Genomic DNA, 45,567 nt, shown 5'->3' with positions numbered 1-45,567 from the left:
TCTCCAGTCAGTGCTTGTCCTGACTGGAGTTGTTTTAAGGCTGTTTCAAAATCAAATGTAGTTGCCATAATGCATCATTCCTGTTTTTAACAGTTTAAGGAAATGACACAGTTTTTTGAACACTACCCGACACGATCATACAACTGCCGTGCCTGTAAATTATCTTCATGAGTCAGCCAATATACCCGATCACATTCACGCTGTTGCGCTGTTTGATTCACCTGCTGAATAAGCTGCTGAGCAATTCCCATCCCTCTGTACTCAGGCAAGGTATATAAATCTTGCAAATAGGCATAAGGTTTAAGCGTCCAACAACTGTCATGTTCAATTACATGCACAATTGCCACAACTTGAGTTTGATATACTGCAGCAAAACCATAAATATGCGTACTGTGTGGATTAATTAGTTTTGACCACGTATTTTGCGTAACCTCATCACTTAATTGCACCTGATAAAATTGCTGATAACCCTGCCAAAGTGGTTGCCATTGCTCAAATTGGATTTCACTTAACGCTACAATGTCGATGTGCTTAAATTGACGATCTAATATAGTTGTCTGCAAGCTTTGATATTGCCTGATTATTTTTGCATCGAATCATTTTACTAATTATGCACAATTCATATTATGCTTAGGCTATTTTATACACTATTTTTCAGCAATAAAAAAGCTTTACCCTACGCATAGAATAAAGCTGTTTTTGACGATACACCTTTTAATGCACCGTATTCATCGCAATAGATTAAAGCTTCTCAATCAAAATACGATCAACCTGCTTTAAGCCTGATTGCTTTTCATGGTTCTTACGGCGAATTTTGATTTGCTGATCTTCAGCCAAATCCTGTAACAACAACTCTACCGCCACCATAGCTTCAAGTGGTAAATCTTGTCCAATCCACTTTTGCTCACCCGCATCCATTAAAGTGACTTCATCATTAATTTGCTCGTACAAACTCATTTCTCATCTCACTCAATTACACAGAGGTTTATTCACAAACCTGACTTACACTGACAAAATTTGTTGGATCATCACATCGAATACCAAACAAATATGCAAAAATAAAAGACGTCCCTTTGCAGGAACGCCTTTAAAAACACTGGATTAAAAAATTAAGCTGTTAATTCTTTTACTGCAGCAACAACCGCTTCAGTGGTAATGCCAAAGTACTGATACAAGTCTTTTGCAGGTGCAGATTCACCATAAGTTGTCATACCAATAACTTTACCGTCTAAGCCGACAAACTTCCACCAGTAGTCTACATGCGCTGCTTCAACCGCAACACGTGCACGAATATGTGATGGCAATACCGCTTCACGATATGCTGCATCTTGCTTCACAAATTCTTCTGCACACGGCATAGACACAACACGTACACCTTCAAGCTGCGCGTATGCTTCCATTGCCAAGCCCACTTCTGAACCTGTTGCAATAATAATGGCTTTCAATTCACCTTTTTCTTCAGCCAAGACATAACCACCTTTTGCCACGTTCTCAATTTGCGCTTGAGTACGAGTTTGGAATGGCAAGTTTTGACGTGAGAAAATTAAAGCAGTTGGACCTTCGCTGCGTACTAATGCAGATTTCCAAGAAATAGCCGCTTCAACGGTATCTGCAGGACGCCATGTATTTAAGTTTGGCGTACCACGTAAAGATGCAATTTGTTCAATCGGTTGGTGTGTTGGACCATCTTCACCCAAACCAATCGAGTCGTGGGTATACACATGAATCACACGTTGCTTCATTAATGCAGACATACGCACGGCATTACGCGCATATTCCATAAACATTAAGAATGTTGCAACGTAAGGAATGAAACCACCGTGAAGTGCTACACCATTTGCAATAGCAGTCATACCAAACTCACGTACGCCATAATGCACGTAGTTCCCTGCTGCATTGTCCTGAACGCCTTGGCAACCCTTCCAAAGGGTTAAGTTTGAACCTGCCAAGTCTGCAGAACCACCCAATAATTCAGGCAATAATGGGCCAAATGCTTGCAAAGTATTTTGGCTGGCTTTACGCGTTGCAATAGTTTCAGCTTTAGCATTGGTTTCAACAATAAACGCATCTGCCTGCGCGATGAATTCTGCAGGTAGTTCACCGCTTAAACGGCGTTTAAGTTCTGCAGCTTCCGTTGGATATTTTGCTGCATAGGCATCAAAAGTTGTATTCCATGCTGCTTCTGCTTCTGCACCTTTCGCTTTAGCATCCCAAGCGGCATATACATCTTCAGGAATAACAAATGCTTCATCTGTCCAGCCTAATGCTTGACGCGTCAAAGCGATTTCATCATGGCCTAATGGCGCACCGTGACAGTCTTCTTTACCTTGTTTGTTTGGCGAACCTAAACCAATAACAGTTTTACAAATAATAATAGTCGGTTTTTGCGTTTCAGCTTTTGCTTCAACCGTTGCAGCACGAATTGCATCGGCATCGTGACCATCAACTTTTAAGACTTGCCAGCCGTAAGATAAGAAACGTTGTTCGGTATCGTCAGAGAACCAGCCTTCTACTTCACCATCAATAGAAATGCCGTTGTCATCATAATAAACAACCAGCTTGCCTAAACCTAAAGTACCTGCCAATGAACATGCTTCGTGTGAAACACCTTCCATTAAGCAACCATCACCCAAGAAACAGTAAGTGAAATGGTCTACAACCTGAATATCTTCTTTATTAAATTGTGCAGCCAGTGTTTTTTCTGCTAAAGCAAAACCAACAGCATTGGCAATCCCCTGACCGAGTGGACCAGTGGTGGTTTCAATCCCTGGTGCATAACCCAATTCTGGGTGGCCAGGTGTTTTAGAGTGTAACTGACGGAACGCTTTTAAATCTTCGATTGAAAGATCATAACCTGTTAAATGCAACAACGCATATTGCAACATTGAACCATGACCATTAGACAATACAAAACGGTCGCGGTTTGCCCATTGTGGATTGGTTGGGTTGTGATTCAAAAATTCACGCCACACCACATCGGCAATATCTGCCATCCCCATCGGTGCACCTGGATGTCCTGAATTTGCTTTTTGCACAGCATCCATTGCCAATACACGAATTGCGTTTGCAATACGACGTTCGTTAAGCGGGGTCGTCATAGGTCAGAGTCCACAAAAAATCGTTAAATAGAAGAAGATGAATAGAATTCAAAACAGCCGCTATTCTCTCAAAAAAACGCCTGAGGGGTAAAGCCTATGCAACAATATTTCCGCATTAATTCCCATTCAGGGTATTTTTCGTGCAAATTCAAAGACGTTTTCACGTTTATAACAACAAGAAAATAGCTAATTGCCGTGTTAAGCTCTATTCTTGGCAAAATTCTAAAGTATAGATATTTCAATTTATAGACGCAGGATGGAATTGTGATGTCGCTCTTGCAGCAACTCCAATCAAATGCCTAGCAACAAGTTAAAACACAACAGTATTCTGTAGAAATAATAGACAGATTTTAACACATCTTGAATTTTATTCACTTTTCACACAATAAATTGAATCACAGCCATCGTCCAAAATTTTAAAACAGCTTTTGAAAATGCAGCTTGATGCAGATAAAGTCAATTCAAAGTCTTTAAATTACCCATCTACAATATTGTTTTTAAAAATGATTCACCACTTAAAAACAAGGTGCTCCTTAGTTTAAAATTATGACAGCATACTTTAGCCAACATGAATATTTTTGAGTCACAATATAGTCATACCGATACTTTATCTATTTTTTAGCTAAAGATATGCGATAAAAAGTCATTGAATTGAAATAAATTCAGCCAATTTAGTCGTAATGCGCTAGTCCTAAAGTCTAACTCGATGTAACATATTGCGTCTTTTGAATTTAACTGTGATAGGACTTATGCGCGAGTACGCTGTATTTACCTCGGAATCTGTAAGCGAAGGCCATCCAGATAAAATGGCTGACCAAATCAGTGATGCCATTTTGGATGCAATCTTAAAAGAAGACCCTTATGCGCGGGTTGCTTGTGAAACGCTTGTAAAAACGGGTGCGGTTGTACTGGCAGGTGAAATCACAACAACTGCAAATGTCGATTTTGAAGCCGTTGTTCGTCAAACCGTAAATGGCATTGGTTACCATCATTCTGACTTAGGTTTTGATGGTTCAACCTGTGCGGTCATTAACATGATTGGTAAACAATCACCTGAAATTGCACAAGGTGTAGACCGTCAAAAGCCTGAAGATCAAGGCGCAGGTGACCAAGGTTTGATGTTTGGTTACGCCAGCCGTGAAACTGATGTATTAATGCCTGCCCCAATTTCTTACGCACACCGCTTAATGGAAAAGCAAGCTGAATTACGTCGCAGTGGTGCTTTGCCGTGGTTACGCCCAGATGCAAAAAGTCAGGTGACTTTTGCTTATGAAAATGGTGTGCCTGTACGTTTGGACGCGGTGGTGTTATCTACTCAGCACGATCCTGAAATTTCGCAAATTCAGCTTAAAGAAGCGGTAATTGAAGAAATTGTGAAAAAAGTGATTCCTGCAGAAATGTTCCATGCAGACACCAAATTCCACATCAACCCAACAGGTATGTTTGTGATTGGCGGCCCTGTCGGTGACTGCGGTTTAACTGGTCGTAAAATCATTGTCGATACTTACGGCGGCATGGCACGTCATGGTGGCGGTGCATTCTCTGGTAAAGACCCATCTAAAGTTGACCGTTCTGCTGCTTACGCAGGTCGTTATGTTGCAAAGAATATTGTGGCAGCTGGCTTGGCAGACAAATGTGAAATTCAGGTGTCTTATGCTATTGGTGTTGCAGAGCCAACGTCAATTTCAATCAACACCTTCAACACTGCAAAAGTGGCAGATGAGTTGATTATTGCTTTAGTACGTGAACACTTCGATTTACGTCCATACGGCATTACCAACATGTTGAACCTGTTACAACCAATGTATAAACAGACTGCAGCTTATGGCCACTTTGGTCGTCAAGGTTCTGACACTGCATTTACATGGGAAAAAACCGACAAAGTTGAAGCATTAAAAGCCTCTGCAGGTCTGTAATGTAAAACTTTTCAGTTTTATCAAGCTCACTTCGGTGGGCTTTTTTATGCCTAAAATTTAGCTGTCAAACCACAATATACAAAATACGAATATGTTATAGTGAATCATTCCTGAGATTTTTTAAATACTCATCTAAGATAATGATGTAGGAGTTTATTATGGCGGTTATTCTTCAAGTCGATTTCCCTTCTGAAGGCCCATTTGGCGAAAGCATGAGCCAAGCGTACCGTGAACTTGCAGAAAGCATTAACCTAGAAACTGGCATGCTTTGGAAAATTTGGACTGAGAACAGTCAAACACAGGAAGCTGGTGGAATCTATCTGTTTGATCATGCGGCCAATGCTGAACGCTATTTAAAAATGCACACTGCACGTTTAGAAAGTTTTGGCGTGAAGAATATTCGTGGCAAGATTTTTGAGGTGAATGCTGCACTGTCTGCAATCAACCAAGCTGACTTCTTAAGTCGCTAATCTTTTTAAATTGCTCATCCATATTGAAGAATAAAATGGTGAGTCTCTTCAATATTGAAAAAACAGTTGAATAAAATCCTGAGCCATTTAATGATTCAGGATTTTTGAAATCTTGTATAGACGAAATAAGCGTTAAGCTTGGATGCAGCACTTATTGCGTACGAATCACCTCAAGCACCGATTGTTGCACGGGCACTTCTTGATGATCTTGCAAATAAACATGCACGACTTTAAACACAACGGCTGCTGCCAAGCATGCCAAAATACAGAATAACCAGAAACCATAAGGACTACGAATATTGTGTGAACCACAAGTACCACATTCTTTTTCTGATGATTCCACCACCCGATTGCAACATGCGCAACGATACTGATGATACAGCATAGGTATTCTCCTACTTCACTGTAATTCTTGTTTTTATTGTTACACCATCTACCCTGATGCAGTGTAATTTTGTTTAAGCAACTGTGACACTTTGTAGCCTGCATCCTTTGGATGATTTAACTGACACAATCGCTTGTGAATTAGAATGTCAAAGTTCTGCTATTCGCGCAAATCGTATTTTTGAATAAACAGTCACTTTATCCATCTAAAATAGGTATGCCATGCTAAAATTCTGCATGCTCGATTACTTGAAGTTTAGACTCAAGCTTGGCTTTCAGCACATATTTTTTTATTACACGGAGTAAAGTTAAAGTGGTGCAACTCATTAAAAAAGGTGGCTTGCGTGAACGTGCCAACCGTAGCCGTAAATATCAAGGTTCGGAAAATACCGAAGCAACTTTGCGATCAAACCGTACTTATCAACCCAATCATTTAGATAAAACTGAAAACACGACTAAAACCGAAATTCCGAATAAAAAATCGTCAAACTTGGCTTTTGACGACATCAAAGCGTCTGATTAATTGACATTAAAACTTATGTTTTAAAACATACGTAGTGCATCTAACCACAACCACACAGCAAACAATAAAAATAATCCGCCCGAGACCATATCAATATAACTGCCTGAACGCTGATATAACTTTTTCATTTTTGGTGTAGAAAGTAGCAACATAAATAGTGTAAATGTCACAAAAGTTTGGATTGGAATAATCACTGCCAATTGGGCTTTCAAAGATGCACTTGCCGATGAACTCAACGCCAAAGCAAATACACTACTAAAATAAATTAAGGTTTTCGGATTAGATAAATTGGTGAATAGCCCCAATAAAAAGTAGTTTTTTGCGGCTGGAATTTGCACTTGAGTATCATCAAACTGTTTGCGCTGCTGCCAACTATGCCAACCGCCCGACAACATGCCCCATCCCATTTTGGCAAGAAATAAACCGCCAATCAGCATTAAGACTTGCTGAATCCAAGGAAATTGCTGCACCAAAACCGTAAAACCTAATAAGGTCAGCACCACCCACACCACAATCCCCGATGAAATGCCCGCAATAATCTGCAAGGTATTACGGCGGGTATTGCTGGCTGCACTTTTGGCAATTAATAAAACATCTGGTCCTGGACTAAGCTGTGCCACAAAATGCAGCGCACAAATGGTGAATAACAAAGACATAAATACATCAGGAGAATTGAAAATCCGATTATACCTTGTGCGGTAGGAGAATAAATAAGGCTTTAAATGCACACCTCAATGTTTAAACACTCACGTGCATATTCACCAAAAAATACCCATAAAAAAAACCGAATCAGCACGATTCGGTTTGATATCAAGCATCACCTATATTATTTAGGTGGATTGACATCTTTCATTTCAATTTTTTTCGCATCGGGGGTAATTTCACGTGCTTCACCATCAATAATACTGGAATCACGACCACCACCCTGCTGATTTTGCATGTCTTGCATTTGGCGTATTAAATCTGCAAACGGGTTTTGACCTGCTCCGCCCATGCCATTCATATCGCCCATCATGCCACCCATCATTTGATCCATCATGGCTTGCTGACGTTTCATCATGGCTTTCATCATTGCCGCTTTAAAGGCATTTTGTACGGCAGGAATCATCACCAGCAATGCCAAAACATCGCTGATTAATCCTGGAATCATCAATAAAAAACCCGCAAAAATTTTAGGTAAATTATTACTCAGCGCAGGATCGGCACTCATCTGCCCCATTTGCATTTGCTGCATTTGTGGCATCACGCCTGCAGAATATTTACGAATCAGGTTCAAACCAATGAAGAAAGCAGCGACAAACCAAAAGAACACGTACCACATGCTCCCCACTAGGTCGCCCACACCAATCCAGACGAAGACTTCAAGAACTAAGCCAATTAGAACAATAAGAAATAATTTCATGAAAATTAATCTAATCTCAACAAAATAAATAAAATGCAGTAACCAAGTGCTTCATCGGGATCAAGCTTTTTTGATTCGCTGTTGTTTCAATATGGGCATTATTGTATTTTTAAAGGTTAAGTCTGTCATTAATATTTTCATCATCACCCAATAACAGACTTAATACGTCTATATATTCAAACGATAAAGATAAAAATATGCGGCGTAAGCCAATAATAACCACAACGCAATAAAAACTGATGCTGCAATATAACTGCTCGGTTTTTGACTGATCGCATCGGCTTGTAAGCGACAACGCTGCATTACTTCAGCAGGTACTAAACGCAATACCAACATGATGCCCAATGGCACTAAAATCAGGTCATCTAAATAACCCAAAACAGGTATAAAGTCTGGAATTAAATCAATGGGAGAAATGGCATAAGCAGCGACCAACAATGCCAAAAGCTTTGCCATAAACGGTGTTTCAGGATCACGTGCGACAAACCAAACCGCATAAACATTTCGTTTAATTTGCTTCGCCCACTGTTTTAGCCTATCAATCCACTTCATTGCCACTCTCATTTGCTACCGTATATAAAATATACACCTCAAAACTTAAAATAAAATGAAGTCCAAAATTGAAAATGTGGCGTGGGATACATTCCAATGGTTTAAACAGCAGCTTACTGACCGAATGTTTTGAAATTACTCCACACAAAAGAGATTTAAACTCCTATAATTCAACTTGATGTAATTTTTTAAGGCTTGGCATGTCACTTATTATTGGAATCGACCCTGGTTCTCGTCTAACGGGCTACGGCATTATTGAACGTGATGGCGCTAAATTACGTTTTGTAGATGCAGGAACCATTCGCACCGAAACCAGTGAAATGCCTGAACGCTTAAAACGGATTTTTGCAGGGATTGAACGGATTGTGAAATTTCATGGCCCGACTGAAGCTGCAGTTGAACAAGTGTTTATGGCGCAAAACCCAGACTCTGCCTTGAAATTGGGACAGGCTCGTGGTGCAGCGATTGCCGCTTTGGTGAATTTAGATTTACAAGTGGCGGAATATACCGCCCGTCAAATTAAACAATCTGTCGTGGGTTATGGCGCTGCCGATAAAGAACAAGTACAAATGATGGTCATGAAACTATTAAATCTATCCATTAAACCACAACAAGATGCTGCCGATGCTTTGGCTGCTGCAATTTGCCATGCTCATGCATCAGGCAGCATGACCAAATTGGCTGTGCTCAATGCCTTGGGCGGTATGGCTCGCGGGCGCAGTCGCTCAAGCTCCAGACGTCGCTAAATCAGCATCGCCATCGCTTATATTTTACCGATTCACAACCTGATAAATCGCTTGGCTCATGTGCTGTGCCTGTAAACCGCGCATGCCCTGCTGTGCCAATACATCCCCCGCCAAGGCATGTAACATGACAATTTCATGCAATTGAATTTTATGATGAAACTGGGCTTTTAAACTGGCAATCATGCCTGCCAACACATCGCCCATACCACCTGTACCCATACCAGGATTGCCTGCGGTACAAATCCACAATGAACTTGCTTGCGGTTCTGTAGATGCAGCTTGCAAAGTCAAACTACCTGAACCTTTTAACACCCAATCGCCTGCATAGCGTTGCTGCAATTGCTGAATCGCGGCAATACGGTCTGCTTCAATGGCTGCAACCGTAGTATTGAGCAAGGTCGCAGCTTCACCTGAATGTGGTGTGGCATAACTGTTCGGTTTTAGTTGGGCTGGATGATGCGATGAATGCGCTTGTTTCGCCAAAAACCACAAGGCATCGGCATCGTAAACTACTTCTACCTCGGACTGATTTAGTGCGGCAAACCAGTCTGCATAATGCTGTTCTGCCCAAGCATCTCGTCCTAGTCCCATCCCTAAACTCACGGCATCGACCTGTGAAATTAAGTGCTGAATTTCTGCACCTGTCAGTGCGTCTATATCCCGCAACATTAAATTCGGCGCACGGCTTAATATCGCCACATGATGTTTGGCATGACAGACCACAGTCACTTTCCCTGCACCTGCGCTTGATGCGGCTTCTGCAGCCATCATCACCGCACCACCCATTTGCGCATGTCCGCCCACAATCAACACATGCCCATAACTGCCTTTGTGTCCAAAAGCCTGCCGTGCGGGTAATTGAATCAAATGTGGTGTGAGTTGGGCCAACGCTTTGAGTTCTGCATCGGCTGGAATCAAATCCAGCACATCGACCAGTCCAGTATATTCCTGTGCCTGCCCTGTAAATAACCCTGCTTTCAAACCCAAAGCTGTAAAGGTGTAATCGGCTTTAATTGCACATGGCAATGGCTGCCCCGTGTTGGCATTTAAACCGCTTGGAATATCAACCGCAATTTTTAAACCCGCTTGTTGATTCATTGCGTGAATAAGCGACTGCCACTCATCATTTAAAGGACGATCTAAACCAATACCAAATAATGCATCAATATAGCAGTCATAACTTTGTTGAAATGCAAAACCTTGAATTATATTGACTTGTTCTGCCTGAGCTTCTAAAAAAGCCTGATGTAAATCTGCCGATGAACCGCGTATTGCGGCATAAATATCGACTTGAAAACCTGCTTGTTTTAAATATTTTGCAGTTAAATAGCCATCACCTGCGTTATTGCCTTGTCCACAACACACGGCAATTTTTTGTATTGTAGATGGCTGTGCGGCAAAAATTTTGCGAATTTGTAAATGCAGTGTCCACGCCACTTGCTGCATTAAACCGTAAGAACTATTTTGACGGGCAAACCAGCGCTGCTCCCACGCTTGAATACTTTGACTATGATAAACAGGGCTATGGTACACTTGCTGCGGCATTTTCTTCCCTTCTATTTTGTTATGGCAACATCCACCACTTCAGCACATATTTCTCTGCATCAAGACGATCCAGCCGCCTTGAAAGCGTGGATTAAAGCTCAAGCTTTGGCGCTTGGTTTTGCTGATTGTGTCATTGCCAAACCAGATGCTCAAGCAGAATTAGCACGTTTTCAGGAATATTTAAAACGTGGCTATCATGGGGATATGAAGTTTCTGGAAGAAAATTTAGACAAGCGCGCCAATCCCACACTATTAGTCCCGAATACCAAAAGCATTATTTGTGTGCGCATGAATTATTTGGTGGAAACACCACGTCCACGACATATTCCCGATGCACCTAACTCTGCAATTATAGCCCGTTATGCACGTGGACGCGATTATCACAAAGTCATGCGCGGACGCCTAAAAACCCTTGCCACCCGTATTCGTGAAAAAGTGGGCGAGTTTGAATCACGCCCCTTTGCCGACTCAGCCCCAATTTTTGAAAAGTCGCTTGCAGAAAGTGCAGGCATGGGTTGGACAGGCAAACACACATTACTAATTCATAAAAAATCTGGGTCTTTTTTTGTATTGGGTGAGCTGTTTACTTCACTAGATTTACCTTTTGATGCACCTGCAACTCCGCATTGCGGCTCTTGCACAGCCTGCATCGACATTTGCCCAACGCAAGCCATTGTTGAACCTTATATGTTAGATGCGCGTAAATGTATTGCTTATTTGACCATTGAATATCAGGGTATCATTCCTGAAGAATTACGTCGTGGCATTGGTAATCGGGTGTTTGGTTGTGATGATTGCCAACTGATTTGCCCGTGGAATAGCTTTGCTCAAGTCACCACGGTGGAGGATTTTCATCCCCGACATGCCTTAGATCAGGTCAGCTTGCTAGATTTATGGCAATGGGATGAAAGCACATTTTTAGCCAAAACCGAAGGTAGTCCATTACGTCGTACAGGCTATCAAAGTTTTATGCGTAATATTGCAATCGGGCTTGGAAATGCCCCATTTTCAGCACAGATTTTACAAACTTTGCAGCAAACGCGTGCACAGCATAATGAGATTGTGCAAATCCATATTGATTGGGCGATTCAGGAACAACTCCTTAAACAGTCTAAATTTTAAACAAAAATCATATCCAAAACCGTGCGATATTTTGACTGCAGGTTACTTGCCAATTTATGCAGTTAACTGAATTTTAGTGACCAATTCATTGCAAAATAAAAATCCATAAAAATAAATTTTGCAGCTAAATAACAGTAAAATTGCTTAAGTTTGCGACTAAATCGACTGCATATTTTTGTTTCCACACTGTCGAATATTAGCCATGAAATTGGGAGATTATGCCTTTCTGATTCAAACTATTTGTGTATGATACAGACTATGAATAATAGGGATGATGGACTTTTACTTATGTCAGTACGCAATGATTGGACTCGAGAAGAAATTCAGCAGTTATATGAACAACCTTTTCTGGATTTAGTCTTTGAAGCACAGCGTGTGCATCGCCAACATTTTGCTGCCAATACCGTACAAGTCAGTACCTTATTGTCTATTAAAACAGGCAAATGCCCTGAGGACTGCAAATATTGCTCGCAATCTGCGCATTATGATTCACAGCTTGAAGCTGAAAAACGTATTGCAGTTGATAAAGTCATTCAGGAAGCCAAAGAAGCATTAGCCTCAGGCTCTTCACGTTTTTGTATGGGCGCTGCTTGGCGTAATCCGCATGAACGTGATATGCCGTATGTTTTAGAAATGGTGCGTGAAGTCAAAGCTCTAGGCTTAGAAACTTGCATGACTTTAGGGATGTTGAATCAATCTCAGGCAGAACGCTTAAAAGATGCAGGCTTAGATTATTACAACCATAACCTAGACACATCGCGTGAGTATTATCCTAATGTGATTAGTACCCGCAGTTTTGATGATCGCTTAAACACTTTGGATATTGTGCGTCAAACAGGTATGAAAGTATGTAGTGGCGGTATTGTCGGTTTAGGTGAAGATACCCAAGACCGTATTGGTTTATTACATGAATTAGCGACTTTACCGTTACATCCTGAATCTGTGCCGATCAATATGTTAGTTCCGATTGAAGGTACACCATTGGCTGAAGTAGAAAAACTGGATGTGATTGAGTGGATTCGTACCATTGCAGTTGCACGTATTATCATGCCAAACAGCTATATTCGTTTATCTGCAGGGCGTGAATCGTTATCCGATTCAGATCAGGCGTTGGCATTTATGGCAGGTGCGAACTCGTTATTCTCAGGTGAAAAGCTTTTAACCACACCAAACGCAGGCGAAGGCAAAGACAAACAATTGTTCCAAAAATTAGGCTTAGTGCCTGAACGTGCCAAGCCAACCGTTTCTGAGTTGTCGGTAGATGCGATGGCAATGGCTTAAAATTTTAGCACCCATCCAAATGTACAAAGTCCCTAAAAGGGACTTTGTTTTTTATGCAGCAAAATAAGTTTATGCGGCAACGCTTTTAAGAGGTAATTAAAATTCCGTAACTGGCATTTAAATACTGCCCTGTTTTAATAATATCTACCCCGTTGGCATGTTCTACCGTCAGTTGTTGCTGAATCGCATCATAATAAAACCGATCATAACAGTCCTGATGATGCAGCAACCACGTCAAAGTATCTGCTAGATTGTCATCTACAATATACGTTTTTTCTTGAAAGTTTTTAGCCATAAATACGGTCAGTTCAATATTTCTAGGTACTGGATTTTAAGCGGAATACCTTGTGGGATAAAGTGTGCGGAGGATAGAAAATTTAATTGTGCACTTGTATAAATCAAACTTCGTACAGCATGAGAAGTCTCCCCACCAAAAGAGGTGGGAATGATATATGTAGTTTTGAAGATGGATAAGTGCAGTCTAATCTATACATGCAGGCAAGACTAAGCAAAATATTCAGGCTATTAGCCTAAAATAAAAAAGTGAGTCATAAAGACTCACTTGGTTTTAATACAGATTCAATACTTAACATTATTGTGTCTTAGAATCCCCACACTTACGACACTCTAAATGCGCCCCGATTTCTTCCATTGCGTCATATTCATAAATATGGATACAGAAAATTTGCTTTAACAGTTTGATCATAAATGACATTCCTTTTGATTTTTATACATCACGTTTGTGATCTCATCCTGAGATACAAATGCCATCAAGGCTGATTGACATAAACTACTATTATCATATTTAAAAAAAATAGCAAATCTAATTTAGGAACTTTCCGACAAATGACAAATTCATCTGCATACTTGCTGAAATTGAGTGCATAAATAGCTGTAAATTCATTCGCTTATATTATTTCAATTTTCAGCGCACTTGAAACAAGAAAAACTGCTCAAAAGCTAATTTATTAAAAACCAAAGAATCGCAATAGCCAATAACATCATGCTTTCTGTTATTTCAATACTCGCACCAACGGTATCGCCCGTAATTCCACCTAAACGCTGCATAAATTTATATCGCAAATACAAGGTGCTAAGGATAAAAGTCAGAACGGTCACCAAACCCACCCATCCCCAAAGCACTCCTGCAAGCAAGGTCAATGCGATCACAATTTTTGTGCCTGTTTTAGGCAAATGTGCCTGAATAGCAGTGCCTAAACCATTGGCACGTAAATAAGGCGTGCTTAAAAATAAAACCAAAGCGCTTAATCGTCCCAATACGGGTACAAACAGCAAAAATGCCAAATACTGTTGTTCGAGCAATACATACAACGCAGACCATTTTAATAAACAGCAGATCAGTAAGCTCAATACTCCAATCGGGCCACTGCTTGGGTCTTTCATGATGTTTAAGCTACGTTCAGGATCACCAAAACCGCCGACCCATGCATCGGCAGTATCAGCCAGTCCATCTAAATGTAAACCACCTGTCAGCCAAATCCAGAGTACTAAAATTAAGCTGCTACTCAGAACCAAAGGCAGGAATTGCAATAGATGCGCCATTCCCCACAACACAGCCCCGATTAATAAGCCAACGAGCGGATAAAACAACAGTGATTGCGCATTTTGCACTGCAGTTGGTATCTGTTTTAAAGAAACAGGAAACGTGCTCAGAAATTGCAAGGCAATCCAAAAAGGTGTCATGTTTGCCCCTGCATGTGAATCTTGCCATTAGGATGTAACTGGAATGAACTCAATTGCCCCAACGCTGCAGACATTTTTAAAATATCGTCTAAAGGTTGTTTCTGCGCCAATACTTTGAGCAATTTAATTACCCCGCCATGCGTGACCAATAACACACGTTTAGGTTGTTGCTCGAGTTGTTGTAAATATTGGTTGAGATCGGACAGACCCTGCAAAACGCGCTGCTGAAAATTTGGCAAAGATTCTGCTTGTGGTGGACAAAACTGGGTTGGTGTCATCCAAAATTTAGCTAAATCTTCAGGGTATTGTTCATACAAAGTTTGGGTGGAAATAGCTTCCCATGCACCAAAATGCATTTCCTGAAATTGTGCATCAATATACAGTGGCAATTGCTGTTCCAGCGCAAAAGTCTGAGCAATCTGCACACAACGCTGTAAAGGCGAACTCGCTACGATATCCCATCGTTGCCCTGTAGCTATTGCCGTGTTTAAAGTCTGCTGCATGTCTTGCCAACCTTGTAAAGTCAAAGCATCATCGGTTGAGCCACGCAAAGTATGCCCCAACTCAGTTTCACCATGTCTTAATAGGTCTAGCATGATCATAAAGATACTTTCTCACCAATAACCGCAGCTTCGGCAAAAGTCGCCATTTGATTATGCAAGGCACAGGCCAGTTGGATAATGCCCAATGCCGCGCCCGCACCGCTGCCCTCACCTAAGCGTAAATTTAGATGCAGCAAGGCTTGTGCACCTAATGCTTCTAATAAGCGACGATGTCCATATTCAGCCGATTGATGCCCAAACAACATCCATTCTCGGACTTGAGGATTTAAACGCACTGCAACTAATGCAGCAGCACTGCTGATAAAACCATCCACCACCATCGGCAAGCCCAACTGCGCACAGCGAATATACGCGCCCACCATTGCAGCGACCTCCAATCCACCAACTGCACATAAGGCTTTAAAAGCATCATCTTGCACATAGTTCTGATGTAGAGCTAAAGCAGCATCAATCACCTGTTTTTTATGTTGCAATTGTGCAGTGTCAATTCCTGTGCCTATGCCAGTCAAGGCTTCAGCAGGTTCTTGTAATAAAAAGCAAGACAAGGCTGATGCCGAACAGGTATTTCCAATACCCATTTCACCTGCGACATAAATCGAGGCCTGCTGTGCGATGGCATCTTCCACACTTTGACGTCCAAGTGCCATCGCATCTGCACACGCTTGTTCAGTCATGGCGCGGGTTTTAGCAAAATTCGCTGTGCCTGCACGAATACAATGCCGCTCTACTCCTGCATATTCATACGCTTCCCCGACCGAGCCGCAATCCACCACTTGTAAATGCGCCTGATATTGTCGGGCGATGACGCTGATACATGCCCCACCTGTGGCAAAATTTTGTAGCATTTGCCGAGTCACGGCTTGGGGATAGGCGGAAATATTTTCTTCCATCACGCCATGATCGCCTGCGAAAATACATATCCACGGACGTTCAATATTCGGCTGCGTTGTTCCTTGCAAAGCCGCCAGTTGAATCGCAATATTTTCCAATGCTGCCAATGAACCTGTTGGTTTGGTCAATTGAAGTTGTCGTGCAATTGCCTGTTGTTTCATCTGTTCATTTGGCTTTTGACACGCTGCAAACCACCAAGTCATTTCTTCTCTCCTTTTAAAAGCATTGGAAAACCTGCGACACAGAACTGCACTTTGTCTGCAATTTGTCCCAATTGCTGATGTAATCGCCCTGTTTCATCGACAAATTTTCGGGTTATTTCGCCCATCGGTACAACGCCCAAACCTGTTTCATTGCTCACTAAAATAATATCGGCTTGCAACTGAGGTAAAACTTCGAGCAATGCTGAAATTTGTTGTTCGGCAAAGCTTTCTGCAGATTGCATCAACAAATTACTCATCCACAAGGTCAGACAATCTACTAAAATCACAGCATTCGGATGATCCAGCATCTTTAACTGCTCCACCAAATACAAAGGCTCTTCGCACAATTGCCAAGTCTGCGGACGCTGTTGTTGATGATGCTGAATCCGCGCCTGCATTTCTGCATCGCCCGCTTGTGCAGTTGCTACATAAATGACGGATTTGCCAAGTTGCTGCGCGGTTTGCTCAGCCATACGGCTTTTACCCGAACGCGCACCGCCCAAAATAAGTTGAATCACATGTGCTCCAAAGGAAATTGATGCGTGCTAAATAGCTGACCTTGTAAAGTGTGTGCCTGATAATAACCAAAATTTAAATGATGGATATCTAAATCGAAATATTGCACGGGGAGATTTTGAATACGCTGCAAAATCAAATTGGTTGAACACGCTGTTTGATATAAACCCAAAGTAATATGTGGATGATACTGTAAAGCGGCAATTTCCGCTCCTGCTGTGCTTAAAGCCTGTCGAATACGGCATAATTGCTGAGCATGATCTTGCACATCGACAAACAATGCACTGTTAAAGCTATTGATCCCGCCAATCTGCAATTGAAAAGGTTGCAATTGCAAATGTTGCAGCGCCTGCAATTGTCGCTGAAATTGATGTTCAACAAAGTCATCATCCCAGTGCTTTTTTGCTGCATAAAACCCACAAATATATAAGGTGATATGAAACTGGCGAGTGTTTGGGCGAAATAATACATCTGAAAATTGCTGTTTTAATTCTTTTAAATAGCGCTCTAAATCTAGATTTTGAACAGTCAAATACCAAAGTGCATAACGCTCACGCCCACGATGCCATTCAGGATAATCATGCTGCTGTGTTGGAATAACGTACTGATTGGCTTGAATAAACACGGGATAATTCAATGAATTAAAACAGCTTATGGTAAAACATTCACAACTGAATAGACATGAAAATCATGCAATTTGAGGTGAATATTTTTCAGTTTGGTATTTTAACCATCTACATCATTTAAATAATTTTGATTTTAATGAGATGGATAAAATTCAGAAGATGGCTGAAACAGGTCTGCAATGTTATGCTGAAATGAAGATGATATTTTCTAATCTACACAAGACACTACATTACTGTGAAGCTTTACCCCATCAGAATCGGTATAACTGGAGTTTATGATGCAACAAGAATTGATCTGTTATAAACAACTTCCTATTTGGAATCATGACTCAATTCCACAAGGGTTTAAAAAACAACACAATACCCAAGTTGGCACATGGGCGAAGTTGACTATTTTAAAAGGCGAATTGCATTTTTCGATGCTGCATGAATCTGGTGAAGTACAATCTGAGCATATTTTTTCCGTGGAAAATCAACCACCATTTATTGAACCGCAAGCGTGGCATAAAATTGTATCTGCCAGTGATGATATTGAGTGCCAGCTTAGTTTTTATTGTTTGCCTCAAGATTATTTTGTTAAAAAATATAAATTAAGCCCAACACATTCTGAAATTTTAATGGCACTTCCACAGTTAACCGTGGGTAAAGCTTTGGATGTTGGCTGTGGTACAGGCCGAAATGCGCTGTATTTGAGCCAAAACGGTTTTCAGGTGGATGCTTGGGATGTGAATCCGAGTAGTATCCAAAAATTAAATGAAATTATTGCTACAGAACAGATTTCATCTATTCAAACTGCTGTTCGGGATTTCAATCAGGATGCCACTATTACTGGTGAATATGACTTCATCAACTGTATCGTAGTAATGATGTTTTTGGCGCCTGAAACCATTCCTACGCTTATTCAGCACATGCAGCAAGCGACCAAACCACAAGGCTTTAACTTAATTGTTTGCGCGATGGATACTGAAGATTACCCCGTGCAACAAGACTTCCCTTTTAGTTTTAAAGCGGGTGAGTTAAGTGCATATTATGCTGATTGGGATATTGTGAAATACAATGAAAATCTAGGTGAGTTACACCGTACAGATGCTGCAGGTCATCGAATTAAGCAGCGTTTTGCGACCTTGTTAGCAAGGAAAAAGTAATAGTGATAAGAAGCTGAAAAGCAAGTACTTTATAACGTTAGTGTAGTGAAAGGTTTTTAACAGTCTCAATTTACAGGCTCGATCGGACCGCTTTGAGCGAATTGCGGAAATTTCTCTTCGTATCATAGTGCTCATTCAAAAGTATGCTTTGTTTGATATAGCGGACATTACCTTTTCGGATTTTATTGCCCATAAACTACTAAATTAAAACTCGCTTAATGTACCTTACTAATTATCTTTTAAAAATGCAGCTCTTCTATCCGACACGGTTTTCCGTATAAATAGCCTTGATAGGTGTGACACCCCATACTCTGCAATAACGCGCGCTGGGCTTCTGTTTCAACACCCTCAGCTATGACTTGCAGTTCCATTGAGTCGGCTAATGTTATAACTGCCTGAGCGATGGCCCTATCATTACTGCTATTGATAATATCTCGAACAAACCCTTGGTCAATTTTCAACTGATTTATAGGCAATTGTTTTAAGTAGGATAAGGATGAATAGCCTGTACCAAAATCATCGATTGAAAAAGTCACGCCGTGCTGCTGCAACTCTTTCATCTTAGCTTTAACATCAGGAATGTTATTTGCGAGCAACGTTTCCGTAATTTCCAGCTTTAGCAACTGTGGATTTGCACCTGAGGTTTTCAATGCATTTAAAACAGTCTGAACAAAATTATCTTTGCTAAATTGAACTACGCTTATGTTAACCGCAATGCTTAGGTGTTGTTTTTCGGATTCTAAAGACCATTTTGCCAGAGTGGCGCAAGCTTCCTCTAGCACCCACTCGCCAATGGGTACAATAAGACCTGTTTCCTCCGCTAATGGGATAAATTGCAGTGGCGACACCATGCCTTTTTCTGGGTGTATCCAGCGTAACAATACCTCAACACCAATACACTGCTTCAGGTGATTGACCTGTTTTTGATAGAAAAGTACAAATTGCTGGCTTTGTATTGCAGAGTATAAGTCGCTAATAATTGCTGCTCTTGAGCTTACTGCAACTTGCATTTGCGGGTCAAAAAACTGCACACCATTTCGGCCAGCATATTTAGCCTTGTACATAGCCATATCAGCTTGCTTTAACAAATCTTCTTTTGACAGATTTTCACTGTTAAAAAGTGTTACACCAATGCTTGCCGAACTATTGTAAGTTAGACCGTCAAGATTATATTCCCTTGTTAAATTACTCACGATTTTTTGTGCAAGTCTCTCAGCCTGGTTCGCTGCTAATGTTGGTTCATGACTTAAATCTGATGCAATAATAACAAACTCATCGCCGCCTAAACGCGCTACGGTATCACCTTGTCTCACTGAGTTGACAAGACGCTCAGCGACCTGACACAACAGCAAATCACCTTTATTATGACCAGCACTATCATTAAGGTTTTTAAAGTTATCTAAATCAAGAAAAAATAATGCTGAGAAGTTCCTTGTACGAACGCTATGATTTATAGCTCCCGTCAATCTGTCCAACAACAGACGTCGATTAGGTAGCAATGTTAATGGGTCATAAAATGCTAACTGGTGAATTTCATTTTCACGTTGTTTACGCTCAGTGATATCCCTGACAACACCGATAAAATTAACTTCACCAGCCATTTGAACTTCAACTACACCAAGCTCGATTGGAAACATAGAACCATCTTTGCGCAAGGCCTCAAGCTCACGAATACGCCCAGTAATGTCACTGACACCACGTTCTATATAGTTTGATAAGTAGCTATCGTGATGCTCTCGATGAGGTGACCCCATCAACATGCTAATATTTTTGCCAAGCGTTTCATCTTCCGTATAGCCGAAGATTTCCTGTGCGGCTTGGTTAAATGTCAGAATTTTACCACGACCATCAATAATAATAATGCCATCAAGCAACCCTTCAACAACAGCTTCCATCTGCCTTGACTTATCACTAAGCGCTTTTTCTGCAATTATTTGGTCATTGATATCAAAGTGTGTACCCAATAACCATAGAGCTTTGCCATCATATGTCCTTGAAGAAATGCGCCCTCTGGTGTTTATCCATTTCCATTCACCATTTTTGTGTTTCATACGAAGATTGGCTTCATATATGGGTATTAGGCCTGACATGTGCTTTTCAAGAATAGTTGCACAATAAGCCAGGTCATCAGGATGCGTTAGCCTTTCCCACGTGTATCTGTTTCCAGGTAATAACTCAGAAAGTGTGTAACCCAGTAATGCGGCCCATTTATCATTGATAATCAACTCGCCTGTTTGAATATTAAAATGCCATGTGCCTATATTGTTAGCCTCTATTACGGCCTTAAGTAAATTCTGACTGTTCCTTATGAGCTCTTCATCCTGTTTCTCTTTTGTAATATCTGTTTCAATTGCAATATAGCCGCTCAAACTACCACTTTCACTAAACAGCGGGTTACAAGCTATTCTCACCCAGTAGGAATTTTGCGCTTTTGAATAATTTACAACATCAACATTAAAGCCGTTCTGTTGAGCAAGCGCATCTCTCATTATTGCAACAGTGGCAGGATCAGTGTCGGGCCCTTGTAATAACTCCCCAGGCTTTTTACCCTGCATTTCTTCAATGCTATATCCTGTAAGAAAGGAGAAGGCTTCATTAATCCATATAACTCGACCTTTGACATCAGTTATTACCACACCATTGGTTGTCTGCCTTGCAACTTCAGAAAGGCGTCTTATTTCTGACTGCGCTTCAACTTGTGCAGAGGTATTACGAATGACCACTAATACTTCATTATCATCAATCTTTTTGTATCGGGCTTCGAACGATTGATTTGACTTTTCAAACGTGTAGTTATGATGAATCACATCGTTGTTACAAAAGGCTTGCTTGAGGCACTCTACGAGTTGATGACCTAGCTCATTGGGTAGTATCTCATGAACGGTACGCCCCAAAATCGCTTGTTGAGGTTTAAGTAAGTCAGGATGCTCTTTGCAAACCAAAAAACGAAAGTTTCGGTCAATAACAAATACCATATCAGGCAGTGTTGTCAGTATTGAGGTTGTTTTTGCCATGCCTTTTAAAAACTGCTCTTGAAGTCGAGCTTGATCTTCTTTGGCAATTTCATACTCAACCATGTCTGCAAATTCGCGCAGTTCTTGCTGCTCTTTTGCTGAAAAGTCTCTGGCCACGGAGTCAATGAGACATAGAGTGCCGATGGGTTGCCCACTTGTCTCTCGCAGCGGTGCACCCGCATAAAAACGAATATGCGGCGCGTGGGTTACTAAAGGATTTGACGAAAAGCGCTCATCTTTTGTTGCATCTGAAACAATTAAAATATCCTCATGCAATATCGCATGGCCACAAAATGAGATATCACGGCCTGTTTCACAAGCGTCAAGACCCACTTTAGATTTAAACCATTGCCGGTCACTATCCACCAAAGAGATAAGGCATATTGGCACTTTAAATACAGACGCTGCTAATCTTGTAATGCGGTCAAAGCGCTTCTCTGCTGGCGTATCCAGCAAATTAGTTCGCTGTAATGCAAGTAAACGAGCAGCTTCATCAACAGGGAATTCAGGTGCGTTCAAAACGTTACTCCAATAATTTGCTGCTTAATCGATTATTATCAATTGTACTGCAAGAATACACTGTTAAATGTTTTAGGCTTTCACTTGAAAGATTACCGCTTAAACCCTACGGTAACTAAATTTTTTTAGCTTGGTTAGTTATTTTGTCAACTTAATATTTCACAAAAAATTCACTATTAAATACATACTCTTTACTTGGAAGTAAAATGCTGAAATTTATGACTGAAAAAATTTAGCCAATGCTTTCAAGTTAGATTAAATAAATTGTACCAAATATAAATTTATATAGGTTCTTCAATGGCTATAGAGTTTGTTTCAAAATCAAAACTACCGACTGCATTTGGCGATTTTGAAATTATAGCATTTCAAGACCAAAGTACTGGTGAAGAACATATCGCTCTTGCCAAAGGCATGGGTACTATTTCTAATCAACCTGTACTCGTTAGAATTCATTCAGAGTGCTTAACAGGTGACGCTTTTGGATCACTCAAATGTGATTGTGGCCCCCAATTACATTCAACCATGAAAATGATTAATGATGCAGGTCAAGGTGTGATCTTATACTTGCGCCAAGAAGGTCGCGGCATAGGACTAACCAATAAAATTCGAGCTTACGCCCTTCAAGACCAAGGACATGATACTCTTGACGCCAATTTATTATTAAATTTACCAGCAGATGCTCGTAAATATGATATGTGTACCATTATGTTAGATTATTTAAAAATAAAGAATGTAAAACTCATTACAAATAATCCCCTTAAAATTAAATCTTTAACTGATTTAGGAATTAATGTTGTTGAACGTATTCCTTTAAAAGTTGGTTTAAATATCTTTAACAAAGCTTATCTTGAAACAAAGCAAAAACGCATGTCACATCTATATGATAATAGTGATTTTTAAAAGCAATCACTTTTTAGAAAATATCCACGTATAAAGCTCCATCTCCCTTTCGGGAGAAGGCCAAGATAAAATATTGTTTTATATTCAATTATGGTTTTAAAGAAGATTTATGAAAGGTGCCTGACTATTCTTTATTTTGTCTCAGTATCTGTGCAAAAACCGTCACTTTTTCTAAAGTCGCATTCATTCCCTTATTAAAAAAAGTATCGACAAGCGCTGAACCAATGATAATAAGATCTACTTTATTGGCTAGTGCTTTAACATGGTTTTCATTTTTGATTCCAAAACCAATTGCAACAGGAATATTAAAAATCGGCTTAATTTCAGTCATCTTTTTCTCAAGATTAGATAAATTGAAGTCTCCTCCTGTTAATCCATTTTCTGCAACATGATATAAAAACCCTGTCGCGCGCGCTGAAATTTGCTCTAACCTTTCAACTGGGGTCGTCGGCGCGGTCATTACAATTAAATGCATATTTTTTTCATTTAATTGCACCTCAAATTTTTCTCGATATCCATATGGAGCATCTAAAATCAATATTCCATCTATAAGATTTTCTGTTTCGGCGATAAGTGTCTCAAAACCATATTGCATTATCGGATTTAAATAAGTCATGAAAATTATTGGTGTCTGGTTATCATGCAGCCTGATTACTTTTACCAACTCAATGGTCTGTTTTACCGTTAGACCTGCATCTAAAGCCCGAAGATGCGCTGCCTGAATGATCTCTCCATCTGCCACAGGATCAGAAAATGGAATACCCACTTCAATAATGTCAGCCCCTGCTTGACCCAATTGGCTTAACAAACGACAACTTTCTGTAAAATTAGGATCTCCAGCAGTAAAATAACAGACCAGACCACTTCGATTTTCCAGTTTCAATTGCTCTAATTTTTGATCTAGACGGTTCATGCTGTAGCTCCTACAAGATATTTTTTGACCGTGTTTAAGTCTTTGTCTCCTCTGCCACTTAAATTGACAATAATGATCTGTTCTGGCTGCATTTCTTGAGCAAGTTGAATCGCATACGCAATCGCATGAGAACTCTCAAGCGCAGGAATAATGCCCTCCTGTTGACTTAAAAGCTGAAATGCATTTACAGCCTCTTGATCGGTGATCGCCGTATATGTAACACGTCCTGTTTCAAACAGAATGCCATGCTCAGGACCAACACCAGGATAATCTAAGCCAGCTGATACAGAGTGCCCTTCTAAAATCTGCCCATCTAAGTCTTGTAATAAATAGGTTAAATTGCCATGCAGCACACCGACCTGACCTTTGCAAATAGAGGCGGCATGTTCATCGCTATTTATTCCTTTTCCACCTGCCTCAACGCCAAACATTTTGACATTCAGGTCTTCTAGAAAAGGATGCATCAACCCTAGTGCATTTGATCCCCCACCCACGCAAGCAACTAGAGCATCAGGCAGCCTATTTTCTTTCAGGAGTATTTGGTTTCTGGCTTCTAGACCAATAATTTTCTGAAATTCTCTGACCATCGTCGGATATGGGTGAGGGCCTGCGCCAGTACCCAACAGGTAATAGGTTGTATCCACATGACGAATCCAGTCACGTAATGCTTCGTTCATGGCATCTTTTAAAGTCCCACGACCCTTTTGAACACTTCTGACTTCAGCACCGAGTAATTTCATGCGCTCAACATTCATTTGTTGGCGCTGAATATCTGTTTCTCCCATAAAAATGGTACATTTCATCTTAAACAGCGCGCAAACCGTTGCTGTTGCAACACCATGTTGCCCAGCACCAGTTTCTGCAATGATTCTGGTTTTCCCCATAAATTTGGCTAATAAGATTTGGCCTACACAATTATTGATCTTATGCGCACCCGTATGGTTCAAATCTTCTCGCTTGAAATATATTCGAGCGCCGCCTGCATAAGCTGTTAGGTTTTTTGCATAAAAAAGAGGACTAGGACGACCAACAAAGTCCGTTAAAATCTGCTGATATTCAGCCCAAAATTCAGGTTTGTGCCGAACATTATTAAAGGCTTGCTCTAATTCTTGAAGTGCTGGCATTAAGCTCTCTGGCATGTAACATCCGCCAAATTTACCAAAAAATCCTAAGTCATCAGGACCATTACCTGTATAAGGGGTTGTCATCTCATATCTCTTTTACTATCAAAACTTGTTCGATCTTAAAATATTTTCATTTTGATGATAATTGATATATTTTGAGCTGATGATGTTAGAAAATTTTACAACATGAAACGCAGAACATTACCTCCTCTTAATGCTTTAAAAGCTTTCGAAGCTGTCGCCAGAAATAAAAGTTTCAGCTTAGCTGCCGAAGAATTATGTGTCACCCATAGTGCGATTAGTCATCAAATAAAGCAGTTAGAAGAATGGTTAGATAAAAAATTGTTTATTCGACATTCCTCGACCATCTCTCTGACGGCGGACGCCGAAGAATTATCGCTCGTTTGTACGCAATTTTTTAATCGTTTAGAACAATGTGTCTTTGAGTTAACAAATAAAACATCAGAGGTAGAGGTGGTAATAGGCGCTTCTCATAGTTTTATGGCAAATTGGCTGATTCCCCGATTAGAAAAGCTCGAAGTCATTTATCCCAATATCCATATCAAATTAATGACATGTAATGAGTTAAAATTATTAGAAAAAGAGAAAGTTGACATATTTATCAATAGCGTCAGTGAGCATCATCTACTTCCTAACTTTTTGAATAAATATCTGTTATTTCCCGATAACATGGGTCCTATTTGTAATCGTGAAATAAATCTTCTTCATTCCGTAAATGATCTTTTAAACTATCCATTACTTCATACCCACTCAAATAAAAGTGCATGGCATACATGGTTTGATCAGTTTCAAATAAGCTTTTGCCCAAAATCCAATGACCGTTATTTTGATAGTCTGAATTTAATGATAGAAGCTGCCGTGTCTGGGTTAGGAATTGCCATAGCACCTCAAATTCTAGTAGAAAAAGAAATGTTAAATGGAAAGATCATTGCCCCTTTTGGTTTTATCTATTGTGACTATAATTTTTATGCAATGGTCAGAAAAAATAATGAAAATCGTGATGTTATGAATATCATTAATTGGTTAATGGCCGAAGAAAAAAGTTAAACATTTAATCTTTGATTGGCTTTGTTGCACAAACCTATCTGTAAAGGGTTTTTCAGCGATATAATTTTCAAATGAAGAAGCCTACACACAAAATCTACCGCACAACCAATTGGCCCGCATATAACCGAGCACTCATGAGTCGCGGAAATATTGCCATTTGGTTTGATCCTGCTACGCAATGGTATGCGCCATCAAAAGGCAAACAAGGGCGAAATCAAACCTACTCCGACGCAGCCATCCAATGCTGCTTAATGATTAAATCCTTATTCCGTCTGTCTTTACGTATGGTCACTGGCTTTGTGCAAAGTCTGATTAAACTTTGCGGATTAAATTGGATAGCTCCAGATTACACCACGCTTTGTAGAAGACAAAAGCATATTGATATTGTAATCAGCTACCAAAAAAGTAGCGATGGGCTGCATCTACTCATGGACTCTACAGGCATGAAGTTTCTAGGTGAGGGCGAATGGAAACGCAAGAAACATGGACCTGAATATCGTCGCCAATGGCGTAAACTTCATATTGGTATAGATGCTAAAACCCTACAAATACGAGCAGTTCAGCTTACAACCAATAATGTCAGTGATTCACAGGTGCTTGGTGATTTACTTAATCAGATTCCACAAGATGAGCAGATTAACTCTGTTTATACCGATGGAGCTTATGACACCAAGCAATGCCGTCAGGTCATTGCAGATCGGCAAGCGCATGCGGTGATTCCACCTAGAAAAAATGCGAAACCATGGAAAGATACAAAGAGTAGCTCGCTAGAGCGAAATGAATTACTTCGAACAATTAAACGTTTAGGCAGGACACTATGGAAAAAATGGTCAGGCTATCATCGTCGAAGTTTGGTTGAAACTAAGATGCATTGCATCAAATTATTAGGAGATAAACTCAGTGCAAGGAGTTTTGATAGCCAAGTGAATGAGATCCATGCACGTGTAGCAGTCCTTAACAGATTTACGGAATTAGGTCGACCACTTACCCAAGTTACGCCTTAAATTTGGCTCAATTAGGGGCGCTTTGCATTTCAAATCTTTGTGCAACAAAGCCTCTTTGATTTGAAAAATTCTATTCAATTGCTCATCTATAACGTCTATTTCACATTCTATTCACGCTGTGCTGCCTAAGGTATAAACATACACTTCATACGGACACTGATGATGAGACTTGTAAAAACACTAATTGCTACAGCCTTATCCTTGCCGCTTCTGTTGTTAGCCGGATGTAAAAGTATTCCCAGTTATTCAGACGATTACGCCCAATCCAGAAATGGTATTCAGGGGATAGCGCTGGATCAGGCTAAAGCTCAGGATATCGGCCTCCGCTTTACCTCAGCCTTTAATACCTTGGGCACACCTGAATTCGTTGAAAATGCTGGAGCACTGTATGCCGACCAGCTGTTTATTAACGATACGCTATCGCAATTTTCATCCCGTCAAAATCTACTCGAGCACTTTCAAGGCATGAACAAACGGGTCAGCAAGGTCAGCGTCAAGCTGTTAAACGCTTCTTATCATCAGGACTCTGCCTATGTGCACTGGCATATGGCCTATGATTTTAAATTGTTCGGCACGACCCGCAGTATGGACTCTTACGGTATCAGTGAAATCAAGATCAACGAAAACAACAAGATTATTTTCCAGCAGGATTTCTGGGACCCTGCGAATGGCCTGTACCGTTCCCTGCCTTATGTTGGAGGGGTCTACTCATGGCTACTGCCTTTCAAAAAATAGCGATTAGTACAGCGTTAGTGATGGGATGTAGCTTCTGTCCATGGGCACAGGCACAAAGCCTGAATCAATGCGGCAATGGTCCGCTGATGGTGGGTCAAAAACAGGTCGGTATGGCCAGTTATTTTGCCCAAAACTGTAGCCAGTCCTGGGAAAAACAAAATATACAGATGGACTTTTCCTATACACAGAATATTCCGGAATGGGCATTTAAGCGTGCGGCCACACATTTACTGAAACGTAATGTTAAAGACGCAAAAATACATGCTCTATTCAACCCAATCACCGATTTGTATCGTCCGGTCAGATCAGGCGACCTGTATCGTTTAAAATACAACCATGCTACACAGACCCTGAGCTTATCTTTGAACCAGCAAAGTTTAGGGCAGCTTAAACATCCTCTGGCACAACAATATTTTAATATATGGCTGGGTCCCCAGCCATTTAGTGCTAAATTAAAACAGCAATTATTAAATTAGTGTCTGCCGCTATGTCGAAACATTTTATCCTGATGGTTGAAGACCATTATGAACTGGCCTCTACCCTATGCGAGTTTCTTGAAGAACATGGCTTTGTGGTCGATCACGCCCGCAATCTGAGTGCTGCTAGACAATTACTGAAACAGCAACGCTACCATATCTTGCTACTAGACATTAATTTGCCTGATGGTTCTGGTTATGAATTGTGCGAGTGGTTACGCAATGAAGAGGGGTTGGACTTACCTGTCTTGATGCTTACCGCTCGGGATACCTTGGATGACAAACTTAAAGGCTTCAATTCCGGCACGGATGATTATCTGGTCAAGCCCTTTGACTTTAACGAGCTAGTGGTTCGGGTCAAGGCCCTGATCAAACGTTCCCTGGGTGAAGTATCTAGCAGTCGTCTGCAAATTCATGACCTAATTTTGGACCCAGCAACACAACAGCTAACTCGAGCTGGGCAGAACATTGAATTGCCTCCGATTCAGTTTAAACTTTTGAAGCTACTAATGCGACATTCTCCTAAAGTACTGACCAAACAGGAAATTATGATGCAGCTTTGGGGTGACGAAGAGCCAGAAAGTGATGCTCTGCGCAGTCATATCTATAATTTACGCAAAATGGTCGATAAACCCTTTGAACAAAAGCTGATTCACACCATATCTGGGATTGGTTTAAAGATTGCTTTCGAAGATGAAGCCTAATTTAGGTACACAACAACAATCAGTCCAGTGGTCATTGCTAGATCAACATTCTGATGAGTGTCAAGATAATATTGCCTGTCAAACAGCTCCACACGCCAACCTAGCTGTTTGCATAGCTTTTGCACCAATTGCAATCCAATACCATGCCCTTTGATTTCCAGTTGTAGCTGCTGACCAGACAGTTCCTGAACTTTAGAATTGTTAGGTAAAGGCATGCCGACTCCATTGTCAGCAATCAGTACTTTATTTTTTTCCATAATCACATCAATTTCTGTGCCCTGTGAATAGTTCAGCGCATTGCGCAGAATATTGCCAAACACCATTTTGGTCATGGATGGATAAAGTTTACGCGGCTGTTCATCGAGGTCTTTTTGCAGGTCTATCTGCATGCCTTTGTTATGACTGACACTCTCCAGATCCTGCACAAGATTGTCCAGACATTCTGAAAGCATGGTCGGTTCAGCAGTTAAAGTGTTGGTGGTATTGCGGGCAATTGCCAGCAAGGTATCGACCAGCAGCTGCATGTCTTCAATGGTGTTATGCAGGCGGGTAAAGGACTTGTTGTCGCCATAGCGTGCCTGACACAGCTGCACATTGCCTTTTAAAATGGTCAGTGGCGTGCGCAGCTCATGGCTGACATCTCCGGTAAATTCACGCTCACGCTGAATAAATTCGCTTAATACCTGATGATATTTTTCCAGCGCCTGCTTGAGGTATTCAGCTTCCAGATTAGAGTCGGTGCGGATGTCCTGAAAAGGCGAAGCCTGATTTTTCTGATGTTCCCAGTCGATATATTCCAGCGCATTGGCCAGACGGGTAATCGGGGAAAAATAGCGCCGGGCCCGACGGTTCCACCACCACAGCACACTATATAGCACAAACAGGCTGACCATCAGCGGTGCCAGACCAAACAGCCACACCAGCTTGTTGACGTTGCTTTCGCCAAAGACCAACAGGACATGCTGTCCGTCTTTTTCACCATACACAGTCATGCGCTCCTTGCCATCGACAAAATGCCGATTCACTCCTTGCTCAAGCTGCATAGTCTTAAATTGGGGTGGTGGCACAGTGTTCCAGCGGTAACCATACAGATTTTTGGTGTCGGGCAATTCTGCGGCAGGATTACGTTCTAATCGTTGCCAGTAGTGAGACATTTCCTGTTCTAGCGCCGTTCTGAGCAAAGAACCTTTAATTACCCAGGCACTGAAGCCAATCCCAATCACCACAGACAAGGCAATGAATCCGATTTGCAGCCAGTAATAGCGGTTAAACACCTCACCCAGAGGATGATCGTGTTTGTCCCTGAACAGCTTTAACATTGGTGCATTCCCCGCTACCCCATCCGATTCGCCATTCAATTATACGGTTTTCTTTTTAAACAGAAAGTGACCGATCACCCACTCGCGTCCATGCTCATAACCGAACAGCTCGGCACAGGCCATAAAGAAAATCCGCCAGCGTTGCCACCAGATTGCGGCATCCGCGCCATAAGTTTGTTCAAATAAGGGCTTTAGCTCGGCCTGTTTAGCATCCATATTTTCTAGCCAAGCATTTGCGGTACGTTCATACTGCGTGCCCGCCCATTGCCAGTGCTGTTCTAGCTGTAAATGCTGCTGAAAATGTAGGAAAGTTGAGGCTGCTGGCATCAAACCACCACTAAAGAAATATTGCGACATCCAGTCAAACTCATTTTTGACTTCAAAAGGATAATGCAAGAAACGATGACAGAAAATATGACACCACAATAAGCCATTTGGTTTGAGCCAAATACTGATATTTTCAAATAGTTTTTGATAGTTACGCACGTGCTCAAACATCTCCACTGACACCACACGATCAAAAGAGGCAGGTTCAAGTTGCAACACATTGACATCACAAGTGATCACCGTCAGGTTATCCAGTTTTTTTTTACGGGCTTGTTCCTGAATATACTCGCGCTGCGTTGAAGAATTTGACACGACTGTAATACGGGCCCTTGGATAACGCTCGGCCATATATAGACTTAAAGAACCCCAACCGCAGCCAATTTCCAAAATATCCTGCCCGTCTTTCAGTTGTGCTCGCTGGCAATAGCATGCAAGAGCAGCTTCTTCGGCTTGGTCTAGCGTTGTATCGGCATGTTCAAAGAGACTCGCGCTATATTTCAAACGCTTACCGAGTACTGCCTGAAAAAATGCGGTCGGCAGTTCATAATGCTGTTCATTGGCTTTGTCTGTCTCAATGGCAATTTCGCTGTTTTTCAGCATGGTCAGCACATCCATATAGCGCTGCGCTGCCAATGCGGGGTTAAACCGACCTTCTTGTGCCAAACGTTTTTTGCTTAAAGTACGAATGCCTGCACGAATCACTGGGTCTGGCACCTTGCCATTTTCGATCAGTTCTAAGGTTTTTTTAATCATAAAGTCCATGTATTTACCTACTCTTTGGGTGGCCACGGAATAAACATTGAAGTTCGTCGTTGATAGTCTTTATAGTTGTCGCCACGGTGGGCGAGCGCCTGTTTTTCACTAAAGGGAATACCTGTAAAGTAGTACAAGAATAGCCACATCAGCAGTGGATATATCCATAATTCATAGCATCCTGCTGCCAAACCGAGCACTGGATAGGCAAACCAATGCAGCCATTCAAAAAAATAATTCGGATGGCGCGAATATTTCCACAAGCCCTGATCCATGGTTTTACCTTGATTCTGTGGATCTAGCTTAAAACGGTAAAGTTGCTGATCGGCAGTGCTTTCACCTATCAAAGCCAAGAGCATGATCATACCCGCCCCAATCACAGTGACCAAAGTCCAGTCATTCCATTGCTCGGTCGAGATACTTAACAACTTCAGCATTGGGTAGGAAAACAGTAGCGCCAAACCTGCCTGAAATATAAAAAACACCAGAAAACCAAGATGCTGATAATCCCCCATCGCTCGGCGCATGTTGGCATAACGCGTGTCTTCTTGGGTTTCATTGGCATAGCGCCGTAACAGATGCCAAGTCAGCCGTGAAAACCAGATCCCACTCGCCAGTCCCAGAAATAACCGAACCAACAGTGGTGCACTGTGAATCGCCCAAGCGGCAATAATCATGTTTAGGGCAATACTGAAACTCCAAGCGACATCGACTAGCCCTGCTCTGCGGTTATAGGTCACCAACACCCAGCTACAGAGCATGATGAAGACATTGAGCAAAAATAAATCTAGCAGCATGTCGCCCTCCTGTTTTATTTCTGCTTAGTAAGCACTGGCTTCAAACAGCAAATGAACATCGCTGATCACACCTTCGCGGAAGCCACCTTCGCAATAACACAGATAAAAATCCCACATGCGGATAAAGCGCTCATCAAAACCAAGTTGCAACACCTGATCACGTTGCTCCAGAAAACGCTGGCGCCAACACTTCAAGGTTTGTGCATAGCTTTGACCAATATCTTCCAGATGTTTGAGACGAAGTTTTTGCTCAGAAGCCGTTTGCGTCATCACACTGATACATGGAATAAAACTACCGGGGAAAATATAACGCTTAATATAATCCACCGTATTTAAAGCTTTAACATAGCGTGCATCTTCAATGGTAATCGCCTGTATCAAGGCTAGACCATTCGGCTTAAGGAGCTCGCGGCATTTTTGGAAATAAGTTGGTAAATATTGCTCACCCACTGCTTCAATCATTTCAATCGACACAAGCTTGTCGTATTTGCCTTCTAGTAAACGGTAGTCTTGAAGCTGTACAGACACCCGATGAGACAGCCCTGCTTCAGCAACTCGGGCTACAGCCTCATCATATTGTGCCTGGGAAATGGTAATGGTGGTCACCTTACAGCCATAATGCTGAGCCGCATAAATGGCAAAGCCTCCCCAGCCGCTGCCAATTTCAACCAAATGGTCCATCGGTTGCAATTGAAGTTTTTGGCAGATCAGTTCTTTTTTATAATCTGAAGCTTGTTCCAAGCTCATACAAGGGTCTTTAAACACCGCACTGGAATACATCATGCTGGAATCTAAGAACAATTTAAAAAAATCATTGCTCAAGTCATAATGCTCAGCAATATTCTGACGACTGCCATCAATCGAATTCTTGCGGGATTTATACCAAGCCTTGAGTACCAGCTGGCTAGCTTTTGCCACCACATTTTGATTCATCCGATCAAGCACATCACGATTACGCGCTAGAATACGAATTACATTGACCAGATCTTCACTGCTCCAGTAACCACGAATAAATCCTTCTGCTGCCCCCAGTACACCATTACGGAACAACAGTTCCATTAGACGGGTATCGTGCACCTGAATCACGGCCTGCAGATCACTGTTTTCGCCAACTGTTCCGCTCCAGATGCCTTTAAAAATCAGCTGACCATGCCGCAATTTCAGCAAATGCCGTAATACCACCGGCAGTTCGGTGTGCTCTCCCATTAACAGTGTTTTCATAGTCATGTCTTTCCTTTTTCTTTTTTAGGATGGCGGTAAAACGGAATTTTCTTTTTCCATAAACGAAAGGCATGCAGATAAATTCCGCTGACCATCCTGAAGGGTTCAAGAACTTTCAGTACAGCATAGCGATGCTGCTGTGAAGGAACTGTGATGGCCTGCAGGGAAAATTTCAGGGTGGCATCGAATTGCAGCACGGCCTGCTCAAACAGCTGCATATGAATCACATTTTGTTGTTCTGAAAAGCTAAAACGCCAACGATAATCTAGCTCCATCGGCATGAACGGCGACACATGAAAGTCCTTTTTAAAATCAAACTGGTGACTTTGGTACGGCGCATGTTGGTCTGCATTGTTTCGGCAGTCGTGAATGTAGACCTGTCTTTCATTCCACGGTGTATTGGTAATTTCACTAAGTACAAATATCAGTTGGTCGGTGGCATCTAAGACTAGATAAAACACTACAGAATTAAAGCGAAAGCCGAGTGTTCGTGGCAAAGCCATTACTCGGATAGATGCGGCATGCGGTAATAGATAGTTTTCCCGCTTGATGAGCAAACGTGAGACCTTCTGCCGAATCGAACCATATTCCATGGTCAGAAAATCCCGCTCATCTAGGGTCAAGAAATTCCAGCGGCTGGAAGACCAGAGCCAGGATTTACCGGTAAAGGTCGCGAGCTGATCCGGATCAAACCATAGATAGGTTAGCTGGGTCTCAAAAGCATGGGCTTTGGGCAAATAACGTCGGTGCCGGATTTCGGCAGAGGCAATCGCCAGTGGATACATCTGCATCATGTGCTCCTAGGCGGCCTGTTCGGCCTGTTTCAATAGCTGATCGACTACCCATGATGCGCTACGCGCCCCATCCTCATGAAAGCCCCAGCCCCAGTAAGCACCACAGTATGAAGTGCGGTTTTGGCCGTTGACCTCGACCCAGCGTTGCTGTGCTTCAATCGCCGGGGCATCAAACACTGGATGACGGTAATGTCGTTCTACCCAGACTTTTTTCGGATTCAGGGCAAAATTAGGATTCAGGGTGGCAAAGACTTGGGTTTTGCAGTTCAGGTTCTGCAACTGGTTCATCCAGTAGCTAAAGCCATAATGTGTGCCACTGTGCTGGAATGGCGTCTGTTCAGTGGCCTGAGTCGGCGTGACGTGTACATGCCAGCTGGCCCACTGGCGACGGGATTTGGGCATGATAGAGGTATCGGAATGTACCACCATGCGGTTATCCTGATAGCGGAACTTGCCTAGCACGTCCAGCTCCTGCGCGGTCGGGTCTTTCAGCAGTTTCAGGCTGTCATCGGCGTGGCTGGCGAAAATCACCCAGTCAAAACGCTCGCTACCTTGTTGGGTTTCAATCAGTACATCATTGGCGCTGCGAGACACCTGATGCACAGCAGTTTTACGGAAGGTGATATTGCACTGGGCTTGAATGGCACGAACGTAGCGAGCTGATCCACCCTTGACCGTCAGCCATAAAGGACGGTCTTTGAGCTGCAACATGCGATGATGCTGGAAAAAGCTCACCACAAATTTATAGGGAATCTGTCCGGCCTGTTCCACCGGACAGGACCACAGCGCTCCACACATCGGATAGAGATGTTCATGACGGAAGGCATCGCTATAACCATGGTGATTTAAATACTCATCAATACTTAGCTGTGCATCGACCTGTTCCACATCCAGATCTTTATTGGCCGCATAGAAACGGAACAGATCCGACAACATCGCGCGAAAATCTGCATTAAAAAAGTTTTGAGGTCGGAACAATAACGAGAATTTTTTTGAAGGATTGTACTGTAAGCCACTGACCTGATTATTCACCGAAAAGCCCATGTCACTGCTTTGCGATTGAATCCCAAGTTCTTTTAGCATGGCGCAGAACAGCGGATAGTTATGCTCGTTAAACACAATAAAGCCACTGTCCACCGCAACCTGTTCACCATCGATATTCAGCTGATGGGTATCGGTATGACCACCAAAGTAGTTCTTCTTTTCAAATACTGTGACTTCATGCGCTTTGCTGAGTTTCCAGGCAGCGTACAGACCGGAAATACCTGAACCAATAATTGCAATTTTCATGGCGATTCCTTTGAATGAATAGTCGGAGTGCCGGTCTTGGCAGCTTTTTTCTGTTTTCGAGCCCGGGCAATTTTACTGACATCATAGACCCGTGGCGGAATCGGCTTGAGTCCCCAGACCAGCCCGAACAAAGACATGAGTTTCAGCAGGTAATAGGTCACATCAATCTGCCACCAGTAAAAACCCTGCCGTGTACTGCCGGCATAATAATGGTGATTGTTGTGCCAGCCTTCGCCCAAGGTAATGATTGACAAGAATAAGTTGTTGCGGCTGTGATCTTCAGTGTCAAAATCCCGGCTGCCATAATGATGCGCCAATGAGTTAATACACAAAGTGGCATGGAGCAGCAACACAGTGGAGACCACAAACCCCCAGACCAGCAATTGCAGGCCGGAGGTACCGAGTTGCGGCCAGGTCATAGCCAGCCACTCCCCTAGCGCGTAAATACCGCCCGCGGTCAGCACCACCACAATTAAACTGAAACGGTCCAGCCAGATCAGTTCCGGATATTTCAGCCAATCTCTAATGACTTCTTTACGCGTGGCAAAGTTATATTCGTTTAAAAACCAGCCAACGTGGCTGTACCAAAAACCATGCGTGGAGGAATGCGGGTCTTGCAAGGTATCGGTATAGCGATGGTGATAACGGTGATGCGCCGCCCACCAGAGCGGGCCACGCTGCGCACTCATGGTACCCATCAACACAAACAGGAACTGTACCGGACGCGAAGTCTGAAAAGTTTTATGTGACAGATAACGATGAAAAAAAGCGGTGATGGAAAACATGCGGATCAGGTAGAACAGCAGCATAAAGCCAATCGCAAACCACGACACTCCCACCCAGAACACGGCGAGACAGGCTAGATGTAATAGAATAAAGGGTAAAATCCTCAGCCACTGAATCTTGCTGTTTTCAGCCGTCAGTGTTTCGGGCGCTGTGGGTGTAGACCAGCTGTCTATCCATCGCATCAGACTTTTCAACATGGACTCATCCTACTTTTAAGCGGTTGTCTTTATTCTATTTGATGAGTCTAATCAGTCAGATATGAATTTTATGTGAAGTGAAATAAAAAAAAGCCGAACTGTAGAGAGACTAATGAGTTCGGCAAAAGGGTAACAGATTAATGCGGCAATTTGATCAGTTTTGTGATGTCATAACCATAATATTTTGCTGTATCCAGATAGGACTGATAAGTGGCTTGATCCAGTTGCGGTTCACGTGACAAAATCCATAGGTATTTGGTACTCGGTCCACCGACCAGCGCCACTTTATATTCCGGGTCTACTCGTAATACCTAGTAATGCCCTTTGGTAAACGGAATCCATCTTAAACCTGGCGACAAAAAGCTGACTTTCAGTTTGCTGTTGCCCTGATTTTGCGGATAGGCCACCCCTTCAGAGCTTATCATTTCACCATTTTCAATCCGGCAGCTATTTAAGACGTCCATGGTCTGATCGGCATTGACAGTGTATTGTGCCGAGATATCCGAGACACATTTACGCTGAAAATACATCGGTAAATGCGCAATTTCATACCATTTACCCGCATACTGCCGGATATTCACCTGATCGACTGCCTGAGGGGCAACCGTTTCAGCTCGAGCAGTAAAGCTTAAGCTGATGATGGCCAGCGCTGTAACTGCAAAAACCGACTTGAATAGCATCTTCATTTTTAAGCCTTGTTGTATTTGAGACTTAAGATAACCCAGGTGGGTGTGAACAAAGCGTGAAGATTAAATGCAGAATGAAGGTAGGAGAAATTTCAATCTTACAGCCTGAGAAAATGGGGAAAATCATTTCTTCTTGGATCCCCTTTTAAAGCGGTAAATTGGTTTTTTAGATTCAATGTAGCAATATTGTCGATAGTATTATTTAAAAAAGCCAACTAGATCAACATATTAATTCCTGAACCAATCATCTTTTATAAGGCAATTAAATATACATATAAAAAAACTTGATTAATTTTATTTTTAAGGTATAGTTAACTCAACTAGAAAAAAGTCTTGTTTCATTAAATCTCTCTTAAGTATCGTCGTTTTATTCATAATTCTTCGTTTTTTTCAGATTTTAAGTTTCATTCTTTATTATTTTCAAAGTTATATGCAGTCAATAAAATGACTAAAAATTATTAAAAAATCAGTAGGATTTATTATGTCAAACTCAAATGTTGTTAAAGGTACCGTTAAGTGGTTCAATGAAACTAAAGGTTTTGGTTTTATTCAACAAGAATCAGGTCCAGATGTTTTTGCGCACTTTAGTGAAATTGCTAACTCAGGTTTTAAAACATTATTCGAAGGCCAACAGGTTGAATTTAGTATTGCTCAAGGTCAAAAAGGACCGAATGCGGTCAATATTGTTGCTATATAAGCACTAAAATACGAGTTTAAAAAGCACTACTCAGTGCTTTTTTAATTTTAAAGAAAAAGTTGTTTTCCATATTGGAAAAAATCATAAAAACAGGATATAAATTGTTAAAAGTTAATGAATTAATAGCAAAATCTAAAAATGGTACTGAAATTATCGTTTCTTTAATTCCCTTAAATAAAATGCAGAATACACGTCAAGGTTTTAAAGAAATTGAAGTGGGAAAAAGAGTTCTGCTGGAATCTGGAATTGAGGTAGATTTAAATTTAGATGGTCGTACATTTTATACGTCTTTAAATCAATTATTTAAGCTAAATCAAAAAGTTATTTAAAAAATAATATATTGCTTAATTAATTGAACAGCCGCTCCATAATCTTGTTAAAGGTAAAATAATGTTTAAACAAAATCTAAATGTAAAAGACCAATTCGGTATCAAATATTCTATTCAGGCCACGGTTGAGCGCAATTTTAGTGCTAGCCAGTCTTGTTCCCATGTCAAATATATTACCGTGGATGGTGAAGATATTCGGCCCAGTTTTGAAATGTTTTTCCAAAGTACTTCTAGCGGAAAAATTTTCAAGATTATTTAAGTCGATGAACTACTCACAGCTAAAACAAAGCCAATAATATAAAAATATTTATATCTTATAGCTTTATATTATTTATAACTAATATAATAATTTTAAATTTCTAGTGGCTTAACTCGCCCTTAAAAGAGCGAGAATGCGCACTATATTTGTTCAAAATTTCAAAGCCATTCTTTGCTGTCATCGGCAACAGGTGTTCCATGCATCACATGCTGAATCATGGCATAAGCAATACTGCCCTTGAAGGGAATTTCGGGTAACTGATCAAACTTGAAAAATTGCGCGTCGCTCAGTTCATCTTCCTGAATCTGAATCTCACCCGAGTGATACTCTGCCCTGAAGGCCATCATCAGATTGCTGGGAAACGGCCACGGCTGGCTGGCCAGATATTGAATGTTTTTGATCTGTAGCCCCACTTCTTCCATCGTCTCACGGCGTACCGCCTCCTCCAGGGTTTCGCCCACTTCGACAAATCCGGCAATCAGGCTGTACATCTGGGTTTTGTTGCGGGCATTTTTTGCCAGCAGAATTTCATCTGTACCCCGAGTAATGATAGTGATCACACAAGGATTCACACGTGGATACTGGTTATAACCACAGGATGGGCAGACCATGGCATAGTGACTGACGTGCTGCTGGGTCGGGTGGCCACATTTACTGCAAAAGCGGTGATTACGGCGCCACTCGAGCAATTGCACAGCACGACTGGCTTGTTCAAACTGTGGCCTGCTCCAGACCTGCACCAATTGCCGGATCGGGACTAGTTGATAGCCTTCAGGTACTAATTCATTTTCTTTTAGATCCCGTGCAATGACTTGGCCATTTTCCGACAGATCCAGATCATGCTGCAGTCTTGCGACCAGCGGCAACTGAAAATGCTCATCCACCATTAATTGCTGCTGTCTAAAAATATACGCTTTTGAATGCATGCTCATGACATCCACTGATTAAAAAAAATCCCATACATGGGGGTGTATGGGACAAAACTAAGGAAACTTACATAGAGTAACTTCTCTTTAGATACTAAGCGCACGCTTCCTGAATTACAACCATAATAATTTGTATCTTTTTGATTAAAATCACATAATTTTCACAACAATTATGACTTCAGGAATAATGCGAAGCGAATTTCATCAACTGGATGTAGCATTATAGAGATGAACACTCTGTTATTGTAGCAATCATGATTCATGTGCAATGTCAGCAGATCATCTGGTCGGGTTGAATTTACTGAACATGTGGACTGATCTGTGTTTTCACAAAAAATTGAACTGTCTGGCTTTACACTAGACTATCTTTGATCGGGTCTGGAAGGGCTATGCGTTTCGGTTTAATTTTAGGTGACCAGCTTCATCATCAGCTTGCTACGCTTAAAGCGCTAGACCGTACCCAGGATGTGATCCTGATGGCCGAAGTGGTTGAGGAAGCGACTTATGTCGCCCATCATCCGCAGAAAATTGCCCTGATTTTTAGCGCAATGCGGCATTTTGCCAAAGAGCTCAAAGCGGAAGGCTGGCGTGTACGTTACCATGCTTTTCAGTACGGCAGTCCGATTCGTAGCCTGCTGGATTTCGTACAGGCACAGCAACTGCTGTTCCCCGTCACAGAATTGGTAATGACCCGATGCGGGGAATACCGCCTGCAGCAGCAGATTGAAAAGCACTGGAGCCAGCAGCTGCAACTGCCGGTACAGTGTCTGGATGACGATCGTTTTTTCTGTAGCCCGGAGCAGTTCCGGCACTGGGCCAGCCGCTACCAGACGTTGCGCATGGAATATTTTTACCGGGAAATGCGTAAACAGACCGGTTATTTGATGCAGAGACAGCAGCCGCTTGGACAACAGTGGAACTATGACAGCGCCAATCGCAAGGCATGGTCAGGCACTCCACCATTGCCTCCAACACTTCATTTTGAACGCGATCAGATTGATCTGGATGTAATGCAAATGGTTGAGCGCGAGTTTCCGCTTCACGCTGGCAGCCTTGACAACTTCCGCTGGGCCACCACACGTAGCAATGCTCTGCTTGCACTGGAGCATTTCATTACCCACAGTTTGCCGCATTTTGGAGATTATCAGGATGCCATGGTTCAGGGTGCAGACATGCTGTTTCACAGCCTGCTCTCGCCTTATCTAAACTGTGGCTTGCTGCTGCCGCGAGAAGTCTGTGATGCCGCAGAAACGGCCTACTATGCCGGTCATGCACCACTGAATGCAGTGGAAGGTTTTATCAGGCAAATCCTCGGCTGGCGCGAATATGTCCGCGGAATTTACTGGCTGTACATGCCGGAGTATGCCAGCCGCAATGCGCTGCAGTACTCAACCCCGTTGCCACAATTTTACTGGACTGGCCGCACTCAGATGAACTGCATGGCTGAGTGTTTCCGTAATACTTTTCAGCATGCGTATGCACATCATATTCAGCGTTTGATGGTGACTGGAAATTTTGCCCTGTTAACGGGTGTAGACCCGCAGCAGATCAGTGAGTGGTATCTGGCAGTATATGCCGACGCCTATGAATGGGTAGAACTACCGAACACCTTGGGCATGGTAATGCATGCCGATGGTGGCTTAATGGCCAGCAAGCCCTATGGGGCTTCGGGCAATTATATCCATAAGATGTCGGATTACTGCAAGCACTGTAGCTACAATGTCAAAACCCGTACCGAACCGGACAGCTGTCCTTTCAACAGCCTGTACTGGTATTTCATGATCCGGCATGAAGCGACATTCCGTACTCATCCACGTATGTGCATGATCTATCGACAGCTGGACAAGCTTAAAGATCGGCCTCAGATTATCAGCCATGCCCAGCAACTTCTTAGCCGGATTGATGAGTTATAAACCATGAAAAAACAGCATCTGCCTGAAAAAATCTGTATCCACTGTTTGCGCCCTTTTACTTGGCGCAAAAAATGGCAACGCTGCTGGGCGGAAGTCAGATACTGTTCTGAACGATGTAAACGTGAGTCCAGACGGTAATCGAAATCAAACACTTAGAAACGCTTGTATTGGCGTGAACAATAGGCCCGTATCACGTCGGGTGAACGTAGCTGCAGATGTTTGGTTTTTCGGCCAGTCACGCGTGCACGCCACATTTTAAAGCTACTGAGTTTCATATTTTGCCGCATCAAGCGGATGACCGCCGCTTCATTTAAACCATACTCACATAAAATAGCTTCAAAAGGGGTTCGATCTTCCCAAGCCATTTCTATAATTCTAGATAAGTCTTTTTCAGAAAATTGATTCATACCATTCTCGTTTTTAATCATCATGAAGCGTCAATAAGCTTTATCGACTTTAATCTGACTAAAAGAATAACAATATAATCATGAATTTTTTGTGATCTTTATCTAGTTTACGGCCTCAGCACGAATAAAAGGGCTAGTTAAACTGGCCCTTTTAAATCTTGAACCGTACCGGGTTTGTCGGAGACTTTTTTATTTAAGTTAGGCCGCCTGACCTAACGGGTTAATCTTATCATAGTACATTGCTTCAAACTCAAAAGGCGATACATAACCCAGTGCAGGCTGATATAACCACGATCCCCGTAAAGCTTTGCTTCTAAGCCTTCCACTAAATGCTCAACCATTTTTATATCGGCCACATGCCCATTAGATAAAGCAGAACAAGCGATTTCGCCATATTGATTCATCGCTATGTGTAATTTACAGCCATAAAACCATCCCATTGAGCTTTTGCCACGAGATGCAATCTTAGCTAATGATTTATGCCGTTGGATGCGTTGATTTTTACAGACTGGTAAAGTGGTTGAATCGACCCATAAATATTGGCTGCATTGGCCTTTCATTAAGGCGACATGTAAGGCATGGAATGCATATTGATGAGGTGAATCATCCGTTGCTAACAGGACAAGCTTTTAAATAAAGAGCTTTTATCCTGTTTCAGCCCTGAAAAGAATGCTTTGAAATTATTAAAGTGAGAACACTTATGCCAAATGGCGATAAAAATAATTTCTGAGGAGGCTGAGTTGAGCTGTTCGAATTCTTACAGAGTGACGACTTTGTTTGAGAAATTTCCAATAAGTTGCTTCAAATTTAAGAAAGAAATCATCAATTACGCAGAATAATTCGGTTCTATTAAACATCAGGGCTAGAGCTTTAGGTTTGGTGTGGTAACTCAACTGATGGCTCTAGTCCTTTTATTCTTCAAGTCAATTTCTTATCCGCGATTCGGGTTATGTAAGAGAATTAATTCTTTTCTTGCTTTTTTCCAAGAATTGTCAAAATTATGATCAATATTTGCAAAATAAAATGTAAAGTCTTTATCTGAAATATTTTTACGAACTTTTTCCTTTAAACCATTCCTACCCTGTGGTTTGTTGTGTAAAAGAGCTTGGTCCTCTTTACTTAAAGAGGTATAAACTTTAATAATAAATTCCTGACGAACTTTTGTTGAAGTCGAACTTTTTAGCGGGTGAATATTTTGATAACGATTAATTTTTAAAATAATTTTTTTAACTTTTACTATAGGTATAAAATAATTCTCACATTTATTAGCAAACAGCCTCCACTCTCGCAAATCATTTCCCTGAGGAAAACCCTCCTTAATCAGAAAGTCTAAGAAACTATCGGTAATAGGATAAGAAAGCTTTTCTGCTTCAATCACAATAAGTTTATCTGGTGGCATCATAGCACTTTTAAGAACCTGTAAAATAGACCGATAATATTTCACTATTTCATCTTCTGAGAGTTGATCTACTTTGCTCGACTCTCCTTCAGTTTTTCTCAATATTATTTGCATAGCCGTGTAAAACGGAACTTTTGAAAAACTTGTGTTTAAATCTAAATAAAGAATCGACTCATTGATCTGCTGTTTTTCGCTTTCTAAAATTCTTACTTTACTTGCCGCCATTTCCAATGAATTTTTTATTCCATAAGCATCATTCATACCGCTACCTATTCGCTACCTTTTTTTATTTTAATAAAAAACCACTTACGATTAGTGCACGTAAGTGGTTGTTTTATATGGTGGGCCCAGACAGACTTGAACTGTCGACCAACGGATTATGAGTCCGTTAACATAGTAATTTAAAATCAACAAATTAAAAATATAATGTCAATACTATCATATATTTATGTAATTTTAATAATTTATTATTAACTCTTTTTGTTGATTAATATATATTGATTTTGCTTACTACTTGCTTACCAGATGCTTACTAGAATGAAGTTAACAAAACCTGCTATTGATAAAATTGATTGCTCAGACAAAAATAAACCAACTTTTTTTTGGGATGAGAAAACACCAGGATTCGGCGTCAAAGTTACACCTAAAAATAATAAAAGCTACATTTTCCAAGGCCGTATTGGTCTTCAAAACCGTCGTATCAAAATTGGTGACGTTGATGTATGGAAATTAGATGAAGCTCGTAAATATGCACAAGAATTGGCGATTATGTGCCACAAAGGGATTGACCCATTAATCGAGCGTAAGAAAGCTTTAGCTGATAATAAAGAACTGCTAAAACAAGAAAAACGCAAAACTATTAAATTTAAAGATGTATGGTTTGAATATTTAAAAGCAAGACAACCTAATTGGCGACCAAGAAGTTATCAGGACCACATCGAATTATCTAGAGGTGGTTACGATCCTGAAAAAAATAGTGTTTATACCAGTCAACCCATTTTTCAACTGTTTGAGTACAAACTTTCTGAATTAACTGCAGATGTATTATGCGATTGGCTTGATCACAATGACTTCCGTCCAACAACATCAGCTAAAGCATACAGACTTACACGAGCTTTCCTGAATTGGTGTGATGAACACGAGGATTATGAAAACTTAGTGCCTCCAAAATCATACAACTCAAAAAAAGTTAAAGATAAAGTCCCTTCCCCAAAAGCCAAGAATGATTGTTTGATGAAACAGCATCTAAAACCATGGTTTGAAGAGGTAAATAAGTTAACTAGCAGAAAAATAGCGATTTTTTTGATATGTAGTTTAATCACTGGTTGCAGAAAGAATGAGCTGCTTTCATTAAAATGGACAGATGTCGATTTTCGTTGGAAAACAGCAAAAGTCAGGGATAAAATTGAAGATGAAGGTCGCCTAATTCCTCTAACTGCATATGTTGAAAGCTTATTATTAGAACTAAAGAAAAATTCTGATTCTAAATTCATATTTAGCAGTAAGGGCGCTGAATGTGGCCATATTGTTAATCCTTACGATAGCTTAGAGAAAATATGTAAAAAACTGAATATTGAACTTACTCCCCATGGATTGAGGAGATCATATAAAACGTTAGCTATTTGGGCAAAAATCAATGAAGGATCTTTAGCACAGATATCAGGTCATAAACCAAGTGCATTAGTTGAAAGGCACTACATCGTACGACCTATGGATATGCTACAAGAAACACTACAAGAATATGAGGATTGGATTTTGCAACAAGTGCGAAATGGCATTAATTGAAATACCTCGATACGGACTAATGCCAGTCAGTTAAGAAATTGACTGGTAAAGGGTGTAAATAATTCTGTGTAAATACAGTTTTAAAAATACTTGGTTACACGCTCTTCAAAAGAGGGCGTTCAAAAATCTATGTCAGTAAATTTGACTAGATTTTAATTATATCGATCTAATCGACCTTCAAAGTAAATGGATAATTGAGTAATGTGTGAAAATTGAGACTTCTACTGACATTTTGGTAAATTTCACCTCATGTCATAGGAGTTTGAATTTTGAGTACAAAAGCCCAACGGGAAATTGCCCATAAATTAAAAGTGTTTGCTCATGCTGAACAAAATGGCAATGTTGTATTGACCTGTCGATATTTTGGTATTTCACGAAATACTTTTTATCGTTGGAAGAAGAATTATAAATCGTAAGCGTCCGCTGAACCCCATGCCTATTTTTTAATTCGGTTCAGGTTTCCAGCGGTGTGGTAGCAATTCTTCAATCTGAGTCACTTTATGTGTCGGCAACCTTTTCAGCACATCACTTAAATAGG

General features: G+C 41.3%; 48 protein-coding genes and 2 pseudogenes. 20 read left to right on the top strand and 30 right to left on the bottom strand.

Features of this window, described 5'->3' with window-relative positions; genetic code table 11:
* Positions 1-122: 122 nt before the first annotated feature.
* The 3 genes from FTU71_RS10925 to tkt form a co-directional block, all read right to left on the bottom strand.
* Positions 123-563 (bottom strand): GNAT family N-acetyltransferase, encoded by a 441-nt coding sequence (locus FTU71_RS10925; protein ID WP_218945636.1) that lies wholly within the window; start codon positions 561-563, stop codon positions 123-125.
* A 178-nt stretch (positions 564-741) separates the two neighbouring features.
* Entirely contained in the window at positions 742-957 is a 216-nt protein-coding gene (locus tag FTU71_RS10920) for a hypothetical protein (RefSeq protein WP_004976879.1), read from the bottom strand.
* A 152-nt stretch (positions 958-1,109) separates the two neighbouring features.
* Positions 1,110-3,098: a transketolase gene (gene tkt / locus FTU71_RS10915; protein WP_179997015.1), complete on the bottom strand. Its 1,989-nt coding sequence runs from the start codon at positions 3,096-3,098 to the stop codon at positions 1,110-1,112.
* A gap of 749 nt (positions 3,099-3,847) precedes the next feature.
* On the opposite strand from tkt, the gene metK reads away from it, so the two are divergent.
* Both metK and FTU71_RS10905 read left to right on the top strand, forming a co-directional pair.
* Complete coding sequence (metK, locus tag FTU71_RS10910) at positions 3,848-5,014, top strand: methionine adenosyltransferase (RefSeq protein WP_004976883.1); 1,167 nt, start codon at positions 3,848-3,850, stop codon at positions 5,012-5,014.
* 158 nt (positions 5,015-5,172) lie between these two features.
* Positions 5,173-5,484, top strand: a complete 312-nt coding sequence (locus FTU71_RS10905) for a monooxygenase (RefSeq protein WP_004976884.1) — start codon at positions 5,173-5,175, stop codon at positions 5,482-5,484.
* A gap of 151 nt (positions 5,485-5,635) precedes the next feature.
* Here FTU71_RS10905 and FTU71_RS10900 read toward each other — a convergent pair whose 3' ends face one another.
* Entirely contained in the window at positions 5,636-5,866 is a 231-nt protein-coding gene (locus FTU71_RS10900) for a hypothetical protein (protein WP_372238839.1), read from the bottom strand.
* Positions 5,867-6,181: 315 nt separating this feature from the next.
* Between FTU71_RS10900 and FTU71_RS10895 the strand changes: the two genes are divergently transcribed.
* On the top strand, positions 6,182-6,391 hold the full coding sequence (locus FTU71_RS10895; protein WP_004976887.1) for a hypothetical protein: 210 nt from the start codon (positions 6,182-6,184) through the stop codon (positions 6,389-6,391).
* A 20-nt stretch (positions 6,392-6,411) separates the two neighbouring features.
* Here the strand turns inward: FTU71_RS10895 and FTU71_RS10890 are convergent, their stop codons facing one another.
* The 3 genes from FTU71_RS10890 to FTU71_RS10880 form a co-directional block, all read right to left on the bottom strand.
* Positions 6,412-7,047 carry a LysE family transporter gene (locus FTU71_RS10890; RefSeq protein WP_096901197.1) on the bottom strand — a complete coding sequence of 212 codons (636 nt, stop codon included), beginning with the start codon at positions 7,045-7,047 and terminating at the stop codon, positions 6,412-6,414.
* Between the two features lie 170 nt (positions 7,048-7,217).
* Positions 7,218-7,793 carry an FxsA family protein gene (locus FTU71_RS10885; protein WP_179994261.1) on the bottom strand — a complete coding sequence of 192 codons (576 nt, stop codon included), beginning with the start codon at positions 7,791-7,793 and terminating at the stop codon, positions 7,218-7,220.
* A gap of 168 nt (positions 7,794-7,961) precedes the next feature.
* A complete protein-coding gene (locus FTU71_RS10880) occupies positions 7,962-8,345 on the bottom strand; it encodes a YkvA family protein (protein WP_178318391.1) in 384 nt (127 codons plus the stop codon).
* Between the two features lie 200 nt (positions 8,346-8,545).
* Between FTU71_RS10880 and ruvC the strand changes: the two genes are divergently transcribed.
* Positions 8,546-9,091, top strand: a complete 546-nt coding sequence (gene ruvC, locus FTU71_RS10875; RefSeq protein ID WP_004976895.1) for a crossover junction endodeoxyribonuclease RuvC — start codon at positions 8,546-8,548, stop codon at positions 9,089-9,091.
* 24 nt (positions 9,092-9,115) lie between these two features.
* On the opposite strand, the gene FTU71_RS10870 is transcribed toward ruvC, so the two are convergent.
* The gene (locus tag FTU71_RS10870; RefSeq protein ID WP_179994260.1) at positions 9,116-10,636 is read right to left on the bottom strand and encodes an NAD(P)H-hydrate dehydratase; all 1,521 of its coding nucleotides are present in this window, start codon (positions 10,634-10,636) and stop codon (positions 9,116-9,118) included.
* Between the two features lie 21 nt (positions 10,637-10,657).
* Between FTU71_RS10870 and queG the strand changes: the two genes are divergently transcribed.
* The gene (gene queG / locus FTU71_RS10865; RefSeq protein ID WP_218945635.1) at positions 10,658-11,758 is read left to right on the top strand and encodes a tRNA epoxyqueuosine(34) reductase QueG; all 1,101 of its coding nucleotides are present in this window, start codon (positions 10,658-10,660) and stop codon (positions 11,756-11,758) included.
* A gap of 288 nt (positions 11,759-12,046) precedes the next feature.
* A complete protein-coding gene (gene bioB / locus FTU71_RS10860; protein ID WP_104851863.1) occupies positions 12,047-13,039 on the top strand; it encodes a biotin synthase BioB in 993 nt (330 codons plus the stop codon).
* Positions 13,040-13,124: 85 nt separating this feature from the next.
* Here bioB and FTU71_RS10855 read toward each other — a convergent pair whose 3' ends face one another.
* The 6 genes from FTU71_RS10855 to FTU71_RS10830 form a co-directional block, all read right to left on the bottom strand.
* Positions 13,125-13,334, bottom strand: coding sequence for a hypothetical protein (locus FTU71_RS10855; RefSeq protein WP_004976903.1), 210 nt, complete (start codon positions 13,332-13,334; stop codon positions 13,125-13,127).
* A 665-nt stretch (positions 13,335-13,999) separates the two neighbouring features.
* Positions 14,000-14,743 (bottom strand): adenosylcobinamide-GDP ribazoletransferase, encoded by a 744-nt coding sequence (locus tag FTU71_RS10850; RefSeq protein WP_179994259.1) that lies wholly within the window; start codon positions 14,741-14,743, stop codon positions 14,000-14,002.
* Entirely contained in the window at positions 14,740-15,345 is a 606-nt protein-coding gene (locus FTU71_RS10845; RefSeq protein ID WP_179994258.1) for a histidine phosphatase family protein, read from the bottom strand. Before FTU71_RS10845 ends, FTU71_RS10850 begins: the two co-directional genes overlap by 4 nt.
* Complete coding sequence (cobT, locus tag FTU71_RS10840; protein ID WP_004976913.1) at positions 15,342-16,400, bottom strand: nicotinate-nucleotide--dimethylbenzimidazole phosphoribosyltransferase; 1,059 nt, start codon at positions 16,398-16,400, stop codon at positions 15,342-15,344. Before cobT ends, FTU71_RS10845 begins: the two co-directional genes overlap by 4 nt.
* Positions 16,397-16,918, bottom strand: coding sequence for a bifunctional adenosylcobinamide kinase/adenosylcobinamide-phosphate guanylyltransferase (gene cobU / locus FTU71_RS10835; RefSeq protein ID WP_179994257.1), 522 nt, complete (start codon positions 16,916-16,918; stop codon positions 16,397-16,399). The genes cobT and cobU overlap by 4 nt, the downstream gene beginning before the upstream one ends.
* Entirely contained in the window at positions 16,915-17,541 is a 627-nt protein-coding gene (locus FTU71_RS10830; RefSeq protein WP_179994256.1) for a 2'-5' RNA ligase family protein, read from the bottom strand. The genes cobU and FTU71_RS10830 overlap by 4 nt, the downstream gene beginning before the upstream one ends.
* Positions 17,542-17,820: 279 nt before the next feature.
* Here FTU71_RS10830 and tehB point away from each other — a divergent pair, with 279 nt between their 5' ends.
* Positions 17,821-18,687, top strand: coding sequence for an SAM-dependent methyltransferase TehB (tehB, locus tag FTU71_RS10825; protein ID WP_179994263.1), 867 nt, complete (start codon positions 17,821-17,823; stop codon positions 18,685-18,687).
* 239 nt (positions 18,688-18,926) lie between these two features.
* Here the strand turns inward: tehB and FTU71_RS10820 are convergent, their stop codons facing one another.
* Complete coding sequence (locus FTU71_RS10820) at positions 18,927-22,220, bottom strand: EAL domain-containing protein (RefSeq protein ID WP_179994255.1); 3,294 nt, start codon at positions 22,218-22,220, stop codon at positions 18,927-18,929.
* 297 nt (positions 22,221-22,517) lie between these two features.
* On the opposite strand from FTU71_RS10820, the gene ribA reads away from it, so the two are divergent.
* Complete coding sequence (ribA, locus tag FTU71_RS10815; RefSeq protein ID WP_004976959.1) at positions 22,518-23,120, top strand: GTP cyclohydrolase II; 603 nt, start codon at positions 22,518-22,520, stop codon at positions 23,118-23,120.
* 124 nt (positions 23,121-23,244) lie between these two features.
* On the opposite strand, the gene trpA is transcribed toward ribA, so the two are convergent.
* Both trpA and trpB read right to left on the bottom strand, forming a co-directional pair.
* Positions 23,245-24,033: a tryptophan synthase subunit alpha gene (gene trpA / locus FTU71_RS10810; protein ID WP_179994254.1), complete on the bottom strand. Its 789-nt coding sequence runs from the start codon at positions 24,031-24,033 to the stop codon at positions 23,245-23,247.
* Entirely contained in the window at positions 24,030-25,241 is a 1,212-nt protein-coding gene (trpB, locus tag FTU71_RS10805) for a tryptophan synthase subunit beta (protein ID WP_180006160.1), read from the bottom strand. Before trpB ends, trpA begins: the two co-directional genes overlap by 4 nt.
* 102 nt (positions 25,242-25,343) lie before the next feature.
* Here trpB and FTU71_RS10800 point away from each other — a divergent pair, with 102 nt between their 5' ends.
* The 5 genes from FTU71_RS10800 to FTU71_RS10780 all read left to right on the top strand — a co-directional run bounded on the left by FTU71_RS10800 (position 25,344) and on the right by FTU71_RS10780 (position 29,144).
* A complete protein-coding gene (locus FTU71_RS10800) occupies positions 25,344-26,225 on the top strand; it encodes a LysR family transcriptional regulator (RefSeq protein ID WP_179994252.1) in 882 nt (293 codons plus the stop codon).
* A gap of 71 nt (positions 26,226-26,296) precedes the next feature.
* Positions 26,297-27,229 carry an IS5-like element ISAba12 family transposase gene (locus tag FTU71_RS10795; protein ID WP_063454701.1) on the top strand — a complete coding sequence of 311 codons (933 nt, stop codon included), beginning with the start codon at positions 26,297-26,299 and terminating at the stop codon, positions 27,227-27,229.
* A 162-nt stretch (positions 27,230-27,391) separates the two neighbouring features.
* Positions 27,392-27,964 (top strand): nuclear transport factor 2 family protein, encoded by a 573-nt coding sequence (locus FTU71_RS10790; protein WP_171407659.1) that lies wholly within the window; start codon positions 27,392-27,394, stop codon positions 27,962-27,964.
* Positions 27,940-28,440, top strand: a complete 501-nt coding sequence (locus tag FTU71_RS10785; protein ID WP_005177287.1) for a chalcone isomerase family protein — start codon at positions 27,940-27,942, stop codon at positions 28,438-28,440. Before FTU71_RS10790 ends, FTU71_RS10785 begins: the two co-directional genes overlap by 25 nt.
* An 11-nt stretch (positions 28,441-28,451) precedes the next feature.
* A complete protein-coding gene (locus tag FTU71_RS10780) occupies positions 28,452-29,144 on the top strand; it encodes a response regulator transcription factor (RefSeq protein ID WP_005177281.1) in 693 nt (230 codons plus the stop codon).
* On the opposite strand, the gene FTU71_RS10775 is transcribed toward FTU71_RS10780, so the two are convergent.
* From FTU71_RS10775 to FTU71_RS10740, 8 genes and pseudogenes are all read right to left on the bottom strand, one after another.
* On the bottom strand, positions 29,141-30,463 hold the full coding sequence (locus FTU71_RS10775; RefSeq protein ID WP_373683932.1) for a sensor histidine kinase: 1,323 nt from the start codon (positions 30,461-30,463) through the stop codon (positions 29,141-29,143). The genes FTU71_RS10780 and FTU71_RS10775 overlap by 4 nt on opposite strands.
* Positions 30,464-30,502: 39 nt before the next feature.
* Complete coding sequence (locus FTU71_RS10770; protein WP_180111973.1) at positions 30,503-31,552, bottom strand: cyclopropane-fatty-acyl-phospholipid synthase family protein; 1,050 nt, start codon at positions 31,550-31,552, stop codon at positions 30,503-30,505.
* Between the two features lie 8 nt (positions 31,553-31,560).
* Positions 31,561-32,340 (bottom strand): DUF1295 domain-containing protein, encoded by a 780-nt coding sequence (locus FTU71_RS10765; RefSeq protein WP_087549557.1) that lies wholly within the window; start codon positions 32,338-32,340, stop codon positions 31,561-31,563.
* A gap of 24 nt (positions 32,341-32,364) precedes the next feature.
* Entirely contained in the window at positions 32,365-33,567 is a 1,203-nt protein-coding gene (locus FTU71_RS10760; RefSeq protein WP_087549558.1) for a cyclopropane-fatty-acyl-phospholipid synthase family protein, read from the bottom strand.
* Positions 33,564-34,352, bottom strand: a complete 789-nt coding sequence (locus tag FTU71_RS10755) for a DUF1365 domain-containing protein (protein ID WP_087549659.1) — start codon at positions 34,350-34,352, stop codon at positions 33,564-33,566. The genes FTU71_RS10760 and FTU71_RS10755 overlap by 4 nt, the downstream gene beginning before the upstream one ends.
* A gap of 9 nt (positions 34,353-34,361) precedes the next feature.
* The gene (locus FTU71_RS10750; protein ID WP_179994248.1) at positions 34,362-35,645 is read right to left on the bottom strand and encodes an NAD(P)/FAD-dependent oxidoreductase; all 1,284 of its coding nucleotides are present in this window, start codon (positions 35,643-35,645) and stop codon (positions 34,362-34,364) included.
* On the bottom strand, positions 35,642-36,628 hold the full coding sequence (locus tag FTU71_RS10745; RefSeq protein ID WP_179994247.1) for an acyl-CoA desaturase: 987 nt from the start codon (positions 36,626-36,628) through the stop codon (positions 35,642-35,644). Before FTU71_RS10745 ends, FTU71_RS10750 begins: the two co-directional genes overlap by 4 nt.
* Before the next feature lie 137 nt (positions 36,629-36,765).
* Positions 36,766-37,314, bottom strand: a pseudogene (locus FTU71_RS10740) (lipocalin family protein).
* A 481-nt stretch (positions 37,315-37,795) separates the two neighbouring features.
* Here FTU71_RS10740 and FTU71_RS10735 point away from each other — a divergent pair.
* From FTU71_RS10735 to FTU71_RS10725, 3 genes are all read left to right on the top strand, one after another.
* Positions 37,796-38,011 carry a cold-shock protein gene (locus FTU71_RS10735; protein ID WP_004799092.1) on the top strand — a complete coding sequence of 72 codons (216 nt, stop codon included), beginning with the start codon at positions 37,796-37,798 and terminating at the stop codon, positions 38,009-38,011.
* A 101-nt stretch (positions 38,012-38,112) separates the two neighbouring features.
* Positions 38,113-38,340: a hypothetical protein gene (locus FTU71_RS10730; protein WP_004761266.1), complete on the top strand. Its 228-nt coding sequence runs from the start codon at positions 38,113-38,115 to the stop codon at positions 38,338-38,340.
* 61 nt (positions 38,341-38,401) lie between these two features.
* Positions 38,402-38,599 carry a hypothetical protein gene (locus FTU71_RS10725; RefSeq protein WP_168405434.1) on the top strand — a complete coding sequence of 66 codons (198 nt, stop codon included), beginning with the start codon at positions 38,402-38,404 and terminating at the stop codon, positions 38,597-38,599.
* A 158-nt stretch (positions 38,600-38,757) separates the two neighbouring features.
* Here the strand turns inward: FTU71_RS10725 and nudC are convergent, their stop codons facing one another.
* Complete coding sequence (gene nudC, locus FTU71_RS10720; protein ID WP_179994246.1) at positions 38,758-39,531, bottom strand: NAD(+) diphosphatase; 774 nt, start codon at positions 39,529-39,531, stop codon at positions 38,758-38,760.
* A gap of 383 nt (positions 39,532-39,914) precedes the next feature.
* Here nudC and FTU71_RS10715 point away from each other — a divergent pair, with 383 nt between their 5' ends.
* Together FTU71_RS10715 and FTU71_RS10710 are read left to right on the top strand one after the other, a co-directional pair.
* Positions 39,915-41,438, top strand: a complete 1,524-nt coding sequence (locus FTU71_RS10715) for a cryptochrome/photolyase family protein (RefSeq protein ID WP_180006139.1) — start codon at positions 39,915-39,917, stop codon at positions 41,436-41,438.
* Positions 41,439-41,441: 3 nt separating this feature from the next.
* Positions 41,442-41,576: a DUF2256 domain-containing protein gene (locus FTU71_RS10710; protein WP_163145909.1), complete on the top strand. Its 135-nt coding sequence runs from the start codon at positions 41,442-41,444 to the stop codon at positions 41,574-41,576.
* A gap of 14 nt (positions 41,577-41,590) precedes the next feature.
* Here FTU71_RS10710 and FTU71_RS10705 read toward each other — a convergent pair whose 3' ends face one another.
* The 3 genes and pseudogenes from FTU71_RS10705 to FTU71_RS10695 form a co-directional block, all read right to left on the bottom strand.
* Entirely contained in the window at positions 41,591-41,845 is a 255-nt protein-coding gene (locus tag FTU71_RS10705) for a TIGR03643 family protein (protein WP_179994245.1), read from the bottom strand.
* Positions 41,846-42,123: 278 nt separating this feature from the next.
* Positions 42,124-42,702, bottom strand: a pseudogene (locus FTU71_RS10700) (IS982 family transposase); the annotation flags it as partial.
* A gap of 74 nt (positions 42,703-42,776) precedes the next feature.
* Positions 42,777-43,505 (bottom strand): hypothetical protein, encoded by a 729-nt coding sequence (locus tag FTU71_RS10695; protein ID WP_179994244.1) that lies wholly within the window; start codon positions 43,503-43,505, stop codon positions 42,777-42,779.
* Positions 43,506-43,781: 276 nt separating this feature from the next.
* Between FTU71_RS10695 and FTU71_RS10690 the strand changes: the two genes are divergently transcribed.
* Entirely contained in the window at positions 43,782-45,029 is a 1,248-nt protein-coding gene (locus FTU71_RS10690) for an integrase family protein (RefSeq protein WP_131261641.1), read from the top strand.
* Between the two features lie 269 nt (positions 45,030-45,298).
* A complete protein-coding gene (locus FTU71_RS10685) occupies positions 45,299-45,445 on the top strand; it encodes a helix-turn-helix domain-containing protein (RefSeq protein ID WP_373684963.1) in 147 nt (48 codons plus the stop codon).
* Between the two features lie 27 nt (positions 45,446-45,472).
* Here the strand turns inward: FTU71_RS10685 and FTU71_RS10680 are convergent.
* A partial coding sequence (locus tag FTU71_RS10680) for a transposase domain-containing protein (RefSeq protein ID WP_178867550.1) occupies positions 45,473-45,567 on the bottom strand: 95 nt, incomplete at its 5' end.

The sequence above is a fragment of the Acinetobacter sp. YH12136 genome, assembly GCF_013418545.1.
Classification (GTDB): Bacteria; Pseudomonadota; Gammaproteobacteria; order Pseudomonadales; family Moraxellaceae; genus Acinetobacter; species Acinetobacter towneri.
This window is presented reverse-complemented; position numbering and strand designations above follow the sequence as displayed.

Coding starts and splice junctions, on each gene's coding strand:
- queG (WP_218945635.1), top strand. CDS start 10,658: ATGGCAACATCCACCACTTCAGCACATATTTCTCTGCATCAAGACGAT.
- FTU71_RS10905 (WP_004976884.1), top strand. CDS start 5,173: ATGGCGGTTATTCTTCAAGTCGATTTCCCTTCTGAAGGCCCATTTGGC.
- FTU71_RS10775 (WP_373683932.1), bottom strand. CDS start 30,463: ATGTTAAAGCTGTTCAGGGACAAACACGATCATCCTCTGGGTGAGGTG.
- FTU71_RS10710 (WP_163145909.1), top strand. CDS start 41,442: ATGAAAAAACAGCATCTGCCTGAAAAAATCTGTATCCACTGTTTGCGC.
- FTU71_RS10890 (WP_096901197.1), bottom strand. CDS start 7,047: ATGTCTTTGTTATTCACCATTTGTGCGCTGCATTTTGTGGCACAGCTT.
- FTU71_RS10920 (WP_004976879.1), bottom strand. CDS start 957: ATGAGTTTGTACGAGCAAATTAATGATGAAGTCACTTTAATGGATGCG.
- FTU71_RS10745 (WP_179994247.1), bottom strand. CDS start 36,628: ATGTTGAAAAGTCTGATGCGATGGATAGACAGCTGGTCTACACCCACA.
- FTU71_RS10790 (WP_171407659.1), top strand. CDS start 27,392: ATGAGACTTGTAAAAACACTAATTGCTACAGCCTTATCCTTGCCGCTT.
- bioB (WP_104851863.1), top strand. CDS start 12,047: ATGTCAGTACGCAATGATTGGACTCGAGAAGAAATTCAGCAGTTATAT.
- FTU71_RS10880 (WP_178318391.1), bottom strand. CDS start 8,345: ATGAAGTGGATTGATAGGCTAAAACAGTGGGCGAAGCAAATTAAACGA.
- FTU71_RS10780 (WP_005177281.1), top strand. CDS start 28,452: ATGTCGAAACATTTTATCCTGATGGTTGAAGACCATTATGAACTGGCC.
- FTU71_RS10845 (WP_179994258.1), bottom strand. CDS start 15,345: ATGATCATGCTAGACCTATTAAGACATGGTGAAACTGAGTTGGGGCAT.
- FTU71_RS10855 (WP_004976903.1), bottom strand. CDS start 13,334: ATGGCTAAAAACTTTCAAGAAAAAACGTATATTGTAGATGACAATCTA.
- nudC (WP_179994246.1), bottom strand. CDS start 39,531: ATGAGCATGCATTCAAAAGCGTATATTTTTAGACAGCAGCAATTAATG.
- FTU71_RS10795 (WP_063454701.1), top strand. CDS start 26,297: ATGAAGAAGCCTACACACAAAATCTACCGCACAACCAATTGGCCCGCA.
- FTU71_RS10770 (WP_180111973.1), bottom strand. CDS start 31,552: ATGGACTTTATGATTAAAAAAACCTTAGAACTGATCGAAAATGGCAAG.
- ribA (WP_004976959.1), top strand. CDS start 22,518: ATGGCTATAGAGTTTGTTTCAAAATCAAAACTACCGACTGCATTTGGC.
- tehB (WP_179994263.1), top strand. CDS start 17,821: ATGCAACAAGAATTGATCTGTTATAAACAACTTCCTATTTGGAATCAT.
- FTU71_RS10690 (WP_131261641.1), top strand. CDS start 43,782: ATGAAGTTAACAAAACCTGCTATTGATAAAATTGATTGCTCAGACAAA.
- FTU71_RS10785 (WP_005177287.1), top strand. CDS start 27,940: ATGGCTACTGCCTTTCAAAAAATAGCGATTAGTACAGCGTTAGTGATG.
- cobT (WP_004976913.1), bottom strand. CDS start 16,400: ATGACTTGGTGGTTTGCAGCGTGTCAAAAGCCAAATGAACAGATGAAA.
- FTU71_RS10850 (WP_179994259.1), bottom strand. CDS start 14,743: ATGACACCTTTTTGGATTGCCTTGCAATTTCTGAGCACGTTTCCTGTT.
- FTU71_RS10705 (WP_179994245.1), bottom strand. CDS start 41,845: ATGAATCAATTTTCTGAAAAAGACTTATCTAGAATTATAGAAATGGCT.
- FTU71_RS10885 (WP_179994261.1), bottom strand. CDS start 7,793: ATGAAATTATTTCTTATTGTTCTAATTGGCTTAGTTCTTGAAGTCTTC.
- FTU71_RS10765 (WP_087549557.1), bottom strand. CDS start 32,340: ATGCTGCTAGATTTATTTTTGCTCAATGTCTTCATCATGCTCTGTAGC.
- FTU71_RS10755 (WP_087549659.1), bottom strand. CDS start 34,352: ATGCAGATGTATCCACTGGCGATTGCCTCTGCCGAAATCCGGCACCGA.
- FTU71_RS10750 (WP_179994248.1), bottom strand. CDS start 35,645: ATGAAAATTGCAATTATTGGTTCAGGTATTTCCGGTCTGTACGCTGCC.
- FTU71_RS10735 (WP_004799092.1), top strand. CDS start 37,796: ATGTCAAACTCAAATGTTGTTAAAGGTACCGTTAAGTGGTTCAATGAA.
- trpB (WP_180006160.1), bottom strand. CDS start 25,241: ATGACAACCCCTTATACAGGTAATGGTCCTGATGACTTAGGATTTTTT.
- tkt (WP_179997015.1), bottom strand. CDS start 3,098: ATGACGACCCCGCTTAACGAACGTCGTATTGCAAACGCAATTCGTGTA.
- FTU71_RS10715 (WP_180006139.1), top strand. CDS start 39,915: ATGCGTTTCGGTTTAATTTTAGGTGACCAGCTTCATCATCAGCTTGCT.
- FTU71_RS10760 (WP_087549558.1), bottom strand. CDS start 33,567: ATGACTATGAAAACACTGTTAATGGGAGAGCACACCGAACTGCCGGTG.
- FTU71_RS10725 (WP_168405434.1), top strand. CDS start 38,402: ATGTTTAAACAAAATCTAAATGTAAAAGACCAATTCGGTATCAAATAT.
- ruvC (WP_004976895.1), top strand. CDS start 8,546: ATGTCACTTATTATTGGAATCGACCCTGGTTCTCGTCTAACGGGCTAC.
- FTU71_RS10870 (WP_179994260.1), bottom strand. CDS start 10,636: ATGCCGCAGCAAGTGTACCATAGCCCTGTTTATCATAGTCAAAGTATT.
- FTU71_RS10695 (WP_179994244.1), bottom strand. CDS start 43,505: ATGAATGATGCTTATGGAATAAAAAATTCATTGGAAATGGCGGCAAGT.
- trpA (WP_179994254.1), bottom strand. CDS start 24,033: ATGAACCGTCTAGATCAAAAATTAGAGCAATTGAAACTGGAAAATCGA.
- FTU71_RS10800 (WP_179994252.1), top strand. CDS start 25,344: ATGAAACGCAGAACATTACCTCCTCTTAATGCTTTAAAAGCTTTCGAA.
- metK (WP_004976883.1), top strand. CDS start 3,848: ATGCGCGAGTACGCTGTATTTACCTCGGAATCTGTAAGCGAAGGCCAT.